This is a genomic window from Streptomyces callyspongiae (assembly GCF_047200695.1).
GTDB lineage: Bacteria > Actinomycetota > Actinomycetes > Streptomycetales > Streptomycetaceae > Streptomyces.
On the sequence record NZ_JBJZOM010000017.1, the window covers coordinates 55,287 to 108,829 of the forward strand.

Annotated in this window: 50 protein-coding genes (1 of these 50 only partly in view); 18 read left to right on the top strand and 32 right to left on the bottom strand. The window is 71.7% G+C overall.

Annotated features, from left to right (window positions below):
- The 8 genes from ACL06G_RS17175 to ACL06G_RS17210 all read right to left on the bottom strand — a co-directional run.
- On the bottom strand, positions 1 to 990 hold the 5' portion of the coding sequence (locus ACL06G_RS17175) for an ABC transporter ATP-binding protein (RefSeq protein WP_412836284.1). The gene continues 615 nt to the left of window position 1, outside the view; the window shows 990 of its 1,605 coding nt (coding positions 1–990); the start codon lies at positions 988 to 990; its stop codon lies off the left edge, out of view.
- A 167-nt stretch (positions 991 to 1,157) separates the two neighbouring features.
- A complete protein-coding gene (locus ACL06G_RS17180; protein WP_412787337.1) occupies positions 1,158 to 2,195 on the bottom strand; it encodes a BMP family lipoprotein in 1,038 nt (345 codons plus the stop codon).
- Between the two features lie 204 nt (positions 2,196 to 2,399).
- The gene (locus tag ACL06G_RS17185) at positions 2,400 to 3,632 is read right to left on the bottom strand and encodes an amidohydrolase (RefSeq protein ID WP_412787338.1); all 1,233 of its coding nucleotides are present in this window, start codon (positions 3,630 to 3,632) and stop codon (positions 2,400 to 2,402) included.
- 146 nt (positions 3,633 to 3,778) lie between these two features.
- The gene (locus ACL06G_RS17190; RefSeq protein ID WP_412787339.1) at positions 3,779 to 4,033 is read right to left on the bottom strand and encodes a Txe/YoeB family addiction module toxin; all 255 of its coding nucleotides are present in this window, start codon (positions 4,031 to 4,033) and stop codon (positions 3,779 to 3,781) included.
- A gap of 75 nt (positions 4,034 to 4,108) precedes the next feature.
- Positions 4,109 to 5,143 carry a hypothetical protein gene (locus ACL06G_RS17195; protein WP_412836262.1) on the bottom strand — a complete coding sequence of 345 codons (1,035 nt, stop codon included), beginning with the start codon at positions 5,141 to 5,143 and terminating at the stop codon, positions 4,109 to 4,111.
- A gap of 118 nt (positions 5,144 to 5,261) precedes the next feature.
- The gene (locus ACL06G_RS17200) at positions 5,262 to 6,197 is read right to left on the bottom strand and encodes an N-acetylneuraminate synthase family protein (protein ID WP_412836263.1); all 936 of its coding nucleotides are present in this window, start codon (positions 6,195 to 6,197) and stop codon (positions 5,262 to 5,264) included.
- Positions 6,198 to 6,227: 30 nt separating this feature from the next.
- Positions 6,228 to 7,469: a cytidylyltransferase domain-containing protein gene (locus tag ACL06G_RS17205; RefSeq protein WP_412787379.1), complete on the bottom strand. Its 1,242-nt coding sequence runs from the start codon at positions 7,467 to 7,469 to the stop codon at positions 6,228 to 6,230.
- Between the two features lie 98 nt (positions 7,470 to 7,567).
- The gene (locus tag ACL06G_RS17210) at positions 7,568 to 8,929 is read right to left on the bottom strand and encodes a DUF6716 putative glycosyltransferase (RefSeq protein WP_412836264.1); all 1,362 of its coding nucleotides are present in this window, start codon (positions 8,927 to 8,929) and stop codon (positions 7,568 to 7,570) included.
- A 187-nt stretch (positions 8,930 to 9,116) separates the two neighbouring features.
- Here ACL06G_RS17210 and ACL06G_RS17215 point away from each other — a divergent pair, with 187 nt between their 5' ends.
- Together ACL06G_RS17215 and ACL06G_RS17220 are read left to right on the top strand one after the other, a co-directional pair.
- Positions 9,117 to 10,094 carry a glycosyltransferase family 2 protein gene (locus ACL06G_RS17215; protein WP_412836265.1) on the top strand — a complete coding sequence of 326 codons (978 nt, stop codon included), beginning with the start codon at positions 9,117 to 9,119 and terminating at the stop codon, positions 10,092 to 10,094.
- Positions 10,094 to 11,479, top strand: a complete 1,386-nt coding sequence (locus ACL06G_RS17220) for a polysialyltransferase family glycosyltransferase (protein WP_412836266.1) — start codon at positions 10,094 to 10,096, stop codon at positions 11,477 to 11,479. Before ACL06G_RS17215 ends, ACL06G_RS17220 begins: the two co-directional genes overlap by 1 nt.
- Before the next feature lie 55 nt (positions 11,480 to 11,534).
- On the opposite strand, the gene ACL06G_RS17225 is transcribed toward ACL06G_RS17220, so the two are convergent.
- The gene (locus ACL06G_RS17225) at positions 11,535 to 12,068 is read right to left on the bottom strand and encodes a gluconokinase (RefSeq protein ID WP_412787952.1); all 534 of its coding nucleotides are present in this window, start codon (positions 12,066 to 12,068) and stop codon (positions 11,535 to 11,537) included.
- Between the two features lie 115 nt (positions 12,069 to 12,183).
- Here ACL06G_RS17225 and ACL06G_RS17230 point away from each other — a divergent pair, with 115 nt between their 5' ends.
- Positions 12,184 to 12,885, top strand: a complete 702-nt coding sequence (locus ACL06G_RS17230) for a FadR/GntR family transcriptional regulator (RefSeq protein ID WP_412787951.1) — start codon at positions 12,184 to 12,186, stop codon at positions 12,883 to 12,885.
- Positions 12,886 to 12,940: 55 nt separating this feature from the next.
- Here ACL06G_RS17230 and ACL06G_RS17235 read toward each other — a convergent pair whose 3' ends face one another.
- Positions 12,941 to 14,410: a GntP family permease gene (locus tag ACL06G_RS17235; RefSeq protein ID WP_412836267.1), complete on the bottom strand. Its 1,470-nt coding sequence runs from the start codon at positions 14,408 to 14,410 to the stop codon at positions 12,941 to 12,943.
- 230 nt (positions 14,411 to 14,640) lie between these two features.
- Between ACL06G_RS17235 and ACL06G_RS17240 the strand changes: the two genes are divergently transcribed.
- Positions 14,641 to 14,976, top strand: a complete 336-nt coding sequence (locus tag ACL06G_RS17240; protein WP_412787949.1) for an ArsR/SmtB family transcription factor — start codon at positions 14,641 to 14,643, stop codon at positions 14,974 to 14,976.
- A 1-nt stretch (position 14,977) separates the two neighbouring features.
- Positions 14,978 to 15,703, top strand: coding sequence for a cation efflux transmembrane domain-containing protein (locus ACL06G_RS17245; protein ID WP_412787948.1), 726 nt, complete (start codon positions 14,978 to 14,980; stop codon positions 15,701 to 15,703).
- 24 nt (positions 15,704 to 15,727) lie between these two features.
- On the opposite strand, the gene ACL06G_RS17250 is transcribed toward ACL06G_RS17245, so the two are convergent.
- The 4 genes from ACL06G_RS17250 to ACL06G_RS17265 all read right to left on the bottom strand — a co-directional run bounded on the left by ACL06G_RS17250 (position 15,728) and on the right by ACL06G_RS17265 (position 20,985).
- Positions 15,728 to 16,723 carry a hypothetical protein gene (locus ACL06G_RS17250; RefSeq protein ID WP_412787947.1) on the bottom strand — a complete coding sequence of 332 codons (996 nt, stop codon included), beginning with the start codon at positions 16,721 to 16,723 and terminating at the stop codon, positions 15,728 to 15,730.
- A 507-nt stretch (positions 16,724 to 17,230) separates the two neighbouring features.
- Entirely contained in the window at positions 17,231 to 18,811 is a 1,581-nt protein-coding gene (locus tag ACL06G_RS17255; protein ID WP_412836268.1) for an acyl-CoA mutase large subunit family protein, read from the bottom strand.
- A 363-nt stretch (positions 18,812 to 19,174) separates the two neighbouring features.
- Positions 19,175 to 20,320, bottom strand: coding sequence for a hypothetical protein (locus ACL06G_RS17260; protein ID WP_412787945.1), 1,146 nt, complete (start codon positions 20,318 to 20,320; stop codon positions 19,175 to 19,177).
- Positions 20,320 to 20,985, bottom strand: a complete 666-nt coding sequence (locus ACL06G_RS17265; RefSeq protein ID WP_412836269.1) for an RNA polymerase sigma factor — start codon at positions 20,983 to 20,985, stop codon at positions 20,320 to 20,322. Before ACL06G_RS17265 ends, ACL06G_RS17260 begins: the two co-directional genes overlap by 1 nt.
- 746 nt (positions 20,986 to 21,731) lie before the next feature.
- On the opposite strand from ACL06G_RS17265, the gene ACL06G_RS17270 reads away from it, so the two are divergent.
- Positions 21,732 to 24,473 carry an FG-GAP-like repeat-containing protein gene (locus tag ACL06G_RS17270; protein ID WP_412836270.1) on the top strand — a complete coding sequence of 914 codons (2,742 nt, stop codon included), beginning with the start codon at positions 21,732 to 21,734 and terminating at the stop codon, positions 24,471 to 24,473.
- A gap of 204 nt (positions 24,474 to 24,677) precedes the next feature.
- Positions 24,678 to 25,367 carry an RNA polymerase sigma factor gene (locus ACL06G_RS17275; RefSeq protein ID WP_412787940.1) on the top strand — a complete coding sequence of 230 codons (690 nt, stop codon included), beginning with the start codon at positions 24,678 to 24,680 and terminating at the stop codon, positions 25,365 to 25,367.
- A gap of 280 nt (positions 25,368 to 25,647) precedes the next feature.
- Here the strand turns inward: ACL06G_RS17275 and ACL06G_RS17280 are convergent, their stop codons facing one another.
- The 5 genes from ACL06G_RS17280 to ACL06G_RS17300 all read right to left on the bottom strand — a co-directional run bounded on the left by ACL06G_RS17280 (position 25,648) and on the right by ACL06G_RS17300 (position 30,699).
- The gene (locus ACL06G_RS17280; protein ID WP_412836271.1) at positions 25,648 to 27,564 is read right to left on the bottom strand and encodes a hypothetical protein; all 1,917 of its coding nucleotides are present in this window, start codon (positions 27,562 to 27,564) and stop codon (positions 25,648 to 25,650) included.
- 28 nt (positions 27,565 to 27,592) lie between these two features.
- Complete coding sequence (locus ACL06G_RS17285) at positions 27,593 to 27,985, bottom strand: hypothetical protein (protein ID WP_412787937.1); 393 nt, start codon at positions 27,983 to 27,985, stop codon at positions 27,593 to 27,595.
- A 235-nt stretch (positions 27,986 to 28,220) separates the two neighbouring features.
- On the bottom strand, positions 28,221 to 29,438 hold the full coding sequence (locus ACL06G_RS17290) for a cysteine desulfurase-like protein (RefSeq protein ID WP_412787936.1): 1,218 nt from the start codon (positions 29,436 to 29,438) through the stop codon (positions 28,221 to 28,223).
- A gap of 182 nt (positions 29,439 to 29,620) precedes the next feature.
- Complete coding sequence (locus tag ACL06G_RS17295; protein ID WP_412836272.1) at positions 29,621 to 29,845, bottom strand: DUF397 domain-containing protein; 225 nt, start codon at positions 29,843 to 29,845, stop codon at positions 29,621 to 29,623.
- Positions 29,842 to 30,699: a helix-turn-helix domain-containing protein gene (locus tag ACL06G_RS17300; protein WP_412836273.1), complete on the bottom strand. Its 858-nt coding sequence runs from the start codon at positions 30,697 to 30,699 to the stop codon at positions 29,842 to 29,844. Before ACL06G_RS17300 ends, ACL06G_RS17295 begins: the two co-directional genes overlap by 4 nt.
- A gap of 299 nt (positions 30,700 to 30,998) precedes the next feature.
- Here ACL06G_RS17300 and ACL06G_RS17305 point away from each other — a divergent pair, with 299 nt between their 5' ends.
- Positions 30,999 to 31,184 carry a hypothetical protein gene (locus ACL06G_RS17305; protein ID WP_412787933.1) on the top strand — a complete coding sequence of 62 codons (186 nt, stop codon included), beginning with the start codon at positions 30,999 to 31,001 and terminating at the stop codon, positions 31,182 to 31,184.
- Between the two features lie 33 nt (positions 31,185 to 31,217).
- Here ACL06G_RS17305 and ACL06G_RS17310 read toward each other — a convergent pair whose 3' ends face one another.
- Positions 31,218 to 32,015 carry a DUF4328 domain-containing protein gene (locus ACL06G_RS17310; protein WP_412836274.1) on the bottom strand — a complete coding sequence of 266 codons (798 nt, stop codon included), beginning with the start codon at positions 32,013 to 32,015 and terminating at the stop codon, positions 31,218 to 31,220.
- A gap of 283 nt (positions 32,016 to 32,298) precedes the next feature.
- Between ACL06G_RS17310 and ACL06G_RS17315 the strand changes: the two genes are divergently transcribed.
- Positions 32,299 to 32,625, top strand: a complete 327-nt coding sequence (locus ACL06G_RS17315; protein WP_412787931.1) for a DUF4333 domain-containing protein — start codon at positions 32,299 to 32,301, stop codon at positions 32,623 to 32,625.
- 101 nt (positions 32,626 to 32,726) lie between these two features.
- Here ACL06G_RS17315 and ACL06G_RS17320 read toward each other — a convergent pair whose 3' ends face one another.
- From ACL06G_RS17320 to ACL06G_RS17370, 11 genes are all read right to left on the bottom strand, one after another.
- Positions 32,727 to 33,146: a thiol-disulfide oxidoreductase DCC family protein gene (locus ACL06G_RS17320; RefSeq protein WP_412787930.1), complete on the bottom strand. Its 420-nt coding sequence runs from the start codon at positions 33,144 to 33,146 to the stop codon at positions 32,727 to 32,729.
- Positions 33,143 to 33,901 carry an ABC transporter permease gene (locus ACL06G_RS17325; protein ID WP_412787929.1) on the bottom strand — a complete coding sequence of 253 codons (759 nt, stop codon included), beginning with the start codon at positions 33,899 to 33,901 and terminating at the stop codon, positions 33,143 to 33,145. Before ACL06G_RS17325 ends, ACL06G_RS17320 begins: the two co-directional genes overlap by 4 nt.
- A complete protein-coding gene (locus ACL06G_RS17330; RefSeq protein ID WP_412836275.1) occupies positions 33,898 to 34,941 on the bottom strand; it encodes an ABC transporter ATP-binding protein in 1,044 nt (347 codons plus the stop codon). The genes ACL06G_RS17325 and ACL06G_RS17330 overlap by 4 nt, the downstream gene beginning before the upstream one ends.
- Positions 34,938 to 36,182: an NAD(P)/FAD-dependent oxidoreductase gene (locus ACL06G_RS17335; protein ID WP_412836276.1), complete on the bottom strand. Its 1,245-nt coding sequence runs from the start codon at positions 36,180 to 36,182 to the stop codon at positions 34,938 to 34,940. Before ACL06G_RS17335 ends, ACL06G_RS17330 begins: the two co-directional genes overlap by 4 nt.
- Positions 36,183 to 36,278: 96 nt before the next feature.
- Positions 36,279 to 37,997 carry an ABC transporter ATP-binding protein gene (locus tag ACL06G_RS17340; protein WP_412836277.1) on the bottom strand — a complete coding sequence of 573 codons (1,719 nt, stop codon included), beginning with the start codon at positions 37,995 to 37,997 and terminating at the stop codon, positions 36,279 to 36,281.
- Positions 37,998 to 38,143: 146 nt separating this feature from the next.
- Positions 38,144 to 38,752: a hypothetical protein gene (locus ACL06G_RS17345; RefSeq protein WP_412787925.1), complete on the bottom strand. Its 609-nt coding sequence runs from the start codon at positions 38,750 to 38,752 to the stop codon at positions 38,144 to 38,146.
- A gap of 2 nt (positions 38,753 to 38,754) precedes the next feature.
- On the bottom strand, positions 38,755 to 40,662 hold the full coding sequence (locus ACL06G_RS17350; protein ID WP_412836278.1) for an alpha/beta fold hydrolase: 1,908 nt from the start codon (positions 40,660 to 40,662) through the stop codon (positions 38,755 to 38,757).
- 146 nt (positions 40,663 to 40,808) lie between these two features.
- The gene (locus tag ACL06G_RS17355; protein ID WP_412787923.1) at positions 40,809 to 40,973 is read right to left on the bottom strand and encodes a hypothetical protein; all 165 of its coding nucleotides are present in this window, start codon (positions 40,971 to 40,973) and stop codon (positions 40,809 to 40,811) included.
- A gap of 187 nt (positions 40,974 to 41,160) precedes the next feature.
- A complete protein-coding gene (locus ACL06G_RS17360) occupies positions 41,161 to 41,325 on the bottom strand; it encodes a hypothetical protein (RefSeq protein ID WP_412787922.1) in 165 nt (54 codons plus the stop codon).
- A gap of 49 nt (positions 41,326 to 41,374) precedes the next feature.
- Entirely contained in the window at positions 41,375 to 41,536 is a 162-nt protein-coding gene (locus ACL06G_RS17365) for a hypothetical protein (protein ID WP_412787921.1), read from the bottom strand.
- Between the two features lie 938 nt (positions 41,537 to 42,474).
- Positions 42,475 to 44,079 carry a beta-N-acetylhexosaminidase gene (locus ACL06G_RS17370; RefSeq protein WP_412836279.1) on the bottom strand — a complete coding sequence of 535 codons (1,605 nt, stop codon included), beginning with the start codon at positions 44,077 to 44,079 and terminating at the stop codon, positions 42,475 to 42,477.
- A 200-nt stretch (positions 44,080 to 44,279) separates the two neighbouring features.
- Between ACL06G_RS17370 and ACL06G_RS17375 the strand changes: the two genes are divergently transcribed.
- The 6 genes from ACL06G_RS17375 to ACL06G_RS17400 all read left to right on the top strand — a co-directional run bounded on the left by ACL06G_RS17375 (position 44,280) and on the right by ACL06G_RS17400 (position 49,483).
- Positions 44,280 to 44,837 carry a 2-oxo-4-hydroxy-4-carboxy-5-ureidoimidazoline decarboxylase gene (locus tag ACL06G_RS17375; RefSeq protein ID WP_412787919.1) on the top strand — a complete coding sequence of 186 codons (558 nt, stop codon included), beginning with the start codon at positions 44,280 to 44,282 and terminating at the stop codon, positions 44,835 to 44,837.
- A gap of 174 nt (positions 44,838 to 45,011) precedes the next feature.
- Positions 45,012 to 45,392 carry a succinate dehydrogenase, cytochrome b556 subunit gene (sdhC, locus tag ACL06G_RS17380; RefSeq protein ID WP_412787918.1) on the top strand — a complete coding sequence of 127 codons (381 nt, stop codon included), beginning with the start codon at positions 45,012 to 45,014 and terminating at the stop codon, positions 45,390 to 45,392.
- A 6-nt stretch (positions 45,393 to 45,398) separates the two neighbouring features.
- Positions 45,399 to 45,872, top strand: a complete 474-nt coding sequence (locus tag ACL06G_RS17385; RefSeq protein ID WP_412787917.1) for a succinate dehydrogenase hydrophobic membrane anchor subunit — start codon at positions 45,399 to 45,401, stop codon at positions 45,870 to 45,872.
- Positions 45,873 to 45,906: 34 nt separating this feature from the next.
- Entirely contained in the window at positions 45,907 to 47,661 is a 1,755-nt protein-coding gene (sdhA, locus tag ACL06G_RS17390; RefSeq protein ID WP_412787916.1) for a succinate dehydrogenase flavoprotein subunit, read from the top strand.
- On the top strand, positions 47,661 to 48,422 hold the full coding sequence (locus ACL06G_RS17395; RefSeq protein ID WP_412787915.1) for a succinate dehydrogenase iron-sulfur subunit: 762 nt from the start codon (positions 47,661 to 47,663) through the stop codon (positions 48,420 to 48,422). Before sdhA ends, ACL06G_RS17395 begins: the two co-directional genes overlap by 1 nt.
- Before the next feature lie 215 nt (positions 48,423 to 48,637).
- Positions 48,638 to 49,483: a GNAT family N-acetyltransferase gene (locus ACL06G_RS17400; protein WP_412836280.1), complete on the top strand. Its 846-nt coding sequence runs from the start codon at positions 48,638 to 48,640 to the stop codon at positions 49,481 to 49,483.
- A gap of 46 nt (positions 49,484 to 49,529) precedes the next feature.
- On the opposite strand, the gene ACL06G_RS17405 is transcribed toward ACL06G_RS17400, so the two are convergent.
- Positions 49,530 to 50,255, bottom strand: coding sequence for a hypothetical protein (locus ACL06G_RS17405; RefSeq protein ID WP_412836285.1), 726 nt, complete (start codon positions 50,253 to 50,255; stop codon positions 49,530 to 49,532).
- A gap of 168 nt (positions 50,256 to 50,423) precedes the next feature.
- On the opposite strand from ACL06G_RS17405, the gene ACL06G_RS17410 reads away from it, so the two are divergent.
- The 3 genes from ACL06G_RS17410 to ACL06G_RS17420 form a co-directional block, all read left to right on the top strand.
- Positions 50,424 to 51,653: an acyl-CoA thioesterase/BAAT N-terminal domain-containing protein gene (locus ACL06G_RS17410; RefSeq protein WP_412787912.1), complete on the top strand. Its 1,230-nt coding sequence runs from the start codon at positions 50,424 to 50,426 to the stop codon at positions 51,651 to 51,653.
- A gap of 93 nt (positions 51,654 to 51,746) precedes the next feature.
- Positions 51,747 to 52,196, top strand: coding sequence for a MarR family winged helix-turn-helix transcriptional regulator (locus ACL06G_RS17415; protein ID WP_412787911.1), 450 nt, complete (start codon positions 51,747 to 51,749; stop codon positions 52,194 to 52,196).
- Positions 52,197 to 52,260: 64 nt separating this feature from the next.
- On the top strand, positions 52,261 to 53,543 hold a 1,283-nt coding region (locus ACL06G_RS17420; RefSeq protein WP_412836281.1), incomplete at its 3' end, for an MFS transporter.

Consider the following 53,543-nt stretch of genomic DNA (forward strand, 5'->3'; position numbering starts at 1 on the left):
GCCGTCGAGGGTGACCGTGCCGCCGTCCGGGTCGCGCAGGCCCATGATGGCCTCGACCAGTTCGGCCTGGCCGTTGCCCTCGACCCCGGCGACACCGAGCACCTCGCCCTTGTGGATGGTGAAGGAGATGCCGTCCAGCACCGCGCGGACGCTGCCGTCCGAGTCGGTGGCCGACAGGTGGAGCGTGTCGACGTCCAGCATCTTCGTCGTGGTGACGGTGGACTCCCGGGTCTCCGGGGAGGGCAGTTCGCTGCCGACCATCAGCTCGGCGAGCTGCTTGGGCGTGGTCTCGTCCGGGTGCACGGAGGCGACCGTGGTGCCGCGCCGGATGACGGTGATGTCGTCGGCGACGGACAGCACCTCGCCCAGCTTGTGGGAGATGAAGATGACGGTGAGGCCCTCGGCCTTGAGTTCACGCAGGTTGTCGAAGAGCGCGTCGACCTCCTGCGGCACGAGGACGGCCGTCGGCTCGTCGAGGATCAGGGTCCGGGCTCCGCGGTAGAGGACCTTGAGGATCTCCACCCGCTGCCGGTCGGCGACGCCGAGCTCCTCCATGAGTACGTCCGGGCGGATCCCGAGGCCGTACGCGTCGGAGAGCTCCATGATCCTGCGGCGGGCCCGTCCCGCGATGCCGTGGAGTTTCTCGGCGCCGAGGACGACGTTCTCCTGGACGGTGAGGTTGTCCGCCAGCATGAAGTGCTGGTGCACCATGCCGATACCGCGCGCGATGGCATCGGCGGGGGTACGGAAGGCCACCTTGTTGCCGTCGATGGTGACGGTGCCCTCGTCCGGCGCCTGCATGCCGTAGAGGATCTTCATCAGTGTGGACTTGCCGGCGCCGTTCTCCCCGACGAGAGCGTGCACGGTGCCGCGGTGGACGGTGATGTCGATGTCGTGGTTGGCCACGACACCCGGGAACCGTTTGGTGATGCCGTGGAGCTCTACGGCAGGTGCGCTGTCTGCCGGCGGGCTGCTGCTGGACGCTTTGATGACGCACTCTCCTCGGGGGGACCTGACGAAGGAGTGAAGCAATGGGCAGAGGTGACGCTATCGCGTGACCGGCGCGCTACGCGCGTAGCGTCCGGACCGAGAACGGGGCCCGGTACGGAGAACGGTGCAGCGCGCTCCGTACCGGGCCCCCCGCGTCGGCGGGCCCGTTACTTCTCGGGGGTGTCGCTGACCTCGACCTCACCGCTGACGATCTGCTCCTGGGCCTTCTCGACCTCGGGCATGACGTCGTCGATGAAGCCGCCGGACGTGGCGAGCGAGACGCCGTCCTTCTTCAGCGTGTAGGCGTTGACGCCGGTGAGGGGCTTGCCGTCCTCGACGCTCTTGATGAGGTCGAAGACCGCGACGTCGACGTTCTTCACGACCGAGGTCATGATGACGTCCTTGTACTCGGCCAGACCCGGCTGCTCGTACTGGTCGGAGTCGACACCGATCGCCCAGGCGTCACCGTGGTCGTGGATGGCCTCGATGGAGCCCGCGCCGGACTGGCCGGCGGCGCTGTAGATGATGTCGATGTCGCGGTCCAGCATCCCCTTCGCCTTCTCCTTGGCGGCGGCGGGGTCGTTGAAGCCCTTGTCGTTGTTCGGGTACAGGTACTCGGAGGTGACCTTGACCTTCTTGTCGGTCGCCTCGACACCCTGCTCGAAGCCGGCCTGGAACTTCTGGATGAGCGCGTTGTTCACGCCGCCGATGAAGCCGACCTTGCCGGTCTTGCTCTTCAGGGCGGCGGCGACACCGGCGAGGTAGGAACCCTCGTGCTCGGAGAAGACCATGCTGTCGACGTTCTTCGCCTCGACGACGGAGTCGACCAGGCCGAAGGTGGTGTCCGGGAACTCCTTGGCGACCTTCTCGATGGACTTGCCGTAGCTGAAGCCCACACCGATGACCGGGTTGTAGCCCTTCTGGGCCAGGTTGGTGAGCCGCTGCTCGCGGTCCGCCTCGGTCTCGTTGTTGCTCGCCGTGAGCATCTCGACATCGACGCCGAGTTCCTTCTTGGCCTTGTCGGCGCCGCGCGCGGCGGACTCGTTGAAGGAGTGGTCGTCGCGACCACCGACGTCGAAGGCGAGTCCGACGCCCATGTCCTTGCCCTGATTGGCTTCGGTGGAGCTCTCGCCGCAGGCGGTGGCCGTCAGAGCGAGGACCGCGGTGGCGCTGACCGCGGCTGCAAGCTTGGATACCCGACGCAAGAGGACGTTCCCTTCGTCAAACGGAAGCGCCTCTTCCCGGCGCTGGATGTTCCGGCTCAGATTAACGCGCGTAGATGTGGGGTAAAGAGGGGGTCGACCGCCGTTATCGGATCGGTGTCTGGCGGGGCCGCCGAGGCCGCTCTCCGCAAGCGCCGCGCCCGGCTCCCACGGGGCGCGCGCGGCGCAGCATCGCAGGTCGGAGAGCTAGAAGTGCTTTCCGGCGCTCAGCAAGGCCGCTGCGGTGAACATCTCCACACCCACGGTGACGGCGCTCTCGTCGGCGTCGAAGTTCCCCTGGTGCAGGTCGCGCGCGACGTGGTCCCCCGGCCGCCGCACGCCGAGACGGGCCATGGCTCCCGGGACCTCCTCCAGGTACCAGGAGAAGTCCTCGCCGCCGAGGCTCTGCTCGGTGGTCTCCACTGCCTGTTCCCCGCCGCGGGCGACCATCGCGTCCCGCAGCAGCTGCGTACTGACCGGCTCGTTGACCACGGGCGGCACGCCGCGCACGTAGTCGACGGTGGACTTCGCGCGGTGCAGCGTCGCGATCTCGTCGATGGCGGCGTGCACGAGATCGGGGGCGCCGCGCCAGGCGGGCAGGTCCAGGCAGCGGACCGTGGCGGAGAGCCGGGCCTCCTGCGGAATGACGTTGCAGGCGTGGCCGGACTCGATCCGCCCCCAGGTGAGCGCCAGTCCGGAGCGGGTGTCGGCGCGGCGGGCCAGCAGCGCGGGAACCTCGGTGACGAGCTTGGCCGCCGCGGTCACCAGGTCGGTCGTGAGGTGGGGCCTGGCCGTGTGGCCGCCCGGCCCCGACAGCGAGACCTCCAGCCGGTCGCACGCGGAGGTGATGGGGCCGGTGCGCAGACCGATCCTCCCCGCGTCCACACGGGGATCGCAGTGCACGGCGATGATCCGGCCGACACCCTCCAGCACACCGCAGTCCATGGCGTCGGTGGCGCCGCCGGGCAGCACCTCCTCCGCGGGCTGGAAGAGGAGCCGCACCGGGCGGGGCAGCAGGTCGCGCCGGGCCAGCTCCGCGAGCACCAGGCCGGCGCCCAGCACCACGGTGGTGTGCATGTCGTGGCCGCAGGCGTGGGCACGGTCGGCGATCGTCGAGCGGTAGGGGACGTTCTTGGTGTCGGGGATGGGGAGCGCGTCGATGTCGGCGCGGATGGCCAGTGCGTCGCCGCCGACCTCTCCCCCGATGTCGCACACCAGGCCCGTCCCGACGGACAGCACGCGGGGCTCGAGCCCGGCTTCCTCCAGGCGCGCCTTGATCGCAGCGGTGGTGCGGAACTCCTGGTGCCCGAGCTCGGGGTGCATGTGGAGATCGCGGCGGAAGGCCACGAGCTCCTTGCGCAGACTCTCCGAGAGCGTGCCGGGCAGTGCGGACATACCGGAGGCTGCCGCCTCCGGCCCCGGGGACAGGAGTTGGTTCATGTCCGGAGCGTAGGCCCACCGGGGGCCCGACCGACAATCGATCCAAAGAATTTCATCCCGATCGGGGACGCGGAACTACGCTGCGCGGGGGTTGGGCACACGCTCGGTGGGGTATGCATGCGCGTTTGCCCGGTTCTCTCCTGACGTCAGTAGTGATACCGCGCCTGGACGATGATCAACTCGTCCCCCTTGGCCCGGTACACCAGCCGATGCTCCTCATCGATCCTCCGCGACCAGTACCCGCTCAGATCTCCCTTGAGAGGTTCGGGCTTTCCGATGCCCGCGAAGGGGTCGCGCCTGCTGTCCTCGATGAGCCGGTTGACCCGCTTCACCATGCGCCGATCGGTCTCGACCCAGTGCACGCAGTCTTCCCAGCCTTGTTCCGTGAACACGGTCTTCACTCGCCCTCGTCCACCTCGATCAGCTCACGGGGCTCGAGGTTTCCCCGCTCTGCCTCCGCGGCGGTTCCGCGGCCGTCAGGGGGTGCCGGGCAGGCGGGTGACGGTCCGGGCGGTGGCGGTGATGCCGGAGAGGAAGCCCTGGGCACGCGGCGAGGCGCCCTCCGTCAGCCATGCGGGGTCGATGTCGCAGACGGCGACCTCGACGCCGGTGCCGCGCAGTGCGAGCGGCAGGGTGTGCACGACGGTCGAGGGGAAGCTGAGGATCCTCCGGCCGATGGGTCCGCGGCGCGCGACCAGCTCCAGGGGCAGGTCGGGGCGGACGATCTCCAGGCCGGTGGCGCTCGTGAGCCGGTGGAGCTTGTCGGGGCTCTCACGCCGGTGCGCGAAGTAGCGGGTGGCGCGGTGCGCGGCGGCGAGTTCCGCGACGGCGGCCAGGTAGCGGTCGAGGTCGACGACGCCGGTCTCCACCAGGGAGGTGCCGATCAGGTCGGTGCCGGAGGTGAACCGGGGCGGGCCGAAGCGGGCGCGGGTCCAGGCGAAGTCGTTGGTCAGGGCCCGCAGACCGAGCGCGGTCGACGCCTCCTCCACCGGCATGGAGCTGAAGATGTCCACCCGGCGGCCGGCGGACGGGGTGAGGCTCCGCCGGGCCCGGCCCGAGACGGGCGCGAACAGCTTCGCCGCCGCGCCGCCGCTGCCGGTGCGGTGCCAGCGGGTGAGCCGGTCGCCGCGGGCGAGTTGCGCGACGAACTCCATCGTGGCGGTGCCGTCGTCGACCACCACCACCGAACGGGCGGAGGTGAGCGCCAGGAGCAGCTGCACGTAGCGGGAGAACGGGTCGCCGACCACGACCCGGGGTATGCGGCGCAGCGGCACGGACAGCCGTCCGACCGTCCGCAGGGGTGCGGCGCCGCCGCGGGCCTCGGTCCATTCGACGGTGTGGCCCTCGTCGCGGGCGAGTTCGGCCATGCGACGGAGTTGGCCGCGCGTCATCGGATCGTGCGGCGGGAGCACCACGAGGGTCAGCCACGCGACGTCGTCCGGGCCGGCCGTCCCCGTTGCCGCGGCTGCCCCGGCTGTTTCGGAGTGGGCCCATTCGAGGACGTTGAGCATTTGGACGGGACTCTCGACGAACGCCAGCGTGGGCGCGGGGCCACCCCCGGCCGGCCCGGCCGCGGGGGCCGGGTCGGGTTCGGGGGCGGGTGCGTGCCGTCTCAACGCCGTCGGCCGATCAGACCGCGGCGGGCTCGCGGTCGGTCTGCTCCTCGGTCTCGGCGACGACGCCCTTGACGCGGCGGAGCTTCTTCATGGGAGCGAGCTCGCTGTCGTACACCTTCTTCACGCCGTCACCGAGGGAGTCCTCGATGGTGCGGATGTCGCGGACGAGGCGCTGCAGACCGCCCGGCTCGACCGAAGCGGCCTGGTCGGAGCCCCACATGGCACGGTCGAGGGTGATGTGCCGCTCGACGAAGGCGGCACCGAGGGCGACGGCGGCGAGCGAGGTCTGCAGCCCCGTCTCGTGGCCGCTGTAGCCGATCGGGACGTTGGGGTACTCGGCCTGCAGGGTGTGGATCATCCGCAGGTTGAGCTCCTCGGCCTTCGCCGGGTACGTCGACGTGGCGTGGCACAGCACGATGTTCTCGCTGCCGAGCACCTCCACCGCGTGGCGGATCTGCTTCGGGGTGGACATGCCGGTGGAGAGGATGACCGTGCGGCCGGTGGCGCGCAGCGCGCGCAGCAGGTCGTCGTCGGTCAGCGACGCGGAGGCCACCTTGTGGGCGGGGACGTCGAACTTCTCGAGGAAGTCGACGGCCTCGGTGTCCCACGGCGAGGCGAACCAGTGCACGCCCTTCTTCCTGCAGTACTCGTCGATGGCGCGGTAGCCGTCCTCGTCGAACTCCACGCGGTGGCGGTAGTCGATGTAGGTCATGCGGCCCCAGGGGGTGTCGCGCTCGATGTCCCACTGGTCGCGAGGGGTGCAGATCTCCGGCGTGCGCTTCTGGAACTTCACGGCGTCGCAGCCGGCGTCGGCCGCCGCGTCGATGAGGGCGAACGCGTTCTCCAGGTCGCCGTTGTGGTTGATCCCGATCTCACCGGTGACGTAGACGGGCCGGCCGGGGCCGACGGTCTTGTCGCCGAGAGTCCGGAGGCGGTTCTGCGAAGTCATGTGAGGGGTCTTTCTGTGAGAGGGGATCTGTTACAGGGAGGGGCCGAGGACCCACGAGGCGATCTCGCGGATCGCGCCCGCGCCTCCCGGCGCGGTGGTGACCGCCCGGGCGGCACCGCGTACGACGTCGTGGGCGTTCGCTACGGCGACGGGCCAGCCGACGAGGCCGAAGCAGCCCAGGTCGTTGACGTCGTTTCCGACGTAGAGCACGCGCTCCGGCGCGACACCCTGTTCCTCGCACCACTGCTGGAGGGCGAGGTGCTTCCGGTCGATGCCGTGCAGCACGGGGACCTGGAGCTTCCGGGCCCGTGCGGCGACGACCGGGTTCTTCTCCGTGGACAGGACCAGCACCCGCAGCGCGTCGCGGCGGAGCGCTGCGATGCCGAGGCCGTCGCCGCGGTGCACGGCGACCAACTCCCGTCCTTCGGAATCGATCAGCACCCTGTCGTCGGTCTGGGTGCCGTCGAAGTCGAGTACGACCGCGTCGATGTCCTCGCGGCGTGGGGTGGTCCGCGCCGGCTCGGGGGCCGCGGCTTCCTGGTCGAGCAGCGGCGCGAGGGCGCGGGCGCGGGCCAGGTCGTGCGGGTCGTCGATCTCCAGGACCCGCGCGGGGTCGGTGGGGACGAGGTCGGTGCGGCCGAAGAAGCGGTGTCCGGCCTTGCGGAAGCCTGCGACGTCCATGGCGTAGGCAGCGCCGGTCTCCAGGTGCTCCTGCGGCCTGTCCTGCCGCCGCGGCCGGACGCTCCTGTCGTGGTTGACGCCGTGGCCGTCGGCCACCGCGGCGTCGGCCGCGCGCCACACGAATCCGTGGAACGGTGCCACGGTGAGCGCGCTGTCCGCGCCGCCCTCCGTCACGGCGGCGGCGACGCCCTGCACGTCCTCGGCAGTGAGGAACGGGCTGGTGCACTGCACGAGCAGCACCGCGTCGACGGTCGCGGCGTGGCGGGCCTCGTGGGCGTCGAGGGCGTGCAGCACGGCGGCTTCGCTGGTGGCGACGTCACCGGCGAGGTCCGCGGGCCGGTCGACGACCTCGGCGCCGGCGGCGCGGGCGGCGGCGGCGATCTCGGCGTCGTCGGTGGAGACGGCGACATCGGTGACGAGTGCGGCGCCGCGGCAGGCACGGACCGCGCGGGCGACGAGGGACACGCCGCCGACCTCGGCGAGGTTCTTCCCGGGGACGCCCTTGGAGCCGCCGCGGGCGGGCACGACGGCGAGGACGCGTCGGACGCCGGAGGACGGTGCCGGCTCGGCTGCCGGCTGGGCTTCGGCCATGGTGGCGCTTCCCTTCGTGGCCTGTGCGGCCGGTTCGGTCGGTTCGGTCGGTTCGGCGGGGGTGCGGCCGTCGTGCGCCGCGCGGCTCGGCGGCGTGCTCACAGGCCCCCCATCCGCCGGACGACGGGTGCGACGCGCTGCACGCCGTGCCGGTACGCGCCGCGAGCGGCCTCGCGCAGGGCGCGGCGCAGGGCGGCGCGTACGCCGGAGGTGTCCTCGGCGTCCGGGGCGGCGCCGGGCTGCGGGCTGCCGTCGGGCCGGAAGCCGTAGCGGGCGAGGATGCCGGGCAGGTAGCCGGGGGCGGTGGTGGGTGTGTAGTAGGGCGAGGGCGGCGGGAGCGTCTCCGCCGCGACGAGGTCGGCGAGGCGTGCGCGCGCGTCGTCGAACGCGGTCCCGAAGGTGCCGTCGGCGCGGACGCCCTGCCGGGCGGTCCACTCCGGGTCGGCCTTCGGCAGGTGCCCGGCGTCCAGTTCGTCCCAGGAGGCGAGGCAGCCGGAGCCGAGGAAGTAGTGGTTGCCGAGCGCTTCCCGCACGCCGAGGTCGGTGAGCACGGCGGTGGGAATGGACCGGTGCAGGGATTCCAGGGCGGCGGTGGAGCTGACGGTCACCAGCAGGTCGGTGCGTTCCAGTACCTCGCCCATGTGGCCGTACACCAGGCGGCAGTTGTCGGGGAGGCCGCCGGGCAGCCGGGCGGCGAGGCGCTGGTAGGGCTGCTCCTCGATGTGGGTGGTGTGCTCGCCCGGCTTGCTGCGGAGCTTGACCAGCACTTCGCGCTCCGGGTGGGCGCGGGCGTGTTCGGCGGCGCGCCGCAGCAGGTAGGCACGGTCTCCGCGGCGGTCGGGGACCGAGGGCTGGACCGCGAAGGTGACGGTGAAGGGGCCGGGTTCGGCGGGCGCGGGGGCCGGTCCGTGCGGGGTGTCACCGGGTGTGCCGGCGAGGAAGGGGAGCGCGCATTCGACGACTGCGGACGGGTCGGCGCCGGCGCCCTTGTAGGTCGCGCGAAAACGTTCCGCGTCGTGGCGGGAGTTGGCGAGCACGAGGTCGGCGCCGTGGCGGAGCAGCAGGCCGTCGGCGAGCTTCTCGTAGACGATCCCGACGTAGCCCGTGACCGTCACGGGCCGGCGCGCGCCGGTGGATCCCTCGGCGGCACGCGCCAACCCGTGCAGCATCGCCTGAACGGCTCCACCCACACAGGCGAGCACCACCGCGTCGTATTCCCCCTTCCCGGCGGAGCACACGAACTCCGCACCGGTCACCTCGTGCAGCGCGTCGACCTCGACACCGACCTCGGCGAGCTGGCGGGGGGTCGGCGTCGCACGGCCGCGCAGCAGCAGTCCGTCGATGCGGGCCCGCGGCGCGATGCGGCGCGCGGTGAGCGCGCCCCATTTCCAGCGCGTGTCCGAATCGGCGAGTACCGCGACCCGCTGCACGGGCGGGGAAGAAGGATTACGGGATGGCACGTGACAGACGTTAGGAAGCGATTCCGATTCGCAGTCCAACACCGGTGCAACACCCGGTGAACAGAAAGCCGCTGAAAGGTCGACCCTCGCGGGGTGCGCACCGGTTCACCGTTCCGACGCCCGGAATTCACCCGGGCGTGGGATACACGTCAAGACGCCCGTTGGGGCGGCGTCTACCGTCTGGTGAGTGGTCAAGCTCTCCGTCATCGTGCCGTTCTTCAATGTGCAGTCCTATGCCCCGGAAACCCTCAGAAGTCTCCGCGACAACGCGCGCGATGATTTCGAGTTCCTTCTGGTCGACGACTGCTCCACCGATGCGACCGAGGAAATCCTCCGGCGCGCGGAGCGGGAAATTCCGGGTGCCGTCCGGATCCGGCACGAGAGAAACGGTGGTCTGGCCACGGCGCGCAACACCGGCCTGGACGCGGCGCGCGGCCGGTACCTGACCTTCCTCGACGGCGACGACTGGCTGGCTCCCGGCTACTACGAGCAGTTGGTGGACGCGATCGAGACGCTGGACTGCGACTTCCTGCGCACCGACCACGTGCAGTGCACGGCGCGGTCGCGTTCGCTGGTGCGCGTGCCGCACGGTCGCCGCGGCGAGGTGATGGATCCGCGCCGGGCGATCCTGCCCGCCGAACGCTCCACGTCGGTGGACTATCCGTACGCCTGGGCGGGGGTCTACCACCGGCGGCTGCTGGACGAGGGTCTGTTGCGGTTCACCGACGGGCTGCGGACGGCCGAGGACCGGCCGTGGATCTGGCGGCTGCACCGCGAGGCGAAGTCGTTCGCCGTCGTCGGCCTGCTCGGCGTCTTCTACCGGCGCGGTGTCGCCTCCTCGCTGACGCAGATCGGGGACGTGCGGCAGCTGGACTTCATCCGCGCCTTCGACGAGGTGCTGGAGGAGACGGCGGAGGACCCCGAGGCCGACCGGCTGCTGCCGAAGGCGGTACGCACCTACTGCGCGATCGTCTCCCACCACCTGAGCAGCGACCGGTTCGAGCCGCACGTGGCCCGCGAGTTGCGCCGCAGGAGCGCGTCGGCGCTGCGGCGCATGCCCACGGACGTGCTGAACACCGTGCTGGAATCGATGGATGCGCAGCGCGCGGCGCGGCTGCGGCGGCTGCGGCGGCGGCCTGTGAACAACGGGAGGGCTGCGGCCTGATGCGTACCCAGATCTTCTTCGCCTCGACGCTGTACGGGGCTGCCACGCTGGCCGCGGCACTGGACGCGGGATGTTTCGCGCCCGCGGACCGGCGGCTGCTGCTGGTCAGCAACAACGCAGGCAATCCGGAGACCACGCCGTCGCTGGACCGGATGCCCGGTTTCGCGCCGCTGCGGAGCCGCTTCGACGCGGTCGTGTCGTGGAACGACGCGATCCGGCCGTTCCATCCTGGGGGCTGGTCGCCGCGTGCCGACGACGCCCCGCTGTGGGAGCGGCACCTGCGGCTGCTGTGGGGGCTGGGCGAGGAGCAGCGCGACGGCGTGGAGCTGGTGCTGGAGTCGATCCAGGTCAACCCGGCACTCGCGGTGGCCCGGATGTTCCCCGACGCCCCGATCCACGTGTACGCGGACGGACTGATGAGCTACGGGCCGACGCGCAGCAAGCTGGACCCGCTCGTCGGCTCCCGGGTGCGGCGGCTGCTGCACCTGGACCTGCTGCCGGGCCTGCGACCGCTGCTTCTCACCGAGTTCGACGTCGAGTCGCAGGTGGTGCCCGACGCGGCGTTCGGCGCGGTACTGAAGGAGTTGGCGGCCGAGGTGCCGGACGCGGCGGGAGAGGCTGCCGCCGCGCCGGACGCGGGCCGGCCGGCGCTGCTGCTCGGCCAGTACATGGCGGCGCTCGGCATCCTCACCGACGAGGAGGAGGAGCAGCTGCACCTGCGGATGCTGCGGGGAGCGGCCGCGCTCGGGCACCGGACCGTCGTCTTCAAGCCGCACCCTGTGGCACCGGCCCGCTATGCGCGGGGGCTGGAGACGGAGGCGGAGAAGCTCGGCGTCCGGCTGCGGGTCCTGCAGTCCCCGGTGCTGGCGGAGGTGCTGTACCAGCAGCTTCGGCCGCAACTCGTGGTCGGCTGCTTCTCGACGGCGCTGCTGACGGCGGCTCGCTTCTTCGGTCTTCCGGTGGCCCGTACCGGCACGGATCTGCTGCTGGAGCGGCTGGCACCGTACGAGAACAGCAACCGGGTGCCCGTGACCCTGGTCGACGCGGCGCTTCCGGACGTGGATGTCCCGGAGGCGGTGCGGGACTGGTCCATGCCCGGCGAGGAGCGGGTCGCCGGAGAGCTGACGGACCTGGTGCGGGCCGTGGGGTACTGCATGCAGGCGCAGCTGTATCCGGGGCTGCGGCGGGAGGTCGAGCAGTATCTGTCGACGGCTGCCGGTGCCGGGACCCGTCGCTACTTCAAACGGCGCCGCCTGATGTCGCTGGCTCTGCCGGGCGGTGTGCCCGCCCGGCTGGCGTTCCTGCCGCGGAACGCGTTGGCGCGCCGTGTGGTGCGCCGGGGGCGGGCGGTGAAGCGGACGGTCAGGCGCGTTGCGGTGCGCTGACTTCGCGGCGGTGGTGCCTGCGGTCGTCCGCGGGCACCACCGCCGGTGTGCCTTGCTAGGCGCCGGGGGCCGCCCCGGCGTTCCGCAGCGCGCGGACGGCCCGGTCCCGGAGTTCCTCCGGGGGCATGCTCACGCACAGGGCGGTGCCGGGCTCGTCGGGGTCCAGCGGTTCCAGTGCGGCGAACTGCGAGTCCAGGAGGGCGCCGGGCATGAAGTGGTCGCGGCGCTGCGCGAGCCGGTCGGCGACGAGTGCGCGGTCGCCGGTGAGGTGGACGAAGTAGAGGCCGGGGGCGGCGGCCCGCAGCCGGTCGCGGTACGCGCGTTTGAGCGCGGAACAGCTGACGACGCCCTGCAGGCCCTCCCCGCTCTGCGTCCTGGTCCGGGCCCACGCGCCGATCGCGTCGAGCCAGGGGGCCCGGTCGGCGTCGTCGAGCGGCGAGCCGGCGCTCATCTTGGCGATGTTGGCAGGCGGGTGGAACGCATCGGCCTCCGCGTAGGGGACGCCGAGGCGGTCGGCGAGCAGCGAGCCGACGGTGGACTTGCCGGTGCCGGCCACGCCCATGACGACCACGACTCGTGGTGCGGACATCAGTACCTCGCTGTTCCGGGTGCCGGCGCCGGCCGGGTCCACAGGTGCGACGTCATCGGGACACGTCGGCTTAATGTCATACATATTTTCTCCGGAGCCCCCGTAGTGTGAGGGCATGGACAATCAGCGGCAGGGGCTGCACGCGAAGGTGCTGGCCACCCTCGGACCGGCCATCACCGGGGGCGACTATCCCCCGGGGAGCGTGCTTCGAACCGACGAGCTGGAGCGGCGCTTCGAGGTCTCCCGGACGGTGATGCGGGAGGCGATCCGCGTACTGGAGTCCATGCATCTGGTGCAGTCGCGGCGCCGGGTGGGCGTCACCGTCCTTCCCGGCGAGGCCTGGGACGTGTTCGACCCGCAGGTGATCACCTGGCGTCTGCAGGGCGCCGACAAGGGCCGCCAGTTGCGGTCGCTGACCATGCTGCGGTCCGCGGTGGAGCCCGCGGCGGCGCGGCTCGCGGCGCAGTTCGCCACCCCCGAGGAGTGCGCGGAGCTGACCGAACAGGCCATGGGCATGGTGGCCACCTCCCGGGGCCAGCAGTTGGAGGGCTACCTGGTGCACGACATCGCCTTCCACCGCGTGGTGCTGCGGGCCTCGCGGAACGAGATGTTCGCCCGGCTCGGCGACGTGGTGGCGGCGGTGCTCACCGGCCGGACCGAGCACGACGTGATGTTCACCGATCCCGACCCCGCTGCCGTGACACTGCACGTGCAGGTGGCGGAGGCCGTGCGCACCGGGGACGCGCGGCAGGCCGAGGAACTGACCAAGGAGATCACCCTCGGCGCGATGGCCGAGCTGGAGGTCCTGGCGCCGTGACGGACCGGGCCGCCCCGAAGGGGAGGGGGCGGCCCGGGGTCGCAGGGTGCGGGCGTCAGACGACGACCCAGAGCCCGAGGGAGATGACGAAGGCCGAGAGGCCGAGCGTCGTCTCCATGACCGTCCAGCTCTTCAGGGTGGTCTTCTCGTCCATCCCGAAGAAACGGCTGACCAGCCAGAAGCCCGAGTCGTTGACGTGCGACAGGACCGTGGCCCCGGCAGCGATCGCGACCACGAGCAGCCCGATCTGGAAGTCGCCCAGCTGCGCCTGGTGCACCGAACTCGCGATGAGGCCGCCGGTGGTGGTGAGCGCGACGGTGGCGGAGCCCTGCGCGACACGCAGCAGCGTCGCGATCACGAACGCCTGGAGGATCAGCGAGAAACCGAGGTCGGACAGCGAGGAGCTGAGGGCGTCGCCGATGCCGCTGAGTTCCAGCACGCCGCCGAACATCCCGCCGGCGCCGGTGATGAGGATGATCGCGCAGATCGGTGCCAGTGCCTCGTCGACGATGGTCCGGACCCGGGCCATCGAGGTGCGGGGCCTGCCGAGGAGCAGGATCGCCGCGACCACGGTGATCAGCAGGGCGACGGGGGTGTAGCCGAGCAGGCCGAGGAAGGCGGCGAAGCCCGTGTCGGGGTCGAGCCCGCCCGCGACGCCCACGGCGTTCAGGACGGTGTCGAAGGAGATGAGCACCAGCGGGATGAGCAGGAGCAGCAGGACTGTGCCGAACGAGGGCGGCTCCTCGCCCAGCTGCACGGAGACACCGCCCGCGCTCTTGCCTGCCGTGCCGTCCGCGCTCCTGCCGGTGTCCTCGGCCGGAGCGTCCTCGATCCTGCGGCCGTGGGCGTCGCGCGCCTCGCCGAAGACGACGTCCGAGACGGAGACGTCGATGCGCTTCCCGAGGAAACGGGAGACCAGGTACACGCCCACGTACCAGGCGAGGACCGCGATCGGGAGACCGACGAGGAGCGTGATGCCGATGTCGCCGCCGAGCTGCTCGGTGGCGGCCACCGGGCCGGGGTGCGGCGGGACGATGGCGTGCATCGCAGCGAAGGCGCCCGCGGCCGGCAGGGCGTAGAACAGCAGCGAACCGCCGAAGCGGCGCGCGACGGTCAGCACGATCGGCAGGAACACCACCAGGCCGGCGTCGAAGAAGATCGGGAAGCCGAACAGCAGGGCGGCGATGCCGAGCGCGAGCGGTGCCCGCTTCTCGCCGAAGCGCGCGATGAGGGTGTCGGCGAGCACTTGCGCACCGCCGGTCACCTCCAGCAGCCGCCCGAGCATCACGCCGAACGCCACGAGCAGGGCGACCGAGCCGATGGTGTCGGCGAAGCCGAACATCAGCACGTCGGGGATGTCGGCGAGCGGGAAGCCGACCGCGAGGGCGGTGGCCACGCTCACGCCGACCAGGGCGACGAAGGCGTGCAGTCTCACCTTCATGATCAGGAAGAGCAGCAGCGCGACCGCGCCCGCTGCGATGAGCAGCAGCGTGGTCGTGCCGTAGACCGGCTCGATTGCTTCCATGGCGTTACTCCGTACGTCGAACTCCCAGGCGAAGGCCGAACCGGAAGTTACGCGCTAGGTACTACTTATTCAAGAGCTGGAAATAAAAAGTCATACGTAACGCAGCCGACGACTCTCCCTCCCCCACTCCACCGCTCCCAGGACGCCGGGCCGGTCAGACCACCGGGATGCCGCCCCCTCCCAACAGTCCACGACATCGTGAATTCACGATCTCGTGTACTGTTCGCGCCATGCTCACCACTGCTTCCGACGTCGAAGCGCTGACCCGATTCGGCCGGGCACTCGCCGACCCGCTGCGCTGCCGACTGCTCCTGGCGCTCCGGGAAGCGCCGGCCCACCCTTCCGATCTCGCCGACCGGTTGGGCGTGTCCCGCACCAGACTGTCCAACCATCTGGCGTGCCTGCGCGACTGCGGGCTGGTCGTCGGCGTGCCCGAGGGCCGCCGCACGCGGTACGAATTGGCCGGCCCACTGCTCGGCCGGACCCTGGACGACGTGCGTGCCGCCGTGCCGCCACGCACCACGGACAGAACGTGCCCGGACGCCGACGCGAGGGGATGCTGCTGAGATGCCGTTCGGTGCCCCAGCAGTGCCGTCCCCGGCCCGCCGCGACGCGCTCACCCGACGGATCCGGCTGCTGGTGGCCGCAACGATCGCCTACAACCTCGTCGAGGCAGTGGTCGCCGTCACCGCCGGCGTCGCGGCTTCCTCCACCGCACTGGTGGGATTCGGACTGGACTCGGTCATCGAGGTCTCCTCCGCGGCGGCGGTCGCCTGGCAGTTCTCCGCGGGCGACCATCTCGTGCGCGAGACGCGGGAGAAGAACGCCCTGCGGATCATCGCGGTCTCGTTCTTCGCCCTGGCCCTCTACGTCGCCTTCGTGTCCGTGAGGGCATTGGCGGACGCCGAGGAGGCCGGACGTTCGGTCACCGGGATCACACTCGCCGCGGTGTCCCTGGCCGTGATGCCGTTCCTGTCATTCGCCCAGCGCCGCGCCGGGCGCGAACTCGGCTCTGCCAGCGCGGTGGCGGACTCCCGGCAGACTCTGCTGTGCACCTGCCTCTCGGCGGTGCTCCTGGTGGGCCTGCTCCTCAATGCCGCTCTCGGCTGGTCGTGGGCCGATCCCGCCACCGCCTTGATCATCGCCCTCGTCGCCGTGAAGGAAGGCCGCGACGCGTGGCAGGGCAAGGGTTGCTGCGCGGCCCCGCCCGCCGCCGCGGGGCCGACCCCGGGAAACACGGGGGCACGGTCGGGAAGCATCAGCGGCTGCCGCGCCGGCTGCGGCTGCGGCTGAACGGACGGCCGGGTGTTGCCGGTGTCAGTCCCACTCCCAGCGCAGCGAGTGGAAGCCGGGTCCGGCGTCCTGGACGACCATGTGCACCTGCCCGGTCGGGCTGATCCAGGCGGGCCCCAGGACGGGCAGCGACCCGGTGGCCGTCGGTCCGGCACAGCGGTAGCAGCGGACCGGCACCCGGGAGGGGTGGAAGGAGACCTCCAGGGTGTAGAGGGAGGCCGCGGTGCGGAATCCGCGCCCGCACTCCTGTGTGGGGCGGCCGCTGGTCGGATAGGCGCCGGTGTACTCGACGACGGCTGTCTCGCCCGTCGACAGGACACGGTCCAGGAGGAGTTCGGAGACGGTCATCGGGACGGAGGGGTCGGTGCGCACCCGCCCGATGCGCGCGTTGCGGACGTCGGTGAGCCGCGGCAGCGGACGCTCCGGCTCCTCGCCCCGGGTGATCACCACACAGCGGTCCACGTTCTCCCGCTCCGCCCGGAGCACGAGCGAGGCGGTCCAGCGCGACTCGGCTCCGGAGGCATCGATCTCGAAACGCTCGTGGACGGCGATGTTGGCGAGGCCGTCGTCGTTGTCACCCATGTCGTCGAGCAGTCCCGAAAGGCTCTGGTACCCCTGCCAGAGCCGGGTGGGTGCGAGTCGGGTGGGCGCCCGTCCGGCCGCCCAGCGGCCGCGCGGCCGCTGGGGTCCGAGCAGCGACACCAGTGAATCCGCGGGCAGCGCGAGCAGTTCCTCCAGCAGTCTCACCGCCCGCCGCGACTGGGGGCGTTCGGGGCGGCTCCGTCCTCTGCGCCAGTAGCTGAGCGCGGTGACGCTGACAGCGACCCCCCGGTCGGCGAGCCGCCGCTGGATGCGTTCCATACTCAGCCCGCTGGCCCGGATCGCCGCGTCGAGCGCCGTCTCGAAGGGGCCGTCGCGCAGCGCGGCGCGGAGAGCGGCGTCCCGGCGGCGTTCGGACGCGTCCCGGTGGGGTACGGGACGGGACGCCTCGGGCTTCGCGGTCTCGTCGGTCGGGAGCATGCGGTGCCTCCTTCTGACGTGAGGCGTGAGGGTGGCGGCATGGTACCCGCCGGGTGGCGCGTCGCCGCTCACACACCTGAACAGTATTGGCTCGGGGACGCCTGGGCTCCGCCTCCCCGACCGTGTCATGTGCCCTTCACACCGGTGCTCATTTAACAGAGTGCCACGGCAGTTGACCGGTGATCGCCGGGCCGCGACGCTTCCCTGCAGATGGAAAACGCCCCGACCGGTCGACGGCACTCGCACGTCACCCCGGTCGGCAGGCCGTCGGCTGCGGTCCGGCGGCCGGCACGAAGACGCGGCGGGTCAGCCGACGGCCCCTCCCGGAGGGTGCCGTCCCGCCACCGCCTGACCCGCCGGCATGACGGCGGCCCGGGCCAGATGCGCTGCGAGCTCTGGCCCGGGCCGTCAAGGAACCGGTCACGGCTGGAACGGATGTGCAGGAGGGGACCGTTCCGGCCGTGACCGCAGGGCCCCTCCCGCTGCGCGGAGCCGCGCGCCCGGACGTCAGAACACGTCGCTGGGCACGTAGGCGCCCCACGTCCCGCGAAGCGTGTCGCAGACCTCGCCGACCGTCGCACGGAGCCGGAGCGCCTCCTTCATGGGGTACAGCACGTTCTCGCTGCCCTCCGCCGCCTTCCGCAGCGCCGTCAGCGCGGCGTCCACCGCCTGCTGGTCGCGCTCGGCACGGAGTTTCGCCAGCCGCTCGACCTGCTGCCGCTCGATGGCCGGGTCGACGCGCAGCGGATCGTACGGCTCCTCCTCCGGGCTCTGGAACCGGTTCACGCCCACCACGACGCGGTCACCGGACTCCTGCTCCTGCGCGACGGCGTAGGCGCTGCGCTCGATCTCGTTCTTCTGGTAGCCCGCCTCGATCGCCTCGACCGCGCCACCACGCGACTCGACCTGCTCCATCAGCTCCAGGGCGGCCGCCTCGACATCGTCGGTCATGGACTCCACGACGTAGGAACCGGCGAACGGGTCGACCGTGGCGGTGACGTCCGTCTCGTACGCGAGGACCTGCTGGGTGCGCAGGGCCAGACGGGCCGACTTGTCGGTGGGAAGCGCGATGGCCTCGTCGAAGGAGTTGGTGTGCAGCGACTGGGTGCCGCCGAGGACGGCCGCGAGCCCCTGCACGGTGACGCGCGCGAGGTTCACCTCCGGCTGCTGGGCGGTGAGCTGCACACCGGCGGTCTGGGTGTGGAACCGGAGCATCAGCGACTTGGGGTTCTTCGCACCGAACTCCTCCTTCATGACCCGTGCCCAGATCCGCCGGGCGGCACGGAACTTGGCGACCTCCTCGAGGATGGTGGTGCGGGCCACGAAGAAGAACGACAGCCGGGGCGCGAAGTCGTCGACGTCCATCCCGGCGGCGACGGCGGTGCGGACGTAGTCGATGCCGTCGGCCAGCGTGAAGGCGATCTCCTGCGCGGGCGTCGCCCCCGCCTCGGCCATGTGGTAGCCGGAGATGGAGATGGTGTTCCACTTCGGCATCTCGGACCTGCAGTACTTGAAGATGTCCGCGATCAGCCGGAGGCTCGGCTTGGGCGGGAAGATGTAGGTGCCGCGCGCGATGTACTCCTTCAGCACGTCGTTCTGGATCGTGCCGGTGAGCTTCGCCGGGTCGGCCCCCTGCTCCTCGGCGACGAGTTGGTACAGCAGGAGCAGCAACGCCGCAGGCGCGTTGATGGTCATCGACGTGGAGACCTTCTCCAGCGGGATGCCGTCGAACAGCACCCGCATGTCGTCGATCGAGTCGATGGCGACACCGACCTTGCCGACCTCGCCGTGGGCCAGGGGCGCGTCGGAGTCGTGACCCATCTGCGTGGGCAGGTCGAAGGCCACCGACAGGCCCATCGTGCCGTTCTCGATCAGCTGCTTGTAGCGCCCGTTGGATTCGGTCGCGGTGCCGAAACCGGCGTACTGCCGCATGGTCCAGGGACGGCCGGTGTACATCGTGGGGTAGACGCCGCGGGTGTAGGGGTACGCGCCGGGCTCACCGAGCTTCTCGGCGGCATCCCAGTCCTGGAGCGCCTCCGGGCCGTAGACCGGTTCGATGGGCCGGCCGGATTCTGAGTGGCGTGCCATGGACTGAGCCTCCGTCGTCGCGCCTGGGGTCGATGCAGTAGACACGGACTGTAGCGACCGGTCTCCGGGCCGTGGGAGACCCACACGCTGGGACCTTGCTCACAGCATGCGCCCCGCGGAGGCCCGAAGGCACCTCGTCCGCGGGAACGGGGCGCCGCGAGCACGGACGGCGGGCCGGCTCGTCGCGGCAGCCGCGGAGCAGTGAGGAGGAGAGGGCGCGGGCGGAGCCGGGGGAACGTGCTCCGCCCGCGCCGATGCGCGCACCCGGAGGTACGGGGGGGACCCCAGGGGTGCAGCGCGGCCGATGACCAGTCGGCTCACTCACTACTGCGTCCGGGGTCGCGAAAGTGTCACACCGGCCGTTCAGGCGCCGGAGGATTCCGCCGCGCCGGTGGTCGCGGGCGAGGGCGACGGATCCGGCGCCGATGCGTTCGGGGTCGGTGTCGGGGAGGCGTCCGGCGCGGTGGGATCGTCCGTCGCACCGTCCGTGCCGCTGTCGGTGTCGGTGCCGCCGTCGGGGTCACCGGTCTCCGTGCCCGAACCGTCCCCGGCCTCGCCGCCGTCACCCGACTCGCCGCCGTCGCCCGACTCGGTGCCGTCACCGGGGTCGGTGGCGTCGTCGGTGGGAGCGGTTGTCGTGGGCGTGCCGGACGGCTCGTCGCCCGCGGCCTTTCCACCCTGGCCGGGAGCATCGCCCCGGCCGGTGGCGTCCCCGACCACGCCGTCGTGCGCCGCTCCGCCGGCCAGCTGTTCGCAGAACGGCCGGACGCGGCGGTCTCCGCCGGCGGCCTTCTCCAGGGCCTGCCGGTCGTCCGCGTCCAGCAGCCCCTCCTGATAGGCGTCGCAGAGCACCAGAGCCCGCACCTTCTTCTGGGTGCCCGTCAGCCCGTCGACGGGCGCCAGGTCCTGCAGAACGTCCTCCGGCATCCGGACGCCCTCCCCGCCCTCCGCGGCCGAGGGGGCGGCACTCCCGGGCGACGGGGTCGCCCCCGGCGACCGACTGCCCCTGTCCCGCCCGTCCTCGGACTCCGCCGCGTCGTCCGTGGAGGTGGCGCTGACGGCGGGCGCGGGCGACGAACCGTCCCCGAACGGAGTCGGAAGCACCCCGGTGCCGGCGGCGACGGCCACGCCGCCGAGGGCGCACGCCGCGATCGCTGCCGCGACCCCGGCGCCCACCGGGCGGCCGGCGAGCCCGGCCAGGAAGCCGCGTACCCGGCTCCTGCGGGCCGCGCGCCCCGCGGCCGCGTCCCGGGAGCTCACCGAGCCACTGCGCAGCACTCCCGTCTGCGCGGCGCGGAACGCCGCGACCGCGGCCTCCTCACCGGGCAGTGGTGCCTCGGTGCGGGGATGTTCCGCAGAGGGGACGGCCTCGGCCGCGAGCGTGCCGAGCGCCTCCACCAGGGCTCGGGCGGACGCCTCGTGCGGTTCTCCGTGCCCGTCGGCCGGCAGCCCGCGCAGCAGGCGCTCCGCGGTCTCCTCGTCCAGCCATTGGTACCGGTCGTCGGGCATCACGTTTCCCTCAGCGTTCGCGCGGCCTCATGCGTCACACCCTGCGTCGCGTCGCACTGCGACGGTCTCCGCGGGCCCGGGGGCCCGGCCGCCTCGTCCTCGTGCTCGCCGTCCCGCTGCGCCTCCAGCAGCTCGGCGATCCGGCGCAGTCCGCGGTGAGCGGCTGTGCGTACGGCTCCCGGACGCTTGCCGAGGACCTGTGCCGCGCTCTTCGCGTCGAGTCCCATCACCACACGCAGCACCACGGCTTCCGCCTGATCGGACGGAAGCCGGGAGATGATCCGCAGGGTTCGGCCGGTGCCGAGTGATTCCATCGCCTCGTCCGCCGTGTTCGAAGCGCCGGGCAGGGACACCAGTTCGCTCTCGTCACCGCCGACGACCGGGCGGCGACCGCGCATGCGGAGATGGTCCAGCGCCCGGTTCCGCGCGATACGGGCGGTCCATCCCCGGAACCGGTCCGCGTCACCGGTGAAGTCCGCGATGTCGCGGGCGATCTGCAACCACGCCTCGGAGGCGATGTCCTCCGCGTCCGCGTCCGGGACGAGCGTGCGCACATAGCCGAGGAGGCGCGGCTGCACGGCACGGTAGACCGTGCGGAAGGCGTGCTCGTCACCCTCCTGGGCCGCGCGCACCGCGGCCGTCAGATCCGCGTCATCCCCCTGCACGCCTGTGTCCTCGCCCACTCCGCGACGTTGCGACGCACCTGCCGCGACGCCCCTGGTCGGGCGCCGTGGTCGTGCCGGTCAACCACTCTCTCGGCGCCGACCTGCGCCGACGCGATGGGCTGCACGCTACGGCCCAGGCCTTGTCCGCGTCCATGCCGGGGCCGCCGGTTGTGGGCGGAGCTACAGGCGTAACACAAACGGCGGGCCCGGCGCTGAGTGGAATGCGGGCCACTGCTGGTAGGTGCGTCCGTACGCGACGGCGGCCGAGGTCTCTCCTGTGGGGGGTGGCGACCTCGGCCGTCATCGTTTCTCCTCCGGCAGGGCCGCGTTCGGGCGGGCCCGGATGCCGAAGCCGTGGTTCGGGCGGGCCCCGAGCAGCCACCGGCCGGCAGCAGGGCCCCGTTCAGGACCGCATGAGCGCCGTCGCACCGAAGTCCGCCGACGAAGCACGCGGGAGTGCGCGCCTCCCTGCCGGGGCCGCCCCGGAAAGAACGGTGTGCTGTCGAGTGATGAAGTCGGCCCGCCGGGCGCTTCGTGGGGTACCGGGGCCGTGAATTCGGGGAATTGCGGCGGCACATCACGCCTGATCCGTACGGAACGGACACCCGAAGGCAGATGCCTGAACAGAAGAACCGACATAGGGGCGGGATTTGAGTCCGCGGAGTGCGAGAGCACGCAGAACACTGAGCACCAGAAAGAGAGCCTGGATCACTCTGGGCGCGCTTGTCGTGGGAGGCGCGGGAGCGGTGACGGTGGCCGTCGCCGGCCCGTCCGGTGGGGAACGCCCCCACTACGGCGCGGAGCCCGTGCAGGTCCATTCGCTGCAGCTGAAGCAGCAGGGCAGGGCGAAGCGGGGCGTCGACCGGCGGGGCACCGAGCCTTTCAGCATGCTCGGCATCTCCTGGCCGAGCACGGCGGCACCGCTCGGAGGGACCGCCGAAGTCCGCACCCGCAGCGCCGTCACCGGCGCGTGGGGGTCCTGGACCGAACTGAACCTCCACGACGTCGCCTCGGAGGAGGGGGACGAGCAGTCCGCCCGCGGCGCGACCGCGCCGCTGTGGACGGGCCCGTCGGACGGCGTCGAGGCCCGCGTCGTGGCCGAGGACGGCACGGTGAGCTCCATGCCTCGCTGGCTGCGCCTCGACATGATCGACCCGGGCGTCACGAAGGCGGAGGCGAAGAAGGCCAACCGCACCGGTGACCTGCCGCCGAACAAGGTCGAGGACGCCGGGAACGGCGCGAAGAACACCCAGCACGCCGCGGACTTCGAGAACACCGCGTTCTCCGCGGCCGCCTGGACACGGAACAGCACCACCGCCGACGGTTCGGGCATGCAGGTCATGGAGGCGAGCTCCTCGCCGTCGCCCAGCACCGAGTCGTCGCCCAGCCCAGCCGTGTCGGCCTCGCCGTCGACCGGGGCGACCACGAGCAGCTCGCCGAGCCCGTCGGAGAGCACCTCCGGCGAGCCGACCGCGACATCCTCGCCCACGACGTCCCCCTCGCCGACGGAGACGACCCCGCCGGCACCGGAGTCGACCGTGACGCAGCCCCCGGTCGTGCCGCGTGCCCAGTGGGGTGCCGACGAGTCGACGGTCGAGGACCCGCCGCACTGGGTCGACGACATCGAGGCCGCGTTCGTCCACCACACGGACACCGAGAACGGCTACAGCTGCACCCAGTCCCCGGCCATGGTGCGCTCGCTGATGACGTACCACGTCCAGACACTGGGCTGGAACGACATCGGCTACAACTTCGTGGTCGACAAGTGCGGCACGATCTTCGAGGGCCGCGCCGGCGGCATCGACATGCCGGTGTACGGCGCCCACACCCTGGGCTTCAACAGCTACTCCACCGGCATCTCGGTGCTGGGCAGCTTCCACCTGGCGGACGGCTACCCCAGCACACGCATCAACGAGGCCCTGGGGCGCATCTCCGCCTACAAGCTCGGCCAGTACGGCCACTCCCCCTCCGGCCAGGTCACGCTGGAGGCGAAGGCGGACACGGGCGTCTGGAACGAGGGTGACATGGCCACCCTGAACCGGATCTCCGGCCACCGCGACGGCTTCAACACGCAGTGCCCGGGCGAGCACCTGTACCAGCAGCTCCCCGAGATCCGCAGCTTCGCCGCGAGCCCGGCGGCCTCCGCCGCCACGCCGACGCCGGACTTCAACGGGGACGGCCTGGTCGACATGGTCGCCGGTCTGCCGCACGCCGACATGGGCGGCCACGGCGACGCGGGCATGGTCTCGCTCCTGCCGGGCGGCAGTGCCGGCCCGGTCGACGAGCCGATCACGCTCCACCAGGGCAGCCCGGGCGTCACCGGCGGCGACGAGAACGGCGACGACTTCGGCCGCGGCACCGGCTTCGGCGACCTCGACGGGGACGGCTACGGCGATCTCGTCGTCGGCATCCCCGGCGAGGAGTGGGGCAGCAGCCCCGACAACCACGGCGTCGCCGCGGTCGTCTACGGCCCGGACCTGAACACCGGCGCGACGCTGGCACCGCCGACCGGCGACCGCCACCAGGGCGGCCGGTTCGGCGCCGGCATCGAAGTGACCGACGTCGACAGCGACGGTGACGCCGACATCCTCGTCGTCGCACCGGGAGCACCCGGCAAGTGGTACCTCTACGACGGCGCCACGCTGGAGTTCGTCCAGTCCGGCTACCTCGGCACCTCCGCCTACTCCGGCAACGCCCAGCACGTCGACGTCACCAGCGGGGACTTCGACAACGACGGCTACACCGACATCGCGGTCAACTACCGCGACCCGTCCAAGACCGGCCGGGTCCTGGTGCTGCGCGGCTTCTCCGGGGGCCTCGAACGGCAGGGCGTGCTCGCCACCAAGGGCGGGCGCTCGGTGGCGGCGGGCGACACCGACAACGACGGCTACGCCGACCTCGTCATCGGACAGCCGTACAGCGGCGAGTCCGACGCGGCCGCGGGCGGACAGATCACCGTCCTCCCCGGTTCCGCAAGTGGCCTGACGAGCACCGGCAAGCAGGTCATGACCCAGGACAGCAGCGGCGTCGGCGGCGCCGCCGAGGGCGGCGACGCGTTCGGCTGGTCCGTCTCGCTCGGCGACACCAACAACGACCGGTTCGCGGACGTGCTGGTGGGCGCCCCGCGCGAGGACCTCTCGCGCGACGGCACCCCGCACTCCGACGCGGGCATGGTGCACCTGCTGTACGGCTCCAGCGGCGGCGTGACCGGCTCCGGTTCGGAGACCTTCCACGCCGACACCCCCGGCGTCCCGGGCGTGACCGAGGACGGCGACCGGTTCGGCACCGCCGTGCAGCTCGCCGACGTCTCCGGCTGGGGACGCACGGACCTGGCGATCGGCAGCGACGGCGAGAACGACCACGACGGCGCCGTCTACACCATCCCGGCAGGCAGCACGGGCATCCACCCGGACCAGGCCGACTTCAAGGGCATGGGCACCTTCGACACGCCGGGCGGCGCCCGGCTCGGGTTCGCGCTGACACCGTGACGCCCGGCGGGCCCGAACAGGAAGGGCCCGCACACCTCACCGGCCGGGGCCGGACGGAGACTTCTCCGTCCGGCCCCGCGCCGTTTCCCGCTCGGGCCGGAGGACTGTGACACGCCTCACCGCCGCGCGATGCGTTCCCGCTACAACCTTCGCGCGCACCGGCCGGTCCAACGGGCGGTCAGTGCACACCTCCACCTTTCCCGCATGCGCGAAGGGCACCCAGTGAAAGAAGCGGTCTGCGAGACTCCCTCCTCCGCACGGCGCGGGGCACCGTCCGGCGACCCGTTCGGCACACGCCCGGTCGCGGAGCCGGCGTCCGAGGAGTTCACCGCCGCCGTGCGGGCGGCACGGCAGGGCCGGGACGACGCGTTCCGCGTGCTGTACCGCTCGCTGACTCCCGAACTCCTGCGGTACGCCTCCGTGATCGTCGGCCAGGACGCGGAGGACGTGGTCGCGGAGGTGTGGCTGCAGATCGCCCGGGACGTACTGCGGTTCGAGGGCGACGGTCCGGCGTTCCGACGCTTCGCGCTCACGGTGACCCGCAACCGTGCCCGCGACCTGGTGCGGCGCCGCAGGCGCAGAGTGCCGGAGATCGCGCTGCCGTTGACCGAACTCCCCGAACCACGCGACCCCACGGGTTGGGGCGCCCACGACACCGCCCAGGTCGCAGCGGAACGGTTCTCCGGAGAAGAGGCGCTGGCACTGATCGCCACCCTGCCCGGGCCGCAGGCCGAAGCCGTGCTGCTCCGCGTGATCCTCGACCTGGACACCAGGAGCGCCGCTGCCGTGCTGGGCAAACGGCCGGGCGCGGTGGCCATGGCGCTCTCCCGCGGGCTGAAACGGCTCGCGCAGCAGCTGGAACGCCCCACGGACACGGACACCCCGCGGCGGTGAACGAGCCCGTGGAAGACGAAGACCCCCGCGGCGGACGGGTGGACCCGCGCACGTTGCGCCGCCTCATCGACGAGAGCACGTCCGCCCCCGGCTCCGGCGCCGGGTCGGCACCGTCGGAGATCGCCCTGCGGAACCTCGCCGCGACCCTCAACGCCGCCGCAACCGCGGCACCCTGCCCTCCTTTCCGGCAGAGCGTCCACGAGGTGGAAGCGGAATTCGCCTACGAGTGCGCCCAGCGGTTCGGCCCGGAACCGGCCCGCGGCCCGCGCCCCGGGCGGGGTCAGCGGCTGCGCCACAGCCGATCCGCGGTACTGGCCGCGCTCGCGGCCACCGTGCTCGGCGCGGGCACGACGGTCGCCGCCGCCTGCGGCGCCCTGCCGGGAGTGGAGCGCGGCACCGAGAGCATCCCGCCCGCCACCGACGTGTCCTCGGAGCCGGCCCGCACCGCGACACCGTCACCCTTCGCCGGAGGAACGGAGGCCGTCCCGGGAGAGGAGGACCTCCACTCCCCCGCGGCAACAGCGTCCACGGTGCCGGGCCCGGCCGGGCCGGAAGGGCCCTCGCCCGCTGCGGCACCGCTGCACGAACGGGCGCTGCTCGCGCAGTGCCAGGCACACGCCCGCAACCCGTACCTGGCTCCGCACACGCTGGTGGCGGCAGCGCACGGCCGCAACCGGGTCGACACCTTCTGCTCCGAGGTGCTCCCGGACTCCTCCGCGGACGGACGCACTCCGCCGGCGGACCGAGCGGCGGCCGGGGGACACGGGGCCGGCGCGGCGGCAGGCGGGACGGACGGCGCCCCGGGCGGCCCCGCTGCGCCCCACGCCCCTGCCGCTACCGCTGCACCGGACAACGGAACGCAGGGCAGCGAACGGCAGGGCAACGGACAGGCGGGCAGCAGGCAGGCGGGCGGAACGGGCAACGGGCCGCAGGGCAAGCCCTCAAGCGGCTGACGTGCCGGCCCCGCGACGAGCGGACGCCGCCGTCTCCCGCCGCCGTGCCGAGCCCGGTCGGCGACCGTGCACACGGCGAGGACCGTGAGAAGGAAGGCGACACCTCCCGCGAACAGTCCCGCCTCGTACGTGAGTCCGGCCAGCGGGAGTGCCGCCGCACCGGCCGCGACCACGCCGGCCGCCGCCGCGGCGACGAGGTGCACGGCCCGACGCAACGGCCCCACCCCGCAACCCGCTTCCTGTGCTTCGGTCCGCACCTCCCGCGCCGCGAGGACCGCCGCGGCCGCCACCAGTGCCAGTCCGGCCGCGGCGGCCAGTACCGGTGTGCCGAAGGTGACGCCGTAGCGGATCGCGAGCGCCGGCACCCAGAACAGCGCCAGGAACCACCACAGGCCGTGCCCCACGAAGGCCACCGCACCCCCGGGAGGCGCGGTCCCGGAGGTGCGGGCGCCGCCCCGCTCGGCCGCCACGAGCACCAGGAGCGCCACGGCCGCACCGGGCGCGGCTTCGTCCGCACGGCCGAAGTTGTAGAGCAGCACGGTCCCGTACAGGCTCAGCACGAGATACCCCAGGGCACCGAGATGGATCAGGACCAGCAGCAGCCCGGCGGCGGACCGCGGCCGCACCGCCGGCGCATCGTCCCGCTTCGCGGCCGCGGCGAGCAGCGGCGGCACGAGCAGTCCGGAGAGGGTGCGCAGGAGGAGGTCGTCGGCGGTGTACGGGTTGCTCAGCTCCCACTCGACAACGCAGAACACGAGGGTGTACGAGGCGGCGGCAGGCAGGAGGAACCGGAGCCGGGCGGCCCGCCGGTACAGGCCCGGGTCGAGGCGGCGGAGCGCCACGAGCACGGCGAGCAGCACGAACGGCAGTTCCAGCAGCGCCGGGACGCGGAGCACCGAGGGCGCCAGTATGGCCGGGGCGGGAGTGAGGTCGGCGAGCCGCTGGAGTACGGCGCTGCCGTCGGCGAGGTCGAACCATCCCGGACCGAGGTACCGGGCGACGAACGACGGGTCGCCGTGGTGCACCCGCAGCACGTGGACGGTGACCAGCACCTGGTTCAGCACCAGGAGCAGCGTCACGACCGCGAGCGCCGCCCCGGGGTGCCACCGCAGGGACGTCCGCCCGCCGGCCGTTCCGTCCGGTGCCGGGCCGGAGCGGGACTCGCGGAGTGCTCCCGGCAGCAGGACGGCGACGGCGGCGACCGAGGCGAGGACCGCGGCGTCGACGAGGAGTTGGCTGCCCACGGTGACGACCGTCCTCCCGGGGGAGCGGCTACGCCGCCGAGGCGTGGGCCCGGCGGCCGTGCAGGGTCAGGTAGAAGGTGTGCAGGGACTGGTCCCGACCGAGCGCGAACCGCTTCGCGACCCGGCCCAGGGGGTTCCACACGCGCCCGTCGGGCATGCGCACGCCGACGGAGTGCCCGAAGAGGTCGCGTTCCCGCTCGTCGAAATCGACCCATACCGCACCCGCGTGCCGTACGAGGACCTCGCCGAGGTAGGCACCGAACCCCAGCAGCAGGTCGGACACCTGGGAGGGTGCCGGATTGCCCTGCCGCAGCCCCTCGACGACGCTGTCGACGACCCGCAGGCTCGCCACGGAGTAGTCGAGCGGCAGGCGGGAGCGGGTGACGAGCCCGCCCGTGAACCCCTCGGCGTGATGCCGCATCCGAGCTGCTTCCGGTGGCCGCGCGGCGTCTCTCCCCATGTGCCCCAACCCCTCCGTGTGACTGTCGAGCCGACCGGGTGGCGCCCGCGGGCCCCCACCCCCTGGAGGCCCCCCGATGCGGCCCTCCGTTCCACACAGCGCCGCCGCACCGTCAGCCATCACGCCGTCACCGCGTTTTCTCCGTTCACCCCACCGGTGCGGGCGCGTCACCGACTCGCGCCGGAGCTCCTGCACCTCACTGCGGGCCGGTCTTGGCGATCTCCTCGACGCCCGCGACCAGCCGGTCGACGTCGTCCCGGTGCGAGTACGGCGCCAGCCCGGCCCGCACCGCCCCGCCGTCGCCGAGTCCCATGCGGCGGCAGGCCTCGATCGCGTAGAAGTTCGATGCGGGCGCGTTCACGCCGCGCTGCGCGAGACGTTCATACACCTCCCGGTCGCCCACCCCCGCGACGGAGAAGAACACCGTCGGCGTACGGCGCTCCGGCCCACCGTGGAACCGCACGCCGTCGATCCGGGCCAGTCCCTCGGTCAGATGGGCGAACAGGCGCGCCTCGTGCTCCTCGATCGCGCGCATCGACTCCAGCACCCGCCGCCGGCGATCGGGTTCGGCGGGCGAGGACCCCATCGAAGCCAGGTACTGCACGGCCGCCGTGGTGCCGGCGAGCAGTTCGTAGGGAAGCGTGCCGAGTTCGAACCGCTCGGGCACCTCGTCGGTGGACGGCAGCAGCTTCTCGGGCCACAGGGAGGCGAGGCGTTCCGGCGACGCCACGAGCACCCCGTGGTGGGGGCCGAGGAACTTGTAGGGCGAGCAGACGTAGAAGTCGGCACCCGTTGCCGGGACGTCGACCGGGACGTGCGGGGTGAGGTGCACACCGTCGACGTGGAGCAGTGCCCCGGCGTCGTGCACGGCCTCGGCGACGGCGGGCAGGTCGGGGCGGGTGCCGAGTACGTTGGAGGCACCGGTGACGGCGACGACCCTGGTGCGGTCGGACAGTTGCTCCCTGACGTGGTCGACGGTCAACTCGCCGGTTCCGGGGTCGAAGTCGATCCAGCGGATCCCGGCGCGGGCGGCTTCGGCGGCCTGCACCCAGGGGCGGATGTTGGAGTCGTGGTCGAGGCGGGACACCACGACCTCGTCGCCCGGCTCCCACTGCCGCGAGAGGACCCGCGCCAGGTCGTACGTCGCCGCGGTCGCGGACCGGGCGAACACGACGCCTCCCGGATCGCATCCGAGCAGGTCCGCCACGGCCTGCCTGCCCTCGCGCACCACCCGTTCGACGCGCTGTTCCGCGAGGGTGACCGTGCCCCGGTTGGAGATGCCCGAGCACATGGTGTCGGCCACCGCGCGGGCGACCTGCTGCGGCGTCTGGGTGCCTCCCGGCCCGTCGAAGTAGGCCACGCCCTGCGCGAGCGAGGGGAAGTCACTGCGGATCGCGGTCACATCGAAGCTCATCGGACTCCTTCGGGTGAACGGCTCGTCCCTCCGCCCGTCGGCGGAGGGGTGCCGCAACAGTGCGGGCCGGCCGCGTCCCTGACGCACGGCCGGTGACGTGCCGAAGGATCACACACCCGTCCGGATTCCACGAGACTCCGGCGCCGGTCGTGCGGCGCGGGCGGGGCCGCGGGTGGGCGCGGTCACTCCGTCCGCGCGGTCCCGGGGGCGTGGCGCCGGGTGCCGCCGGCCGCGAAGTCCACGAAACAGGCCCAGGCCGACGGCCGGAGAGCCAACTGCGGCCCGCCCGGCACCTTGGAGTCCCGCACGTGCACCGCGCAGGCCCCGTCCGCGACCTCGACGCAGTCATCGCCCGATCCACTGCTGTAGCTGCTCTTGAACCAGGCCCGTTCGGGGTTGCCGCTCATGCCGCTCCTCGCATCCGCTCCAGCAGGCTCACGGACTCCTCGAGGGAGAGAGCCTGCGACCGCATCCTGGCATAGCGCATCTGGAGTGTGCTGACCACTTTTCGGTCGGAGAGGAAACGGCCGGTCTCCTGCCCTTCGCAGTAGCCCAGCCAGCGATGGTCCGGTGTCTCCAGCAACCGCATCGGCCCGTGCAGACCGGCGTGGTCCTCCCGCACCAGCGGCATCACCTGGAGCTCGACGTTCCGCAGCCGCGCCACGTCGAGCACGTGCTCCACGAGTTCCCGGGCCACGGCGGCGCCACCGGTGCGCCGCAGGAACAGGTGCTCCTCGACGATGAAGCTGTAGGCGGTGTTGGGCCGTTCGGCCAGCAGCCGGGTGCGGTCGAGCCGCGCCGCCAGCTGCGTCTCGACCTGCTCATCGCCCAGCGGCGGCAGTTGGTGCGCGAACAGCGTCCGGGCGTACGCCTCCGTCTGGAGCAGCCCGGGGATCAGCCGGCACTCGTAGGTGTGCAGGGTGAGCGCCTCCGCCTCCAGGCGGGCCCATTGACGGAACCAGCTCGCCAGGCCGGGCTGCCGCGACAGGTGGCGCGCCGCGCCCCGCAACGCGCCGAAGGCGTCGAGCACCTCCTCCGCGCGCTCCACGAAATCCGCGGGCGGGAAACGCCTGCCCTGCTCGATCGAGGCGACGGTGGGGCCCGAGTAGCGCACGCGCGGGGCGAACTCCTCCTGGGTGAGCCGCGCCCGCTTCCGGAACGCCTTCACCACCTCGCCGAACGCCTTGAGGCTGTCCGAACCGTCCGGTTCGCCGCACGCCCGGGCCGCCGTCGTGCCGTCGCCGCCCCCACCACCCGCCATGCCGGTCACCTTTCACGAATTCCACTGCGCGATGCCCGACATCCTCCCCTTCGTCCACCCCGACACGCCACCGTGCGCGCCCGTACGCCGACGCAGCGTACGAGTCGGCGTACCGGAAGCCGCTTGCGGCGGCCCGCTGTTGGGGCACCGGGCCGCCTTGGCGGCCATCCGCCGAGGAAAGCACGGCGAAGATTCTGTGACGGAGGCCACGTCCGGGCCCGGGATCCCGCAGGATTGATCCCGGCGCGCCGGGGTAGGCGCCCGCGCGCTCCACCGCCCCGACAGGACAGGACGTTCACGTGCCCCGCAGCAAGGTCTTCTGGTTCTTCACTGTGCTCACCCTGGCGACGCCCGCGCTGCTCGTCGCCTTCGCCGGCGAGGACGGACCGACCAGTGACACCTGGGGCAACAGCATCGTGCTGGCCGCGGGGATGGCCACCGCGAACGCGCTGGTGTGGAGCAAGCGGGAGACCACCGAGCAGTAGGCATCCCCGCCCTCCCCCACCCGGAGGGGGGCCTCAGCGGCCCAGCCGGGCCGTCTGCCGAGCCGTCACCCTGCGGACGATCAGGCACCACAGCACGGCGGCCGCGACGGCGAACGGCGCGCTCAACGCCGTCGCGCCGGGAAAGAAGTTCGCCGAAACGGACTCGGCGTTCACACCGCCCACCTGCGTGACCGTCGTGCTCACCCGCAGGCCCGTGCACCACGAGACGATCCAGCACGCCCACCAGGCGACGACCAGCTTCGGCACCGGGCCGCGCTTGTGCTGCGGTTGTTCCGTGCCCCACCACACATCCAGCACCACCTGGAGCGGCAGCCAGAAGAAGCCGACGGGCACGAACCAGGCGCCGATCGCCCACCCCTTCGCCAACCGTCTGCGCCCCGCCCACCGGTACGGGTCCAGGTGTTCGATATTGGAGCGGGCGCGGAACAGCCAGACGATGGTGAGCACGCCGCACGCCAGCATCACCAGCGACGCCACGCCCAGTACGACCGCCTCCGCGGGCCCGCCCTCGTCCAGCAGCAGCACGACGCCGCCCATGGCGTGCAGCACGGCCGCGAGCGCCAACAGTCCGCTCGTCCACGCCCCGAGGGCGGCGACCGACCCGGGAGGGGAGGCCGGTGCCGCCGGAGGCGCCGGCCCCCACTGCCCCGGCTGCGGCCGCATCGGGACGCCGCCCTGCATCGGGTGGGGATACTCGTACGCCTGCGGGGCGTACGGCTGCTGCCCCGAGGGGTACTGCCCGGGGGGCTGGGAGGGCCGGGGCTGCTGCCCGTGGGGCGGCAGGCCGCCGCCTCCCGGCTGGTCCGTCATGGTCCGTCTCCTCCTTCGTCGGCACACGACCCGGCGGGCCCGCCGAGTGGAGGGTCCGCCGCTGACCGGTGACTACCCGCGCCGGGACACACCGGTCAAGCGGACGGACACATGCACACACATGCACACAACCGACGAGCCGCGCCGAGACGGACGCCGAATTCCCCGCACCGCGCTCTCCCTTGCACGCGGTGACGCTCACCCCTGGAAAACCCTGCGGACACACACGGTAGGCTCCGTTGCGTCGTACATGTCACGATCACCACACGGGGGGTATCTCTCCATGCACATACGCGCGTTCCGCGCCGCCGCACCGCTCGCCGTCACCGCGGCAGCGGGCCTGCTGCTCGTCGGCTGCTCGACCACGCCGAAGCTGCCGAAGGACCAACTGGGCGACACCGTCGCCCAGAAGCTCGCCGCCTCCACCGGTCAGCCCGAGCCGGACGTCTCCTGCCCCGAGGACCTCGTCGGCGAGGTCGGCACCAGCACCCGCTGCACGCTGACCGCGCAGGACGGCAGCACGCTGGGGGTGAACGTCGAGGTGACCTCGGTCGAGGGCACCAACATCAAGTTCGACATCCAGGCCGACGACAAGGTCTCCTCCAACTGAGGCACGTTCCGTCGGCCGACGACCACCAACGGGAGCCTCGGCCGGCGGGGCACCGACCGACGGCGCGGCGGCCCCGTCGGGCCCGCCGCGCCCGGTGCGCGCTACCCGGGACTCCGCCCCGGGCCACCCGCCGCCGGTGGACGCACCGCGCAGGCCGGGGTTCCACCGGGCAACCGGTGACGATTGGTCGCGACCAGGCGGTAGACGCCCCGGGCGATCCACCGCACCACCGGCAGCGACAGCACGGCCCCCGCGACCGGCCAGGCGCCCCGCGAGCGCAGCAGCGCCATCGCTGCCGCCTCGGCGCCTCCGAAGACCGTCCCCGCAGGCGTCACCCACAGCATCTCGTGCTGGACCCGGTGCTCCGTCACGCCGAGCGCGTCGAGGTCGGTGAACTGCCACGGGACGAAGGTGCAGCGGGGACGCATCCGCCGCTCCACGAATCCGACCGCCGTGGCACAGAACCCGCAGTCGCCGTCGTAGACGAGCAGCGCTCCGCCCGGGCGGTCGGTGGTGGTCATGTGCGGGGCTCCCATCGGAAGACGCGGCGCGCGAGGGCAAGCACCAGGGCGCTCCACAGCATCAGGGACGCGATGCGCAGCAGGTCGTGGGTCCACACCACCTCGCCGCTCCAGCCGTGCTTGACCAGTTCCACGACCGGGGTGAAGGGCAGGAACTGGGCGACGTCACCCACCATGTCCGGCATCGTCGAGAAGGGGATGAGCATGCCGGAGGTGAGGAACAGGAGCATCATGCCGGGGAAGACGGACACGCCGGCGCTCTCCGCGGTGCGGGTCCAGGCGGAGGTGATCGCGGCGAGTCCCACGGCCAGTGGGACGCCGAGTGCGAACCCGGCGAGCAGCAGCAGTGGTTGGTGCGGCACCGTGCCGGTGACGATGCCCATGCCGAGGACCAGCAGCAGCGCCTGCGCCGTCGAGGTGAGGATCACCGGCACGGCGGTGCCGCCGAGCAGCACGCTGTCGGGCGCCTGGCCCGTGCGGAAGCGCTTGAGCACGTAGCCCTCGCGGCGCACCACGTACGTGGAGGTGAGGGTGCTGTAGATGCCCATGACGAGCGTGAAGCCCAGTGCGGTGGCGGCCATCATCGGCACCACGGCGCTCGGGGGCAGTTCGTAGGTGTCGAAGACCGGTTTCATGCCGACGGTCAGCAGCGCGGGCACGAGCAGCACGGTGAAGACGTTGGTCTTGTTGCGCAGCAGCAGGGTGAGTTCCGCGCGGGTCAGCGCGGCCAGCGACCTGCGGGCGATGTCGGTCATGCGGTGCCTCCGTCACCGGCGCCGGCTCCGGCGGCCTCGGTCGTCTCCTCGTCGTCGTCCTGGGCGACCTCGAGGAACACTTCCTCCAGCGAGGCCGAGCGGGCACGCAGGTCGTCGAGGGCGACGCCTCCGTCGCGGGCCCACAGCAACAGGTCGGTGGCGGTGTGTTGGAGGTCGAGGGTGGCCAGGTGCACCCTGCCGTCCTCGGTGCGCACCCCGTGGTCCGGTGCCAGGTGCGGCAGGTGCGGCAGCTCGTCGGCGGTGCGCCCTTCGGGCAGCCGGAACGAGAGGGTCGAGGGCGAGGACGCGACGATCTCGGCGACCGTGCCGGCGACGGCGATCCGGCCGCTGTTCATGATCGCCAGATGGTCGGCGAGCCGTTCGGCCTCCTCCAGGTAGTGCGTGGTCAGCACGATCGTGGTGCCGCGCTCCTTCAGCGAGGAGATGATGTCCCAGGTGGCGTGGCGCCCTTCGGGGTCCATGCCGGTGGTCGGCTCGTCGAGGAAGAGGACCTGCGGGGAGCCCAGCGTGGCCATCGCCAGGTCCAGGCGGCGCTTCTCGCCGCCGGAGAGGTTCTTGACCAGCACCTCGCCCCGCTGCCCGAGACCGGTGGTCTCCAGTGCCTCCTCGATCGGTCGGGCTCCGGTGGTGAAGCCCGACCACATGCGCAGCGTCTCGGCGGCGGTCAGGTCGTTGGGCAGACCGCCCTCCTGCAGCATGACGCCGGTGTGCGGCCGCACCCGGGCCCGGTCGCGGTACGGGTCGAGCTCGCCGAAGATGCGCACCGTGCCCCCGCTGGGAACGGCCAGGCCCTCCAGCAGTTCGACGGTGGAGGTCTTGCCCGCGCCGTTGGTACCGAGCAGACCGAAGATCTCGCCCCGGCGCACGGAGAACGACACGCCCCTCACGGCGTCGAACGCCTCTGCCTTCCGCCCGTAGCGGCGCCACAGGTCCGACACTTCGATCACGGTGTCGCCGGCCGGCACCGGCGGCGCGTCCTGCGCCGTCCCTGCCGTCGGCCTGGTCGTCGTGGTGCTCATGGTGCGGCGGCCGCCTCCTCGTCGTCGTACATGTGGAAGACCGTTTCCATCCCCGCTATACCGGACACCAGCCCGACGAAACCGGCCCGCGGGGAGTTGAAGAGCGGGTTGTTCGCTATGGAGTGGGCGCGCTCGAAGTAGTCCTCCTTGTCGCGCTCCTGCTCGTAGAAGAACAACACGTAGTCGGTGATGCCCTGGTGGAAGGTGCGGCAGCCCTCGGCATAGCGCTCGAGGATGCGGGCCTCCTTCTCGGGCGCGTCGAGGATGCGGTCGATCCCGTCGGCCAGCGGAACGGAGCAGAGCATGCCGAGGCAGACGCCGCTGGAGAGCAGCGGGTCGACGAAGCAGGACGCGTCCCCGACGGAGACCCAGCCCGGCCCGTAGTAGTCGTGCGCCATGTACGACCAGTCGCGGGCCGTGCGGTACTCGCTCACGCACTCGCTCCCGTCGAGGAGGTCGCGCATGATCTCCGTCTCCTGGAGCTTGTTGTGGAAGAAGCCCTGCAGGTCGCCGCGTTCGATCTTGACGTCCTCGGTGGGGGCCACGAATCCCACGCTCATCCGGTCCTCACCGAGCGGGATGCCCCAGAACCAGCCGCTGCAGTCCTTGTTCCGCTCCACCAGGATGTTGCCGTGCTGGTCCTCGGGGAGGCTGCCGCAGCCGGTGAAGTAGCTCCACACCGCGAGGTTCTTGAGGTCCTGGTGCCATTCCACGTCGGAGAAGCGGCGGGCGACGACGCGGGCCTGTCCCGAGGCGTCGACAACCAGGGAGGCGCGTGCGTCGTGCATCTCGCCGCCGTGCTGGTAGCGGACGCCGCACACCCGGTCGCCCTCCATGAGCGGCTCACGAACGGAAGCTTCCTGCCGCACCGTGGCACCGAGTTCGGCGGCACGGTCCAGCAGCATCTCGTCGAACCGGTCGCGATCGACGTGGTACGAGTACGCGTAGGGACCGGCTTCCTTGAACTTCAGGTCCCACAGGCCGTGCTCCTTGCCCCAGACAAGGCTGAGACCGGGTTTGTGCTCGAATCCCTCGGCCTCCAGCCGGTCGGTCATACCCAGCTCGTCGGTGACGCTGATCATGCCGGTGATCATGGACTCGCCGACGTGGTACCGGGGGAACCGCTCCTTCTCCAGCACCAGCACTCTTCGGCCCTTCCGGGCCAGCAGGCCCGCGGTGCAGGCCCCGGCCGGGCCTCCCCCGACCACGACGACATCCCAGTGGGAAGTGGTGTGCTGCATGTGCTGCCCGCCTTTCTGGGTCTGTTCGGGAGAAGCGGTCGACGCCCGGGCGCCGCCCGTCATGGAGCCTGCGCGGACTCGGCGCGCGGGCCGCGCTCAGCCGGGGGTGCCGACCGCGTCGAGTTGCTGCGAGACGAGCTGCCGGTACAGGTCGTCGGTCGCCATGAGGTCGGTGTGGGTGCCGTCGGCCCGGACCCGGCCGTCCTCCAGGACGAGGATCCGTTCGGCTTCGGCGATGGTGGAGATGCGGTGGGCGACGGTGATGACCGCGCAGTCGGCGGCGACACCGGCGATGGCGTCCCGCAGGGCCGCCTCCGCGTTGCTGTCCAGGTGCGAACTGGCCTCGTCGAGCAGCACGACCCGGGGGCGGTTGAGCAGGGCCCGCGCGACGGCGAGCCGCTGGGCCTGGCCGCCCGAGAGGCCGACTCCCGCTTCGCCGAGTTCGGTGTCGAGACCGTCGGGAAGATCCGCCAGCACCTCGCGGAACCCGGCCAGGGCGACCGCGCGGGCGATGTCGTCGTCGGAGGCGTCGGGGGCCGCGTACGTGAGGTTGTCGCGGACGGTGCCGCGCATCAGCGCACTCTGCTGCTCGACGTACCCGATCATCCCGCGCAGCTGTTCCAGGGGCAGATCGGTGACGTCCGCGCCACCGACCTGCACGCTGCCGGACGTGTGCCGGTAGAAGCGCTCGATGAGCTGGAGCACCGTGGTCTTGCCGGCTCCGGACGGGCCGACGATGGCGGTCAGTCCGCGCTCGGGCACGGTGAAGGACAGGTCCCGCAGCACGTCCTCGCCGTCGCCGTAGCCGAAGGAGACCTGTTCGAAGCGGACGGCCGGGGAACCGGCAGCAGCCGGCGCGGGGGCCGCGGAGGGGCCGGACTCCTCCTGCTCGATGCCGGCCAGTTCGCTCACCCGGGTGATGGCGGCGCGGCCCTGCTGGAACTGGCCTATGGCGAGGAACAGCAGCACCAGCGGAGACACCAGATAGAAGAGGTACATCACGAACGCCGTCAGGTCCGCGATCGGCATGGAGCCGGTGGCGACACGGGTCATGCCCCAGCCGATCACCGCGGCCAGCGACAGCTGGGTACCGACGTTCATCGCGGGGGTGAACATCGCTGAGAATCCGTGCACCCGGGCGCCGGAGCGCCGTGCGGTGTCGGCGAGTTCGCCGACGCGCTCGCTCTCGCGCTGTTCCGCACGGAACGCCTTGACGGTGCTGAGCGCACTCATCACCCGCTGCACACCGGAACCGAACGCCCCGGTGTCCTCCCGGTTGGCGAGACTGGCGCGGCGTACCTGCCGGGCCAGCAGCAGCGACACCACGCTGGCGCCGCCGAGACAGCCGACCGTGAGCAGCAGCAGCCGCCAGTCGATCAGGGCCATCAGCACCAGTCCGCCGACGACGGTGAAGCCGTAGGTGACGATCTGCGCGAGGGCCTGCGACAGAGGGATGCGGGCCACGGAGGTGTCGGTGACCGTGCGGGTGAAGACGTCCCCGCGGTCGAGCCGCGCGAACGCGGCGGTGTCCGCCCGCAGCAGGCGTCCGACGAGCAACCGGCGCATGTCGAACACGATGTTCTCCCCGGCGCGGCCTATGAGATACGCGTGACCGGCGGCGAACACCGCGTCCGCGGTGAACATCAGCGCGATGAGAACGATCGGCCAGGCGAGCGGCTCGTCCCCCGCGACGGACTCGATCAGGCGTCCGATGAGCCAGGGTTGGGCGAGCGATGCGGCCGACCCCAGCAGACCGAGTGCGATGCCGCCGCCGAGCAGCATCCGGTGCCTGGCGGCGATCTCCCGGACGTTCAACGGTTCCTCCCTCCGGTATTTCCTCGGTTCTGCTGCGGGCGCCGACGCCGGTACGCGGCGATGGGCCTACTTGCCCTTGGAGTTCCAGGCGATCGCGATGATCGTGAAGATGGCGATGAGCATGATGACCATGACCGTGCGGTCCATCAGGCAGGCTCCTTGTGTGTGGGGGGTGCGGCTGTCTCGTCGATGGTCTGCGTCGGATCCATCGGCGTCAGGGGAGAGACGAAGAGGGTCTCCGGTTTCTCGGACGTGTCGTACCCGGCCGCCCGGACCAGAGTGAACTGGAACCCTCGCGCGTCGTCGGCCCCGTCCTCGCGTATGCGCCGCCGGAGATAGGCGACCAGCACGCGGTAGGCGGGGGTGCGGGTGGCGACGGGGAAGCCCCGGTCGATGAACTGCAGGATCTCGCCGCACACGTCGAAGCAGGCCTTCTCGGGGCGGCGGGTGGGGAACCACAGGATCTGGTGGAGCTTCCGCCCGGTGATGATCTCGACGGCTCTCCAGCGGGAGGTCTCGCCGTCGTGGCCCAGCGTCCGGTACAGCAGGTGGTAGTCGTGCATCGCCGGAGTCGGTGCGAAGAAACGCCAGTTGGGCAGCAGCGAGAAGGTGTCCTTCCGCTGCATGCGGTTGAACGCCCGGTTCGGGTGCTGAGCTGCGATGGTGGCGGCCAGCAGCACGGCACCCGCGATACGGGTGGTACTGCCCGGGCCGGTCAGCAGCTTCCCGGCCACGCTGTTCCTCTCGCCTGTCACGGTCACCGTTTCCTCCCCTGCGCTGTTCCCTTCACCCCGTTGCGCTCCTGCGGCGGCCCGTCACCGTCCCCCTCGGTGGTGGCGTCGAGGAACTCCGCGATGCGCGAGGCGACACGGAGCCCGTGCTCCGAGGACATCAACAACTCCCCGTGATCGGCGCCTTCGACGACGACCGACTCCACCCGGTTTCCCTCTCCCTGATGTGCCGTGCCCAGTTCGTTGTGCATCAGGAGCTGTTCGGGGTCGCGGTCCGTGGTCTGCTGTGCGGAGACGACCAGGGCGTGCGCGTCGATGGCTTCGAGTTCGCCGTCGTGGCCCCGGAAGTCCTCCTCGACGGCAGCCCATTCACGACGCGCCGCCTTCCATGCGCGGGCGTCGGCGAACTGCGCGAAGGCGCGTTCCTGGTAGTTCTGCGGCAACTGGCCCAGCCAGTCGGGGCGGGCGATCAGCGCGCCGAGGCCGAGGCGCAGCGACCAGTCCATGATGTTCAGCGAGTCGGGAAGCAGCTTCGCGGACTTGCTCTGCTGGTCGGAGCGGTTGAGCTCCATGGGGTGCGCGGAGTCGAGATAGGCCACGCCGTGCGTACGGTCGCCCAGCCGGACGGCGGCGCGACGGCACAGTTCGCCGCCGAGCGAGTGCCCGACCAGCAGGACCGTGCGGCCCTCGGGGACGACGTTCTCGACCAGGTCGACGAGGTCGTCGACGGACTCGGTCAGTCGGTAGGGGGCGGTGCTCCGGTATTCGCTCCCGGCGTATCCGGCGCGCGCGTAGGTGAGCACGCCGTACTCCGTCCCGCGGGCGAGCGACTCCGTGATCCAGCTCCACTGCTCGGAGGTGGTGCCCAGCCCCGCGCAGAAGACGACGAAGGGTTTGTCGGCGCGGCCGTGCGCCATGATCTCGTACTGCAGCCGGTTGCCGGCGCGCGTGGTGACATGGGCCGAGGTGGGCCAGCCCTCCCGCACCCGCAGCCTGCGCTGCACCGCCGTCGCGCCGGCGCTCGCTGCCGCAGCGGCCAGCGCACCGCCCACCACCTTCAGCATGCGGTCGTCGCGTCCGGCGACGGCCGGGTGGCTGCCGGGTGCCGAGGTGTAGGCGACGGCGGGGTGCATCGCGACGAACGAGGTGACGAAGCGCCCCAGGCCCATGGCGAATCCGTTGGCGAGGTGGAATGCCCCGGCACTGGCGATGACCGGCCGGGCCAGTCGCCCGCCGAACAGATAGGCCGCGGGGAAGAGGCACTCCAGTGCCAGCACCCCATGGGTGAGGTAGCGGGCGGGGACCGGGTACTTCCGGGCGATCCTGAAGGCCGGTTCGCAGCCGTAGGTGCGGGTGCGCATCACTCCGGGCAGGGCCGAGGCGTCCCGCCAGGAGTCGCCGAGCAACTTCACCCAGCCCGAGACCACGTACGAGAGGTTGCCCTGCAGCGCGACGTACCACAGTGCGGCGTCCTGGACGGCGGTGTTGCCGGAGAGCCGTGCCACGGCCGTCGCGGACTGCACGAGGGTGGAGACCTGGTCCGAGCCGTCGGTGCCGTACCGGTGCCGCGGGTAGAGGAGGGCGGTGCTCGCGCCCAGGAAGAGGTTGCCCGCACCGCGCCAGCGGCTGCTGCCGGGCAGCAGCATTCCGGCGCTGACGGCTGCACGTGCCACGTGCAGGGCCGTGGTGCTCCTCCGGCCGCTCACCGCGTCGAGGAGGCGGCGGGTCAGTGGAGCGGCCCCGGCCTGCCCGTCCTTGACGACGTTCCAGTCGTTGAAGCCACCGGTCTCTCTCTCCTTGTGCTGGGTGAGGTACTCCAGCGAAGAGGTCAGGGTGGTCGCGGCGGCCAGGCGCTCGCTGACGGCGATCGCACGACTGCGGGAGACGGGAAGGGGCGAGAACACTGCGGAAGCGAGTTGGCGTGGGAACCTCACGGGAGCTCTTTCGTCAGGTGCGTTTCCTGCACGGTGGTTCCTTGAGCGGGCCGGTCGTCGCCGGACCGAGCCGCTGCTGCGGAGCTGCGGCCCGGCGACGCCGGAGGAACGGATCACAAGGACCCGTTCGGGGTCGTGCTCGGCACTCAGCCGTCGGCGCCCGCCTCGTAGGCGGTGACGACGGCCGCGGCGGCGCCCGCGCCGGCCGCGAAGGCCGCGAGGGTCAGCACCGGACCGTCGGCCTGGTGGATGCTGCCCTCCGCCGAGGCGTCGGCCAGCTCCTGGTTCGCGAAGGACTCGATGGTGTTCATCCTGTCTCCTTCTGCAGTGGGATTCGGTCGCCCGGCTCGCTGAGGTACCGTCCGAGAACGGGACACTCAGCGTCGCGTTGGCGTGCTTTCCCGGGCGTCTGCCGGGCCGGGCTCCAGCACCGGGCCGGCCCGGCAGCCGCGCTCACGAACAGATCGGATGCGCCTGTTCGCGGGGATGGTGAGGCACTCAGCCGTCGGCGCCGGCCTCGTAGGCGGCGACGACCGCTCCGGCCGCGGCCGCACCGGCCGCGAAGGCGGCCAGAGTCAGCACCGGACCGTCGGCCTGGTGGATGCTGCCCTCCGCCGAGGCGTCGGCCAGCTCCTGGTTCGCGAAGGACTCGAGGTCTCTCATCGCGTCTCCTTCCACGTCAGAGTGTCCGGGTGGCAGAAGCGGAACGGCGTCAGCCGACCGCCTTGCCGGCGGCGTAGGCGCCGGCCACCACGGCCGCACCGGCGGCGAACGCGGCCACCGCGGTCATGACGGGCTGCTGCTCCCCCAGGTACTCGGCCGGCTGCTCCTCGATGGGGCGGTCCAGCGTCGCGTTGACGTGCTCTTCCAGCATGAGCGGTCTCTCCTTCTCACTGGGAACGTGCCACATGGGAAGGATGCGCAGGTCTCGGCCGTGACCCAATCACATTCCCCCGAGGTCCATGCGGCATCGTTGGTCGATGACGTGCCGCGATATGGGCTCGTTCTGTCTCGAGACGACCGGGACGCTACTGCCGCGGCACAGGCCAGTCCAGAGTTCCGGAGCTCACTTGCCAATCGCATGACAAACGTCATTCGTCATGTTTACGAGGCGACCATGGTCAAGAATTCACGTATTCACGGGGAGTGTCACCCCGAATGCCCTGCGAATAGCCCGTGGATGCTGTCAAAAACTGCCAGGAAATGCGACGCAACACCTGCCGTAGAACCTATCGCTTCCCACATACGACGGGACGGGCAGCGACCGCAGTAGCACGGCATCGCCCCACAAGGCCCATGTGCCCGATATGGCAGCACTTCCGGTTGAAGATCACCTTTTGGATGGAGGAACGCTCGGCCGACCTGCATGTTTCCGCGTCGGCCGCACAGGACGGGGCCATCGGCACCAGGGCGCTCCCCCCGGAGAACCCGCAGCCGGTCACCACGGGCAGGACGACCGGAAACAGTGCCGGCAGGAACCCTCATTGCATGAGCTCTCTCCGGGCTCACACCCGCGAAGAACTCATGCAGCACACTGCCGCACTTGCACGTTGGAGGCACGGCCGGAGCGCCACCGGATTCCCGCACGCATCGAGCGCATTCGACCCACGGAAACGGCTGCTCACCGCACCGTTGTGAACTCGGGAAAGAACGGTCCGCTCGGTCGCGGAATTCCGGCCGAACATCGACGGGAAACGGTGCGCTTGCGACAGCGCACGCCCGAAGCGGCGCCCGGCCGCGACCGGCAGAACACCGTTCCGTCCCGGCCGCGGCACTGCCGGGAGGCCGGGACGGAACGGAGGCTGCGGAGACTCAGCCCGCCACGCGGCCGGCGAGGGCCGCGAACCGCTGCCAGCTCAGGTCGGGTTCGCGCGGGTCCCAGAGCTTCTGCGCCACCGCCGCCAGCGGGAGACGGATACCGTCCGCGACCTGGGCCTGGGTCTGGGCATCGGCGAGGTCGCACCAGACCGCGAAACGGCCGCCGAGCACCCGGTCCGGGCCGGCGAGGGAGGAGGGCACGGGCTCGGTCCCCCGCAGCACCGCAGGAGTCCACTCCTCGTAGATGCGCTGCCCCGTGGGGTAGGTGAACTCGTTGGGCTCTCCGAGGACGTAGTACAGGTATTCGTCGTTCATGTTGACAGTCGGCCAGCCCTCGCGCAGGTAGGCGGTGGGCTCCCGGGCACCGATCTCCTTGCCCGTCCAGTAGGTCACCTGCCGGGGCTTCGTCGGCGCGACCGCACCGCCCTCGTGCAGGCCGTCGTTCCACACCTGCGGCATCTTGCCGTGCGCGCGGGCCGTCTTCGCCCGGGCGTTGAGCCAGGCCGTGGCCAGGTCCTCCACGTCGGCATCGGCCCCGAAGCGCTCCCGCGCGGCAGCGGCGAGCTGCGGGTAGGAGGCCGACGGGTCCTCCGCCGTCAGCGCGAGGTACTCGTCACCGCCGAGATGCCAGTACTTCCCCGGGAACAGCTCCGCGTACTCGCCGATGAGGTCGTCGAGGAGCGTGCCCGCCCTCGGGTCGGAGATGTCGACGGCGCCCTGGACGGGTTCGCCGGAGACGGTGCGCAGCTGGAGCCCCGGGTGCGCGCGGAGCACCGCACCGAGGTGCCCCGGGGAGTCGATCTCGGGGATGACCGTGATGTGCCGGGACTCCGCCAGCCGCACGATCCGCCGCACCTGCTTCTTGCTCAGGTGCGGGTCGGAGACGATCTCGGGGTGGGTGTCGCTCTCGATGCGGAAGGCCTGGTCGTCGGAGAGGTGCAGGTGGAGCTGGTTGAGCTTCAGATCGCCCATCTCCCGGATGCGGTCCTCGATCCAGGAGGCGGTGAAGTTCTTGCGCGCGATGTCCAGCATGAAGCCGCGCTGCGGCCGGTCGGGCCGGTCGTGGATCGTGCCCTCCGCCATGCGGCCCTGGCCGCGGATCGTCTGGAGCAGGGTGCGGGTGCCGTAGAAGACACCGGTGTCCGTGGAGCCGGTGATGGTGACCAGGCCGTCGCGGCTGCGCAGGACGTACCCCTCGCGCGGGATGTCGGCGTCGCGGTCCAGGCTCAGCCGGACGTCGGACGGTCCGGCCCTGCCGGTGGCGTGGTCGAGTTCCATTTCGCGCGCGAGGAGCTCGGCCTCGTCGGTGAGCGGGCTGCCCTCGGGGGCGACGACGCGGCTGCCCTCGGCGGGCTTCCAGCCGGGGCCGCTCACCGGACTCCACTCCCGCACGGCGGGAACGGTCGCCGGAGCGGGCCCCAGGCGGTCCGGGGGCGCGGTCGTGGGAGCACGGGACGAGGGGCGCGCCGAAGGCCGGCCGGTCGGCTCCCCGCCGGAGTCGTCACCCCCGGTCGCAGCGAGGATCACGAGGGCGACCGCGGCGCACGCGCCCAGCACCGCAGCCCCGATCAGCAGGAATTTCGGCCAGGTACGTCCCATACGCCTACGGTATTCACCCTTCCCGTCGGCCACCGTCAGCTATGCGCGGGCGACGTCTCTCGTACGAGTGAAATTCGTGCACGCGTCGGATCGCGACACCGACCCGCCGTTAGCGTGAGGAAGTCCCTTCCCCTCACACGTCCCTCGTATGCCCGCACACGCCCACCGAGGGGCCCCGACCGAGGTCCATCGAGGAGTCCATGCGCCTCCCCTTCCCACGCCGTGAAACCGACCTCACCCTCCGGAGCCGGGCCGTCCCGTCGCCACCCCCGTCACCGCTGCACCGCTTCAACACCCTTGGCGCCCCGGCCGCGGAGCGCCTCCTGCTCGACTGCTGCGGCAGCCGCCGGTGGGCACAGCGCCTCGCCCGGCACCGCCCCTACCCCGACGCGGAGGTGCTGCTCGCCGCCGCCGACGAGGCGAGCTACGACCTGTCGGCCGCCGACATCGCGGAGGCGCTGGCGACGGAGGCCCCGTACCTCCCGCCGACCGACGGGCCGGGGGCGCTCGCCGCCCACACGGCGCTGCGGGCCGGGCACGCGGCGTACGCGGAGCGCTTCGGCCACGGCTTCGTGGTCTGCCTGGCCGAGTACGGCCCCGAGGAGCGCACCGACCAGGCCCTCGCCGCCATCCGGGCCCGCCTCGCGCACGACCCCGACGAGGAGCGCGCCCTGGCCGCCGAGGAGCTGAGACGCCTCGCCCGGGAGCGTCTCGCCCGGCTCGTCCCGGCGTCCCGGAGCGACGTCGCACGCACCTGAGCGTGCCGCCGCGGATCTCGGCCGAGTGTCGGTTCGAGCACACCTGGCGGCCCCCGTACCTGTGTACAACCCATGCGTCGCTACGATGGCGGATGGCCGGTGGACCGTACCCGGCCGGGCCCGACCGACACTGAACCGGCTGGCCCCGATCGCGCTCCCGGAGGGTTGTTTTCCGTGCCGGCTGGAACGCTGTACCGCGGCCGGGAAGGAATGTGGTCCTGGGTGGCTCACCGAGTCACCGGCGTCCTCATCTTCTTCTTCCTGTTCGTGCACGTGCTCGACACCGCGCTCGTCCGCGTCTCGCCCGAGGCGTACGACGACACCATCGCGCTGTACAAGAACCCGCTCGTCAACGTGATGGAGTACGGCCTCGTCGCCGCCGTCCTCTTCCACGCTCTGAACGGCCTGCGGGTCGTCGCCGTGGACTTCTGGTCCAAGGGCGCGAAATACCAGAAGCAGCTGCTGTGGACCGTGATGGGCGTCTGGGCCGTGATGATGGCCGGCGCCTTCTATCCGGTGCTGGAGCACACCCTGCGCGAGCTGTTCGGAGGCTGATCGAGCATGGCCACTGACGTCGAGACGACCGGCGGCGCCGGCGCCTCCGAGCCCTACGGCCCGGACAATCCCGCGCCCGTGATCGAGGCGCCCCGCACCCGCACCTCCCGCACACCGCGGACGACCCGCACGAACTTCGAGCTGTACGGCTGGATCTTCATGCGGGTGTCCGGCATCCTCCTCACCGTCCTGGTGATCGGGCACCTGATCGTCCAGCTGATGGTCGACGGCGGCGTGTCCCGGATCAGCTTCGCCTTCGTGGCGGGCCGCTGGGCCTCCCCGTTCTGGCAGGCCTGGGACCTGATCATGCTCTGGCTGGCGATGCTGCACGGCGGCAACGGCCTGCGCACGGTGATCAACGACTACGCCGAGCGGGAGAACACCCGGTTCTGGCTGAAGATGCTGCTGTACACCGCGACGGTCTTCACCGTCCTGCTGGGCACGCTGGTGATCTTCACCTTCGACCCGAACATCCGCTGAAGACCGGGCTGAGGCTGAGGTAACAGGTATCGCCATGAAGATCCACAAGTACGACACCATCATCGTCGGCGCCGGCGGCGCGGGCATGCGCGCCGCCATCGAGTCGACGAAGCGCAGCCGCACCGCCGTGCTCACCAAGCTGTACCCGACCCGCTCCCACACCGGCGCCGCCCAGGGCGGCATGGCCGCCGCCCTCGCGAACGTCGAGGAGGACAACTGGGAGTGGCACACCTTCGACACGATCAAGGGCGGCGACTACCTGGTCGACCAGGACGCCGCCGAGATCCTGGCGAAGGAGGCCATCGACTCGGTCCTCGACCTCGAGAAGATGGGCCTGCCGTTCAACCGCACCCCGAACGGCACCATCGACCAGCGCCGCTTCGGCGGCCACAGCCGCAACCACGGCGAGGCACCGGTGCGCCGGTCCTGCTACGCCGCGGACCGCACCGGCCACATGATCCTCCAGACGCTGTACCAGAACTGCGTCAAGGAGGGCGTGGACTTCTTCAACGAGTTCTACGTCCTGGACCTGCTGCTCACCGAGGTCGACGGGGTGCGGAAGACCGCCGGCGTGGTGGCCTACGACCTGGCCACCGGCGAGATCCACGTCTTCCGGGCCAAGGCGGTCGTGTTCGCCTCGGGCGGCAACGGCAAGTTCTTCAAGGTCTCCTCCAACGCCCACACGCTGACGGGCGACGGCCAGGCCGCCGCGTACCGGCGCGGGCTGCCGCTGGAGGACATGGAGTTCTTCCAGTTCCACCCGACCGGCATCTGGAAGATGGGCATCCTCCTCACCGAGGGCGCCCGCGGCGAGGGCGGCATCCTCCGCAACAAGGACGGCGAGCGCTTCATGGAGAAGTACGCGCCCGTCATGAAGGACCTCGCCTCGCGCGACGTGGTCTCCCGCGCGATCTACACCGAGATCCGCGAGGGACGCGGCTGCGGAGCCGACCAGGACCACGTGTTCCTGGACCTCACGCACCTGCCGCCGGAGCAGCTGGACGCCAAGCTCCCGGACATCACCGAGTTCGCGCGGACGTACCTCGGCATCGAGCCGTACACCGACCCGATCCCGATCCAGCCGACCGCGCACTACGCCATGGGCGGCATCCCGACGGACGTCCGCGGCCAGGTGCTCGCGGACAACGACACCACGGTGCCGGGCCTCTACGCGGCGGGCGAGGTCGCCTGCGTGTCCGTGCACGGCGCGAACCGCCTGGGCACGAACTCCCTGCTGGACATCAACGTCTTCGGTCGGCGCGCCGGCATCGCGGCGGCCGAGTACGCCTCCACCGCCGAGTTCGTCGAGCTGCCGGAGAACCCCGAGACGCAGGTCGTCGAGCAGGTCGAGCGTCTGCGGAGCTCGACCGGCACCGAGCGGGTCACCGAGATCCGCAAGGCGCTCCAGGACACCATGGACAGGAACGTCATGGTGTTCCGCACCGAGCAGACCCTCAAGGAGGCTGTCGAGAAGATCGGCGAACTCCGCGAGCGCTACCGGAACGTGAGCGTCCAGGACAAGGGCAAGCGGTTCAACACCGACCTGCTGGAGGCCGTCGAGCTGGGCAACCTGCTGGACCTGGCCGAGGTGATGGCCGTCTCCGCGCTGGCGCGCAAGGAGTCGCGCGGCGGCCACTACCGCGAGGACTACCCGAACCGCGACGACGTCAACTTCATGCGCCACACCATGGCGTACCGCGAGGTGGGCGACGACGGCACCGAGTCGATCCGGCTGGACTACAAGCCGGTCGTCCAGACCCGCTACCAGCCGATGGAGCGTAAGTACTGATGAGCACTCCCGTCATGGAGAAGGCGGAGGAGGCCAAGGCCCCCGCCTCGCACCTGATCACGGCGACCTTCCGCATCCGCCGGTTCAACCCGGAGATCTCGGCCGAGGCCGTGTGGGAGGACTTCGCCGTCGAGATCGACCCGAAGGAGCGGGTCCTCGACGCCCTGCACAAGATCAAGTGGGAGCTGGACGGGACCCTCACCTTCCGGCGCTCCTGCGCGCACGGCATCTGCGGCTCCGACGCGATGCGCATCAACGGCCGCAACCGGCTGGCGTGCAAGACCCTCATCAAGGACCTCAACCCGTCCAAGCCGATCACCGTCGAGGCGATAAAGGGCCTCACCGTCCTCAAGGACATGGTGGTCGACATGGAGCCGTTCTTCCAGGCCTACCGGGACGTCATGCCGTTCCTGGTGACGAGCGGGAACGAGCCCACCCGGGAGCGGCTGCAGTCGGCCGAGGACCGCGAGCGGTTCGACGACACCACCAAGTGCATCCTGTGCGCCGCGTGCACCTCCTCGTGCCCGGTGTTCTGGAACGACGGGCAGTACTTCGGCCCGGCGGCGATCGTCAACGCGCACCGCTTCATCTTCGACAGCCGTGACGAGGCCGGCGAGCAGCGCCTGGAGATCCTCAACGACAAGGACGGCGTGTGGCGTTGCCGCACCACGTTCAACTGCACGGACGCCTGCCCGCGCGGCATCGAGGTCACCAAGGCGATCCAGGAGGTCAAGAAGGCGCTCATCACGCGCCGCTTCTGATCCCGCACCATCCCGCACGGCACCGGCCGTGCGGCACCGGACCACCGCACGCGCCGCCGGGTCCCACGATCGGGGCCCGGCGGCGCGTTGCTGCGCAGGGCCGCCGTCGCTTCCCGAGCCGGTTGCCCGGCAGCGTGAGACCGTGGGAGAGCGGGAGCCTCCCGGCAGCGGGGGGAGACGCCCGGAACAGGTCGGTCCACGGTCCTGGAGAGCGGATGCGCGATCCGGCGGAATTCGAGATCACCACGGCGAGTCCGGGCGAGATGCCGCTCTTCCGGGACTGGGCGAACGCCGAGGGCTGGAACCAGGGACTCCGCGACATGACGGCGTTCCACGCTGCCGACCCGCGCGGCTTCTTTCTGGGCCGCCTGGACGGCGAACCGGTCGCCGCCGTGTCCGCCGTGCGCTACGGAGAACACCACGGCTTCCTCGGCTTCTACCTCACACGGCCTTCGGCACGCGGTCTCGGGTACGGCACACGCCTGCGGAGGACCGCGCTGGCCCACCTCGCGGGCCGCACCCTGGCGCTCGACGGCGTGCTCCCCCAGCAGGACAGCTACGCCCGGTCCGGCTTCCGCCGTGCCTGGACGCACGTGCGGTACGAGGGGACGGTGTCCGGCGGCGGCCCGGCGGCGGGCGTCGAGCTCGTCGACGGCCGCCTGCTGCCGTTCGGCCTCACCGCCGACCTCGACCGGCGCTTCTTCCCCGCGCCGCGCGACGCGTTCCTCTCGCTGTGGACGGGACTGCCGGGACACCGGTGCCTGGCGGCGGTGCGCGACGGGCGGCCGGACGGCTTCGCCGTGGCGCGCCCCGCCGAGCACGGCACCCGGGTGGGGCCGCTCTACGCCGCCTCCCCGGATGTCGCCCTGTCCCTGCTGAACGGCCTCGCCACGGGCCGGCACGTCGCCCTGGACGTACCGGACGTCAACGCCGCGGCGGTGCGCCTGGTGGAGGAACTCGACTTCACGCCCACCTTCGCCTGCGCCCGCATGTACGCGGGGCCGGTGCCGGACATCGACATCGACGGCGTGTTCGCGAACACCACCCTGGAACTGGGCTGACCGCGCGGGGGCACCCACCGTGGACGGACCGGCCCGGTCGTACGGGTCAGCCCTGCCCGGCGCGGATCCAGACCCGCAGCGGGCCGATCGGGGCGAATCCGTGACGCACGGCGTCCACCAGCGCGTCGCCGTGTTCGTAGCCGACCACCGGCAGGGCGGGGAACAACCGGTTCACCGTTTCCAGGACGACCGGCCAAGCGGTGCCGGGGCCGCCGTGCGGTGCCGCGAAGACGTTGGAGACGCCGAGCACGCCGTCGCTGCGGCTCGCCACCGCCCCGGCGACCACCCGGCCGTCGGCAGACCGTCCGGCGAGGACGAAGGTGCCCGGGTCGTCGAGCAGTTCGGGCCGGAAGAGGTCCACGCCGCCGTCACCCCCGCCGTCACCGCCCTCCCGGGCGAGCGCCCAGGCGGAGAGCGCCTCAGGACAGACGACCACGTCCCCGGCGAGGCCGGACGCGGCAGTGGCGGCAGCCGGCGGGCGGTGGATCCACTGCGCGTCGAACAGCACACGGAAGCCCGCCTCCGCCAGGTCGAGATCGGCGAAGCTGTCCTTGACGGAGGCACCGGGAGCGGCATCGATCCGCGCTGTCAGCGCGGCCGGATCGGCGTCCGGCACCAGCGTCACCGCGTCCGGGTAGTACGGAGGAGTGCGGGCCGGGGCAGCCCAGGCCTGCTCACCGAAGGCGCCGGACACGCCGTGCGAGCGGCTCATCGCTGCGCACCACGCCGCATTGTTGCGAGCGGCGGCGCGGATCAAGGACTGCTTCGACATCGTCACGGATGCGGATCATGACGGCTCGGGACCGGTCGGTCGAGCCGATTTCACCTTTCGTTGCGAGAGAAATGACCCCGTAACGGCACGATGCAGGCAGGGAACGGCCGGAGATGACTGCCGAATCCGCACCATGCCTCTCCGCGATCCCTCCGGCACGCTGCGCACATGGGGGACAGGAGACGGGACAAGCGCCGAGGACAGCGGACGGCAGCGATCGCGTGCGTGGCCGTGCTGGCCGTGCTGGTGTCCGGTTGCAACGAGCGGGACGGTCGTGAAGCGCACTCCGGCCGAGCGGTGATCGAGGTGGACGAGCCCAGCGCACTCGTGGACCGGGCGATCGAGACCCGCATCACCGGACTGGGTCCGGAGGAGAAGATCACCGTCTCCGCCGGCGCCCGGAGCCCGAGAGCGACGTGGCGCAGCAGGGCGACCTTCCGCGCGGACGAGGACGGCGTCGTCGACCTGACTCGCGACAAGCCGCTCGACGGCTCCTACGCCAAGGCCGACGGGATGGGTCTCTTCTGGTCGCTGAAGGCACGGAAGAAGAGCGTCGGAGGGTTTCTGCTTCCGCCACCGCAGGAACAGCGCACCTACCGGGTCCGCCTCACCGTGGCGGGTGAGGACGGGAAGGTGCGGGGCCGCCGCACCGTGACCCGCGTGCGCATGGCCGAGAACGTGCGGCACCGTCACCTGTCGGTGGAGCAGGACGGCCTCAACGGCTCCCTGTACCTGCCCCCGAAGGGCTCCCCGGACGCAGCACCGGTGCTCGTGGTGGGCGGCTCGGAGGGCGGCGACTCGGGGAGAGGGAAAGCCGCGCTTCTCGCCTCGCACGGCCATCCGGCGCTGTCCCTGTGCTACTTCGGTTGCACCGGACGCCCGGAGCACCTCGCCGGAATCGAGCTGGAGTACTTCGCACGAGCCGCACGCCACCTGCTGCGGCAGGACGGCGCACTGCCGAGAAAACTGGTCGTCATGGGCGGCTCCCGCGGCAGCGAAGCCGCACAACTTCTCGGCCAGCACCACCCCGAACTGGTCGAGGACGTGGTGGCCTTCGCCTCCTCCAACCTGATCGGGCCCGCACTCGCCGACACCCGGGAGCCGGCCTGGACCCGACACGGACAGTCGCTGCCGCCGGACATCCCGCTGGACAGGGTGCGCGGCTCCGTCCTGGGTGTGGCCGGTGGTTCCGACTACCTCTGGGACGCCGAGTGGCTGTCCCGCGGCATCGCGAAGGCCGGCCGCCTGCTGGTCTACGAGAACGCCGGCCACTTCGTCGGCGGGCCCCCGTACCTGCCCGAACCCACACCCGGCTACCGGTACGGCGGAACCCGCGCCGCCGACGCCGCCGCCAAGGCGGACGCCTGGCCGAAGGCCATGGAACTCGTCCGGAGCTGAACCATCCGCAGGTGCGGAACCACCGGGTGCCGGGCGCGCAGCACGCCCGGCACCGGGTTTGATTCATGGTACAGGTAAGTCCATAATGCGGTTATGCATCACGAGGGCGCCATCGCCGACGAGGACCCGGACGAGCTGGTCATCGCTGTCGAGCAGGTGGTCCGCTACGTCAGACGCAGCGCGACCGCGGGCGGCCTGAGCACCGCCGCCTCGTTCGCGCTGGCCCGCCTGGGCCGCGAGGGCCCGCAACGCCTGACGGAACTCGCCCGCGCCGAGGGCATCTCCCAGCCCGGCATGACCCAGCTCATCGCCCGGATGGAACGCGCGGATCTGGTCCGGCGGACCGCGGACCGCCACGACGGCCGCGGCGTACGGGTCGAGGCCACCGCAACCGGCCTGGAGGTCTTCCGGCAGCGGCGCGCCGAACGCGCCGAAGCCCTGGAGGCGGTCGTCGAGGGCCTGGACGAGCCGGAACAGCAGGCGGTACGCCGCGCACTGCCCGCCCTGGCCCGCGCGATGCAGCGCCGGCAGCGGCAGACCTGATCCCGGACGCCACCGAACCGATCCGGCTGTCCCCCGCCTCCACCGCCACGAAAGAGAACCGTCCATGCGCGCACCGCACGAGAAGTCCGCCAGCCCCTTCCGACAGCCGAAGGCTGTCTGGGCCGTCGCCTTCGCCTGCGTCATCTCGTTCATGGGGATCGGGCTCGTGGACCCGATCCTGCCCGCCCTCGCCGAGAGCCTGCACGCCACGCCGAGCCAGGTCTCCCTGCTGTTCAGCAGCTACCTGATCGTGACCGCCGTCGCGATGCTGATCGTCGGCTGGGTGTCCAGCCGCATCGGCGCCAAGCGCACGCTGGTCGTCGGCCTGGCACTCATCGTCGCGTTCGCCGCCCTCGCCGGCTCGACCGATTCCATCAACGGCATCGTCGGGTTCCGTGCAGGCTGGGGACTGGGCAACGCCCTGTTCATCGCCACCTCGCTGGCCGTCATCGTCGCCTCCGCGAGCGGCGGCTTCGGCGGCGCCATCATCCTCTACGAGACCGCCCTCGGGCTGGGCATCGCCGTCGGCCCGCTGCTCGGCGGGACACTCGGAGCCATCAGCTGGCGCGGACCGTTCTTCGGCGTCGCCGTGCTCATGGGCATCGCCCTCGTGGCCACCCTCGCCTTCGTCCCCGCTCTCCCCAAACCCGAGCGCCCCACCTCGCCGCTGGCACCGCTCAAGGCGCTGCGCCACCGCGGGTTGACGATCATGGGCCTCATGGCGCTGCTCTACAACTGGGGCTTCTTCACGATGCTCGGCTACGCGCCCTACCCGATGGAACTGAACGCCCACCAGCTCGGGCTGGTGTTCACCGCCTGGGGCCTGCTGGTGGCCGCGTTCAGCGTCCTCGTCGCACCGCGGCTCCAGATGCGGTTCGGCACCGCGCCCGTCCTCTACGTCAACCTGGCCGGTCTGAGCATCGTGATGGCGTCGGTCGCCGCAGGTGTGGACACCCCGGCCGTGGTCGTCATCGCGGTGATCGTCAGCGGGGCGTTCATCGGCATCAACAACACCCTCACCACACAGGCCGTCATGCTGGTGTCCCCGGTGGAACGCCCCGTGGCGGCCTCCTCGTACGGCTTCCTCCGCTTCATCGGCGGCGGACTCGCCCCGTACGCGGCGGGCAAACTCGCCGAGTCCACCGACCTGGGCGTGCCCTTCTACCTCGGCGCCGCCACCTTCGCCCTCGCGATCCCGGTACTGGCCTGCGGCCACGGCAGGCTGCGGCAGGCCGAGCAGAGCCCGGCCACGAGCGAGCCCGTCACCCCCGCGCTCACTCCGGTCGGTACTCCGACCGGATCGGACGCACCGCCGGTCGTCGTGGCCGTGGGCGCCCGCGCGGCCGC

Bases quoted from the DNA above. Each gene is read 5' to 3' on its own strand.
- ACL06G_RS17185 (WP_412787338.1), bottom strand. From the start codon at position 3,632: ATGAACCAACTCCTGTCCCCGGGGCCGGAGGCGGCAGCCTCCGGTATG.
- ACL06G_RS17195 (WP_412836262.1), bottom strand. From the start codon at position 5,143: ATGCTCAACGTCCTCGAATGGGCCCACTCCGAAACAGCCGGGGCAGCC.
- ACL06G_RS17200 (WP_412836263.1), bottom strand. From the start codon at position 6,197: ATGACTTCGCAGAACCGCCTCCGGACTCTCGGCGACAAGACCGTCGGC.
- ACL06G_RS17205 (WP_412787379.1), bottom strand. From the start codon at position 7,469: ATGGCCGAAGCCCAGCCGGCAGCCGAGCCGGCACCGTCCTCCGGCGTC.
- ACL06G_RS17220 (WP_412836266.1), top strand. From the start codon at position 10,094: ATGCGTACCCAGATCTTCTTCGCCTCGACGCTGTACGGGGCTGCCACG.
- ACL06G_RS17225 (WP_412787952.1), bottom strand. From the start codon at position 12,068: ATGTCCGCACCACGAGTCGTGGTCGTCATGGGCGTGGCCGGCACCGGC.
- ACL06G_RS17230 (WP_412787951.1), top strand. From the start codon at position 12,184: ATGGACAATCAGCGGCAGGGGCTGCACGCGAAGGTGCTGGCCACCCTC.
- ACL06G_RS17235 (WP_412836267.1), bottom strand. From the start codon at position 14,410: ATGGAAGCAATCGAGCCGGTCTACGGCACGACCACGCTGCTGCTCATC.
- ACL06G_RS17240 (WP_412787949.1), top strand. From the start codon at position 14,641: ATGCTCACCACTGCTTCCGACGTCGAAGCGCTGACCCGATTCGGCCGG.
- ACL06G_RS17245 (WP_412787948.1), top strand. From the start codon at position 14,978: ATGCCGTTCGGTGCCCCAGCAGTGCCGTCCCCGGCCCGCCGCGACGCG.
- ACL06G_RS17250 (WP_412787947.1), bottom strand. From the start codon at position 16,723: ATGCTCCCGACCGACGAGACCGCGAAGCCCGAGGCGTCCCGTCCCGTA.
- ACL06G_RS17255 (WP_412836268.1), bottom strand. From the start codon at position 18,811: ATGGCACGCCACTCAGAATCCGGCCGGCCCATCGAACCGGTCTACGGC.
- ACL06G_RS17260 (WP_412787945.1), bottom strand. From the start codon at position 20,320: ATGCCCGACGACCGGTACCAATGGCTGGACGAGGAGACCGCGGAGCGC.
- ACL06G_RS17275 (WP_412787940.1), top strand. From the start codon at position 24,678: ATGCGCGAAGGGCACCCAGTGAAAGAAGCGGTCTGCGAGACTCCCTCC.
- ACL06G_RS17285 (WP_412787937.1), bottom strand. From the start codon at position 27,985: ATGCGGCATCACGCCGAGGGGTTCACGGGCGGGCTCGTCACCCGCTCC.
- ACL06G_RS17290 (WP_412787936.1), bottom strand. From the start codon at position 29,438: ATGAGCTTCGATGTGACCGCGATCCGCAGTGACTTCCCCTCGCTCGCG.
- ACL06G_RS17295 (WP_412836272.1), bottom strand. From the start codon at position 29,845: ATGAGCGGCAACCCCGAACGGGCCTGGTTCAAGAGCAGCTACAGCAGT.
- ACL06G_RS17300 (WP_412836273.1), bottom strand. From the start codon at position 30,699: ATGGCGGGTGGTGGGGGCGGCGACGGCACGACGGCGGCCCGGGCGTGC.
- ACL06G_RS17310 (WP_412836274.1), bottom strand. From the start codon at position 32,015: ATGACGGACCAGCCGGGAGGCGGCGGCCTGCCGCCCCACGGGCAGCAG.
- ACL06G_RS17315 (WP_412787931.1), top strand. From the start codon at position 32,299: ATGCACATACGCGCGTTCCGCGCCGCCGCACCGCTCGCCGTCACCGCG.
- ACL06G_RS17320 (WP_412787930.1), bottom strand. From the start codon at position 33,146: ATGACCACCACCGACCGCCCGGGCGGAGCGCTGCTCGTCTACGACGGC.
- ACL06G_RS17325 (WP_412787929.1), bottom strand. From the start codon at position 33,901: ATGACCGACATCGCCCGCAGGTCGCTGGCCGCGCTGACCCGCGCGGAA.
- ACL06G_RS17330 (WP_412836275.1), bottom strand. From the start codon at position 34,941: ATGAGCACCACGACGACCAGGCCGACGGCAGGGACGGCGCAGGACGCG.
- ACL06G_RS17335 (WP_412836276.1), bottom strand. From the start codon at position 36,182: ATGCAGCACACCACTTCCCACTGGGATGTCGTCGTGGTCGGGGGAGGC.
- ACL06G_RS17355 (WP_412787923.1), bottom strand. From the start codon at position 40,973: ATGAACACCATCGAGTCCTTCGCGAACCAGGAGCTGGCCGACGCCTCG.
- ACL06G_RS17360 (WP_412787922.1), bottom strand. From the start codon at position 41,325: ATGAGAGACCTCGAGTCCTTCGCGAACCAGGAGCTGGCCGACGCCTCG.
- ACL06G_RS17365 (WP_412787921.1), bottom strand. From the start codon at position 41,536: ATGCTGGAAGAGCACGTCAACGCGACGCTGGACCGCCCCATCGAGGAG.
- ACL06G_RS17370 (WP_412836279.1), bottom strand. From the start codon at position 44,079: ATGGGACGTACCTGGCCGAAATTCCTGCTGATCGGGGCTGCGGTGCTG.
- ACL06G_RS17375 (WP_412787919.1), top strand. From the start codon at position 44,280: ATGCGCCTCCCCTTCCCACGCCGTGAAACCGACCTCACCCTCCGGAGC.
- ACL06G_RS17385 (WP_412787917.1), top strand. From the start codon at position 45,399: ATGGCCACTGACGTCGAGACGACCGGCGGCGCCGGCGCCTCCGAGCCC.
- sdhA (WP_412787916.1), top strand. From the start codon at position 45,907: ATGAAGATCCACAAGTACGACACCATCATCGTCGGCGCCGGCGGCGCG.
- ACL06G_RS17395 (WP_412787915.1), top strand. From the start codon at position 47,661: ATGAGCACTCCCGTCATGGAGAAGGCGGAGGAGGCCAAGGCCCCCGCC.
- ACL06G_RS17400 (WP_412836280.1), top strand. From the start codon at position 48,638: ATGCGCGATCCGGCGGAATTCGAGATCACCACGGCGAGTCCGGGCGAG.
- ACL06G_RS17405 (WP_412836285.1), bottom strand. From the start codon at position 50,255: ATGTCGAAGCAGTCCTTGATCCGCGCCGCCGCTCGCAACAATGCGGCG.
- ACL06G_RS17410 (WP_412787912.1), top strand. From the start codon at position 50,424: ATGGGGGACAGGAGACGGGACAAGCGCCGAGGACAGCGGACGGCAGCG.
- ACL06G_RS17415 (WP_412787911.1), top strand. From the start codon at position 51,747: ATGCATCACGAGGGCGCCATCGCCGACGAGGACCCGGACGAGCTGGTC.